This is a genomic window from Bacillus sp. UMB0728 (genome assembly GCF_002858875.1).
GTDB classification, from domain to species: domain Bacteria; phylum Bacillota; class Bacilli; order Bacillales; family Cytobacillaceae; genus Bacillus_AB; species Bacillus_AB infantis.
Genome location: NZ_PKLA01000002.1, coordinates 291,013 through 348,508, shown reverse-complemented (window position 1 = coordinate 348,508; position 57,496 = coordinate 291,013). Strand labels below are relative to the sequence as shown.

56 protein-coding genes (2 of these 56 running past the window's edge) are annotated in these 57,496 nt (G+C 48.5%); 16 read left to right on the top strand and 40 right to left on the bottom strand.

Annotated features, from left to right (window positions below; genetic code table 11):
* From CYJ37_RS07535 to CYJ37_RS07520, 3 genes are all read right to left on the bottom strand, one after another.
* On the bottom strand, nt 1-257 hold the 5' portion of the coding sequence (locus CYJ37_RS07535) for a YwdI family protein (RefSeq protein WP_101548861.1). The gene continues 25 nt to the left of window position 1, outside the view; only the first 257 of its 282 coding nucleotides appear in the window; it begins with the start codon at nt 255-257; its stop codon lies off the left edge, out of view.
* 476 nt (nt 258-733) lie between these two features.
* Entirely contained in the window at nt 734-1,408 is a 675-nt protein-coding gene (locus CYJ37_RS07525) for a uracil-DNA glycosylase (RefSeq protein ID WP_374703149.1), read from the bottom strand.
* On the bottom strand, nt 1,392-2,168 hold the full coding sequence (locus tag CYJ37_RS07520; protein WP_224948802.1) for a DUF4230 domain-containing protein: 777 nt from the start codon (nt 2,166-2,168) through the stop codon (nt 1,392-1,394). The genes CYJ37_RS07525 and CYJ37_RS07520 overlap by 17 nt, the downstream gene beginning before the upstream one ends.
* 178 nt (nt 2,169-2,346) lie before the next feature.
* On the opposite strand from CYJ37_RS07520, the gene CYJ37_RS07515 reads away from it, so the two are divergent.
* Nucleotides 2,347-2,670: a general stress protein gene (locus tag CYJ37_RS07515; RefSeq protein WP_009794344.1), complete on the top strand. Its 324-nt coding sequence runs from the start codon at nt 2,347-2,349 to the stop codon at nt 2,668-2,670.
* Nucleotides 2,671-2,769: 99 nt separating this feature from the next.
* On the opposite strand, the gene CYJ37_RS07510 is transcribed toward CYJ37_RS07515, so the two are convergent.
* The 9 genes from CYJ37_RS07510 to CYJ37_RS07470 form a co-directional block, all read right to left on the bottom strand.
* On the bottom strand, nt 2,770-3,789 hold the full coding sequence (locus CYJ37_RS07510) for a ThiF family adenylyltransferase (protein WP_101548856.1): 1,020 nt from the start codon (nt 3,787-3,789) through the stop codon (nt 2,770-2,772).
* Nucleotides 3,790-3,802: 13 nt separating this feature from the next.
* Entirely contained in the window at nt 3,803-4,033 is a 231-nt protein-coding gene (gene moaD, locus CYJ37_RS07505; RefSeq protein WP_101548855.1) for a molybdopterin converting factor subunit 1, read from the bottom strand.
* Nucleotides 4,026-4,490, bottom strand: a complete 465-nt coding sequence (locus tag CYJ37_RS07500) for a molybdenum cofactor biosynthesis protein MoaE (RefSeq protein ID WP_101548853.1) — start codon at nt 4,488-4,490, stop codon at nt 4,026-4,028. Before CYJ37_RS07500 ends, moaD begins: the two co-directional genes overlap by 8 nt.
* Before the next feature lie 71 nt (nt 4,491-4,561).
* A complete protein-coding gene (mobA, locus tag CYJ37_RS07495) occupies nt 4,562-5,158 on the bottom strand; it encodes a molybdenum cofactor guanylyltransferase (RefSeq protein WP_094769428.1) in 597 nt (198 codons plus the stop codon).
* A 360-nt stretch (nt 5,159-5,518) separates the two neighbouring features.
* Nucleotides 5,519-6,253 (bottom strand): ABC transporter permease, encoded by a 735-nt coding sequence (locus CYJ37_RS07490; RefSeq protein ID WP_009794349.1) that lies wholly within the window; start codon nt 6,251-6,253, stop codon nt 5,519-5,521.
* A 1-nt stretch (nt 6,254) separates the two neighbouring features.
* Nucleotides 6,255-6,962, bottom strand: coding sequence for an ABC transporter permease (locus CYJ37_RS07485; protein ID WP_101548851.1), 708 nt, complete (start codon nt 6,960-6,962; stop codon nt 6,255-6,257).
* Nucleotides 6,962-7,873 carry an ABC transporter ATP-binding protein gene (locus CYJ37_RS07480; protein WP_101548850.1) on the bottom strand — a complete coding sequence of 304 codons (912 nt, stop codon included), beginning with the start codon at nt 7,871-7,873 and terminating at the stop codon, nt 6,962-6,964. Before CYJ37_RS07480 ends, CYJ37_RS07485 begins: the two co-directional genes overlap by 1 nt.
* A 591-nt stretch (nt 7,874-8,464) precedes the next feature.
* Nucleotides 8,465-9,844 (bottom strand): sensor histidine kinase, encoded by a 1,380-nt coding sequence (locus CYJ37_RS07475; protein ID WP_101548848.1) that lies wholly within the window; start codon nt 9,842-9,844, stop codon nt 8,465-8,467.
* Nucleotides 9,841-10,518 (bottom strand): response regulator transcription factor, encoded by a 678-nt coding sequence (locus tag CYJ37_RS07470; RefSeq protein WP_009794353.1) that lies wholly within the window; start codon nt 10,516-10,518, stop codon nt 9,841-9,843. Before CYJ37_RS07470 ends, CYJ37_RS07475 begins: the two co-directional genes overlap by 4 nt.
* A gap of 140 nt (nt 10,519-10,658) precedes the next feature.
* On the opposite strand from CYJ37_RS07470, the gene pdxK reads away from it, so the two are divergent.
* The 3 genes from pdxK (at nt 10,659) to bshB2 (ending at nt 12,661) form a co-directional block, all read left to right on the top strand.
* Nucleotides 10,659-11,495, top strand: a complete 837-nt coding sequence (gene pdxK / locus CYJ37_RS07465; protein ID WP_101548846.1) for a pyridoxine/pyridoxal/pyridoxamine kinase — start codon at nt 10,659-10,661, stop codon at nt 11,493-11,495.
* Between the two features lie 128 nt (nt 11,496-11,623).
* Nucleotides 11,624-11,971 (top strand): YojF family protein, encoded by a 348-nt coding sequence (locus CYJ37_RS07460; protein WP_022544523.1) that lies wholly within the window; start codon nt 11,624-11,626, stop codon nt 11,969-11,971.
* Between the two features lie 21 nt (nt 11,972-11,992).
* Nucleotides 11,993-12,661: a bacillithiol biosynthesis deacetylase BshB2 gene (gene bshB2 / locus CYJ37_RS07455; protein ID WP_009794356.1), complete on the top strand. Its 669-nt coding sequence runs from the start codon at nt 11,993-11,995 to the stop codon at nt 12,659-12,661.
* Nucleotides 12,662-12,687: 26 nt separating this feature from the next.
* Here the strand turns inward: bshB2 and CYJ37_RS07450 are convergent, their stop codons facing one another.
* From CYJ37_RS07450 to CYJ37_RS07435, 4 genes are all read right to left on the bottom strand, one after another.
* Nucleotides 12,688-13,131 carry an SRPBCC family protein gene (locus CYJ37_RS07450; RefSeq protein ID WP_022544524.1) on the bottom strand — a complete coding sequence of 148 codons (444 nt, stop codon included), beginning with the start codon at nt 13,129-13,131 and terminating at the stop codon, nt 12,688-12,690.
* A 144-nt stretch (nt 13,132-13,275) separates the two neighbouring features.
* Entirely contained in the window at nt 13,276-14,361 is a 1,086-nt protein-coding gene (locus CYJ37_RS07445; RefSeq protein ID WP_253618793.1) for a PQQ-dependent sugar dehydrogenase, read from the bottom strand.
* A gap of 69 nt (nt 14,362-14,430) precedes the next feature.
* On the bottom strand, nt 14,431-15,297 hold the full coding sequence (locus CYJ37_RS07440) for a Cof-type HAD-IIB family hydrolase (protein WP_022544525.1): 867 nt from the start codon (nt 15,295-15,297) through the stop codon (nt 14,431-14,433).
* Nucleotides 15,298-15,357: 60 nt separating this feature from the next.
* A complete protein-coding gene (locus CYJ37_RS07435; protein WP_101548844.1) occupies nt 15,358-16,020 on the bottom strand; it encodes a DNA alkylation repair protein in 663 nt (220 codons plus the stop codon).
* A gap of 211 nt (nt 16,021-16,231) precedes the next feature.
* On the opposite strand from CYJ37_RS07435, the gene CYJ37_RS07430 reads away from it, so the two are divergent.
* Nucleotides 16,232-17,749 (top strand): BCCT family transporter, encoded by a 1,518-nt coding sequence (locus CYJ37_RS07430; RefSeq protein ID WP_101548842.1) that lies wholly within the window; start codon nt 16,232-16,234, stop codon nt 17,747-17,749.
* A gap of 56 nt (nt 17,750-17,805) precedes the next feature.
* On the opposite strand, the gene CYJ37_RS07425 is transcribed toward CYJ37_RS07430, so the two are convergent.
* The 5 genes from CYJ37_RS07425 to CYJ37_RS07405 all read right to left on the bottom strand — a co-directional run bounded on the left by CYJ37_RS07425 (nt 17,806) and on the right by CYJ37_RS07405 (nt 21,603).
* Nucleotides 17,806-18,531, bottom strand: a complete 726-nt coding sequence (locus tag CYJ37_RS07425) for a hypothetical protein (protein WP_094769417.1) — start codon at nt 18,529-18,531, stop codon at nt 17,806-17,808.
* Nucleotides 18,532-18,666: 135 nt separating this feature from the next.
* Nucleotides 18,667-19,248: an ATP-dependent Clp endopeptidase proteolytic subunit ClpP gene (gene clpP / locus CYJ37_RS07420; protein WP_009794366.1), complete on the bottom strand. Its 582-nt coding sequence runs from the start codon at nt 19,246-19,248 to the stop codon at nt 18,667-18,669.
* A 23-nt stretch (nt 19,249-19,271) separates the two neighbouring features.
* Nucleotides 19,272-19,955 carry a sigma-70 family RNA polymerase sigma factor gene (locus tag CYJ37_RS07415; RefSeq protein ID WP_101548840.1) on the bottom strand — a complete coding sequence of 228 codons (684 nt, stop codon included), beginning with the start codon at nt 19,953-19,955 and terminating at the stop codon, nt 19,272-19,274.
* A 147-nt stretch (nt 19,956-20,102) separates the two neighbouring features.
* Nucleotides 20,103-20,594 (bottom strand): GNAT family N-acetyltransferase, encoded by a 492-nt coding sequence (locus CYJ37_RS07410; protein WP_101548837.1) that lies wholly within the window; start codon nt 20,592-20,594, stop codon nt 20,103-20,105.
* Nucleotides 20,595-20,703: 109 nt separating this feature from the next.
* The gene (locus CYJ37_RS07405) at nt 20,704-21,603 is read right to left on the bottom strand and encodes an SDR family oxidoreductase (protein WP_094769415.1); all 900 of its coding nucleotides are present in this window, start codon (nt 21,601-21,603) and stop codon (nt 20,704-20,706) included.
* 148 nt (nt 21,604-21,751) lie between these two features.
* On the opposite strand from CYJ37_RS07405, the gene CYJ37_RS07400 reads away from it, so the two are divergent.
* The 4 genes from CYJ37_RS07400 (at nt 21,752) to CYJ37_RS07385 (ending at nt 27,286) form a co-directional block, all read left to right on the top strand.
* Complete coding sequence (locus CYJ37_RS07400; protein ID WP_101548835.1) at nt 21,752-23,071, top strand: short-chain fatty acid transporter; 1,320 nt, start codon at nt 21,752-21,754, stop codon at nt 23,069-23,071.
* A 170-nt stretch (nt 23,072-23,241) separates the two neighbouring features.
* The gene (locus CYJ37_RS07395) at nt 23,242-24,009 is read left to right on the top strand and encodes a MerR family transcriptional regulator (RefSeq protein WP_101548833.1); all 768 of its coding nucleotides are present in this window, start codon (nt 23,242-23,244) and stop codon (nt 24,007-24,009) included.
* A complete protein-coding gene (locus CYJ37_RS07390; protein ID WP_101548831.1) occupies nt 23,996-25,762 on the top strand; it encodes an ABC transporter ATP-binding protein in 1,767 nt (588 codons plus the stop codon). The genes CYJ37_RS07395 and CYJ37_RS07390 overlap by 14 nt, the downstream gene beginning before the upstream one ends.
* Before the next feature lie 207 nt (nt 25,763-25,969).
* On the top strand, nt 25,970-27,286 hold the full coding sequence (locus CYJ37_RS07385) for a YjiH family protein (RefSeq protein ID WP_101548829.1): 1,317 nt from the start codon (nt 25,970-25,972) through the stop codon (nt 27,284-27,286).
* Between the two features lie 58 nt (nt 27,287-27,344).
* On the opposite strand, the gene CYJ37_RS07380 is transcribed toward CYJ37_RS07385, so the two are convergent.
* The 7 genes from CYJ37_RS07380 to CYJ37_RS07350 form a co-directional block, all read right to left on the bottom strand.
* Entirely contained in the window at nt 27,345-27,818 is a 474-nt protein-coding gene (locus CYJ37_RS07380; protein WP_170939576.1) for a hypothetical protein, read from the bottom strand.
* Between the two features lie 62 nt (nt 27,819-27,880).
* Entirely contained in the window at nt 27,881-28,993 is a 1,113-nt protein-coding gene (locus CYJ37_RS07375) for a PRK06851 family protein (RefSeq protein ID WP_094769410.1), read from the bottom strand.
* 168 nt (nt 28,994-29,161) lie between these two features.
* Complete coding sequence (gene ybaK, locus CYJ37_RS07370) at nt 29,162-29,638, bottom strand: Cys-tRNA(Pro) deacylase (protein WP_009794376.1); 477 nt, start codon at nt 29,636-29,638, stop codon at nt 29,162-29,164.
* Between the two features lie 134 nt (nt 29,639-29,772).
* Entirely contained in the window at nt 29,773-31,089 is a 1,317-nt protein-coding gene (locus CYJ37_RS07365; protein WP_101548827.1) for a UDP-glucose dehydrogenase family protein, read from the bottom strand.
* Nucleotides 31,086-31,973: a UTP--glucose-1-phosphate uridylyltransferase GalU gene (gene galU, locus CYJ37_RS07360; protein WP_101548825.1), complete on the bottom strand. Its 888-nt coding sequence runs from the start codon at nt 31,971-31,973 to the stop codon at nt 31,086-31,088. The genes CYJ37_RS07365 and galU overlap by 4 nt, the downstream gene beginning before the upstream one ends.
* A 331-nt stretch (nt 31,974-32,304) precedes the next feature.
* The gene (locus CYJ37_RS07355; RefSeq protein ID WP_101548823.1) at nt 32,305-33,960 is read right to left on the bottom strand and encodes a glycoside hydrolase family 13 protein; all 1,656 of its coding nucleotides are present in this window, start codon (nt 33,958-33,960) and stop codon (nt 32,305-32,307) included.
* Between the two features lie 212 nt (nt 33,961-34,172).
* Entirely contained in the window at nt 34,173-34,634 is a 462-nt protein-coding gene (locus tag CYJ37_RS07350) for a hypothetical protein (protein WP_009794380.1), read from the bottom strand.
* A gap of 181 nt (nt 34,635-34,815) precedes the next feature.
* On the opposite strand from CYJ37_RS07350, the gene CYJ37_RS07345 reads away from it, so the two are divergent.
* Entirely contained in the window at nt 34,816-35,538 is a 723-nt protein-coding gene (locus tag CYJ37_RS07345) for a class I SAM-dependent methyltransferase (protein ID WP_009794381.1), read from the top strand.
* A 595-nt stretch (nt 35,539-36,133) separates the two neighbouring features.
* On the opposite strand, the gene CYJ37_RS07340 is transcribed toward CYJ37_RS07345, so the two are convergent.
* On the bottom strand, nt 36,134-37,039 hold the full coding sequence (locus CYJ37_RS07340) for an NAD(P)/FAD-dependent oxidoreductase (RefSeq protein WP_009794382.1): 906 nt from the start codon (nt 37,037-37,039) through the stop codon (nt 36,134-36,136).
* Between the two features lie 237 nt (nt 37,040-37,276).
* Here CYJ37_RS07340 and resA point away from each other — a divergent pair, with 237 nt between their 5' ends.
* Nucleotides 37,277-37,813, top strand: coding sequence for a thiol-disulfide oxidoreductase ResA (gene resA, locus CYJ37_RS07335; protein WP_101548821.1), 537 nt, complete (start codon nt 37,277-37,279; stop codon nt 37,811-37,813).
* A gap of 84 nt (nt 37,814-37,897) precedes the next feature.
* Here resA and CYJ37_RS07330 read toward each other — a convergent pair whose 3' ends face one another.
* Nucleotides 37,898-38,506, bottom strand: a complete 609-nt coding sequence (locus CYJ37_RS07330) for a hypothetical protein (RefSeq protein ID WP_101548819.1) — start codon at nt 38,504-38,506, stop codon at nt 37,898-37,900.
* A gap of 14 nt (nt 38,507-38,520) precedes the next feature.
* The gene (locus CYJ37_RS07325; protein ID WP_087944255.1) at nt 38,521-39,699 is read right to left on the bottom strand and encodes a ParM/StbA family protein; all 1,179 of its coding nucleotides are present in this window, start codon (nt 39,697-39,699) and stop codon (nt 38,521-38,523) included.
* Nucleotides 39,700-40,147: 448 nt separating this feature from the next.
* Here CYJ37_RS07325 and CYJ37_RS07320 point away from each other — a divergent pair, with 448 nt between their 5' ends.
* The 4 genes from CYJ37_RS07320 to CYJ37_RS07305 all read left to right on the top strand — a co-directional run bounded on the left by CYJ37_RS07320 (nt 40,148) and on the right by CYJ37_RS07305 (nt 45,556).
* On the top strand, nt 40,148-41,800 hold the full coding sequence (locus CYJ37_RS07320; protein ID WP_101549648.1) for a M20/M25/M40 family metallo-hydrolase: 1,653 nt from the start codon (nt 40,148-40,150) through the stop codon (nt 41,798-41,800).
* 45 nt (nt 41,801-41,845) lie between these two features.
* Nucleotides 41,846-42,229, top strand: a complete 384-nt coding sequence (locus CYJ37_RS07315; RefSeq protein WP_009794388.1) for a VOC family protein — start codon at nt 41,846-41,848, stop codon at nt 42,227-42,229.
* 382 nt (nt 42,230-42,611) lie between these two features.
* A complete protein-coding gene (gene pepT, locus CYJ37_RS07310) occupies nt 42,612-43,844 on the top strand; it encodes a peptidase T (RefSeq protein WP_101548817.1) in 1,233 nt (410 codons plus the stop codon).
* A 134-nt stretch (nt 43,845-43,978) separates the two neighbouring features.
* Entirely contained in the window at nt 43,979-45,556 is a 1,578-nt protein-coding gene (locus CYJ37_RS07305; protein ID WP_101548815.1) for a UDP-N-acetylmuramoyl-L-alanyl-D-glutamate--2,6-diaminopimelate ligase, read from the top strand.
* 107 nt (nt 45,557-45,663) lie between these two features.
* Here CYJ37_RS07305 and CYJ37_RS07300 read toward each other — a convergent pair whose 3' ends face one another.
* Entirely contained in the window at nt 45,664-47,448 is a 1,785-nt protein-coding gene (locus tag CYJ37_RS07300) for a S9 family peptidase (protein ID WP_101548813.1), read from the bottom strand.
* Nucleotides 47,449-47,605: 157 nt separating this feature from the next.
* On the opposite strand from CYJ37_RS07300, the gene CYJ37_RS07295 reads away from it, so the two are divergent.
* Nucleotides 47,606-48,505 (top strand): PhzF family phenazine biosynthesis protein, encoded by a 900-nt coding sequence (locus tag CYJ37_RS07295; protein ID WP_101548811.1) that lies wholly within the window; start codon nt 47,606-47,608, stop codon nt 48,503-48,505.
* Between the two features lie 11 nt (nt 48,506-48,516).
* On the opposite strand, the gene CYJ37_RS07290 is transcribed toward CYJ37_RS07295, so the two are convergent.
* The 8 genes from CYJ37_RS07290 to CYJ37_RS07250 all read right to left on the bottom strand — a co-directional run.
* Nucleotides 48,517-49,506 carry a glycosyltransferase family 2 protein gene (locus CYJ37_RS07290; RefSeq protein ID WP_101548809.1) on the bottom strand — a complete coding sequence of 330 codons (990 nt, stop codon included), beginning with the start codon at nt 49,504-49,506 and terminating at the stop codon, nt 48,517-48,519.
* A gap of 118 nt (nt 49,507-49,624) precedes the next feature.
* Nucleotides 49,625-50,524, bottom strand: a complete 900-nt coding sequence (locus CYJ37_RS07285) for a sulfurtransferase (protein WP_094769395.1) — start codon at nt 50,522-50,524, stop codon at nt 49,625-49,627.
* Nucleotides 50,525-50,676: 152 nt separating this feature from the next.
* Nucleotides 50,677-50,868, bottom strand: a complete 192-nt coding sequence (locus CYJ37_RS07280; protein WP_009794397.1) for a hypothetical protein — start codon at nt 50,866-50,868, stop codon at nt 50,677-50,679.
* Nucleotides 50,869-50,945: 77 nt separating this feature from the next.
* Entirely contained in the window at nt 50,946-51,965 is a 1,020-nt protein-coding gene (gene mglC, locus CYJ37_RS07275) for a galactose/methyl galactoside ABC transporter permease MglC (RefSeq protein ID WP_009794398.1), read from the bottom strand.
* Between the two features lie 12 nt (nt 51,966-51,977).
* Nucleotides 51,978-53,480: a galactose/methyl galactoside ABC transporter ATP-binding protein MglA gene (gene mglA, locus CYJ37_RS07270; protein WP_148949915.1), complete on the bottom strand. Its 1,503-nt coding sequence runs from the start codon at nt 53,478-53,480 to the stop codon at nt 51,978-51,980.
* A gap of 172 nt (nt 53,481-53,652) precedes the next feature.
* Nucleotides 53,653-54,714 (bottom strand): galactose/glucose ABC transporter substrate-binding protein MglB, encoded by a 1,062-nt coding sequence (mglB, locus tag CYJ37_RS07265; protein WP_009794400.1) that lies wholly within the window; start codon nt 54,712-54,714, stop codon nt 53,653-53,655.
* A 944-nt stretch (nt 54,715-55,658) separates the two neighbouring features.
* Nucleotides 55,659-57,236, bottom strand: coding sequence for a response regulator (locus tag CYJ37_RS07255; protein ID WP_101548807.1), 1,578 nt, complete (start codon nt 57,234-57,236; stop codon nt 55,659-55,661).
* A protein-coding gene (locus tag CYJ37_RS07250) for a sensor histidine kinase (RefSeq protein WP_101548806.1) crosses the window boundary here: on the bottom strand, nt 57,214-57,496 show its end. The gene runs 1,190 nt beyond the window's last position; 283 of the gene's 1,473 nt are visible here — the last part of the coding sequence; its start codon lies off the right edge, out of view — the gene reads right to left on this strand; it ends in the stop codon at nt 57,214-57,216. The genes CYJ37_RS07255 and CYJ37_RS07250 overlap by 23 nt, the downstream gene beginning before the upstream one ends.

Sequence of the window (57,496 nt, the reverse complement as noted above, 5' to 3'; positions counted from 1 at the left end):
TTTGCTTCATTTTCCATATTCATCTTCCTGGGCTGCTGGATTGAAGTCAGCGGCACACTTTCCTGTACAGGCTGAGGAATATAAGATGCAGCCGGCCGCACCGGCTCTGAACTTGTCTTCTCACCTTCCAGAAGCAGCTCGCATAAAGCCTTTATAGAATATACCCGCTCCCGGATCATTTCCTCAGAAGAGCTTGATTTGGCCCCCTGCAGCTCCTTTTCAATCTTGGCAAGCAGATTTCCAACAGGTATCTGCATACTGTTCACCTCTTTTTCCTAAATCTCTACAGCTCCATTTTCGGCAGCAGGCACCCATGCTATTCAGGCAGCCGAAATTACTTGGACTTTCCCTCAAATTTAAGGCAAGGATGGCCTGAAGCCCTTTCAACCGCTTTGGACGGAAGCTGCCTTCCCTTAAATTGAAACGCCCTGCATCCTTTCGGAAACTGCTGGTCCCATGTCACGTAGAAATGCTTGCATTTAAAGCAATTTGGCTGATTGCTGTCCAATCCTGTCATCCTTTGCTGAGCCTTATTTCTAACTCATTTGGCTATCGGTTTCTATTTTACATGACTTGTACCCATTATACATCCTAAAACTCTGACAGTTCTTTGAATAGAGAAAGGCGGAAGCGTCTTGCCCGCCTTATTTTATACTTGTCTATTAAAAAATGCCGTCAGCTTTCGACGGCATTCTTCATATGCAATTTCCGTTCCACGTGAAACATGCCGGAATTAGAGATCTGGTATCTGCCAGTCTATCTCCTCTTCCCCATTATCCTTCAAAATCTGATTGGTTTTTGAAAAGTGATGGCTGCCAAAGAATCCTCTTCTTGCTGATAGTGGGCTGGGGTGGACTGATTTTAGGATAATATGGTGCGGATTATCAATCAGCCTGGCCTTTTCCTGGGCGGGCTTTCCCCAAAGCAGGAATACGACCGGCTTTTCCCTTTCATTCAGCAGGGCAATAACGCTATTGGTAAAAGTCTCCCACCCCTTATTTTTATGGGAATGGGCTTCCCCCTCCCGCACGGTCAAAACGGTATTCAGCAGCAGGACACCCTGCTCCGCCCAGCTGACCAGATACCCGTTATCAGGGATTTTGCAGCCAAGGTCTTCATGAAGCTCCTTGAAAATATTCCTTAAGGAGGGGGGAATCCTGGTCTGCGGCTTGACCGAGAAGCTCAAACCATGGGCCTGTCCCGGTCCATGGTACGGATCCTGCCCCAGGATGACCACTTTTACATCCTCATAATCGGTATACTTCAGGCTGTTGAAGATATCTTCCCTGGCCGGATAGACCGTCTCGCTCGCATATTCTTCTTCCAGGAATCTTTCCAGTTCATGAAAATACGCTTTTTCGAACTCCTCTTCCAGAAGCTCGCCCCAGCGGTTATTTAATAGCTGCATCAGAATCCCCCTTATAGCTGACAGAGGCCTCATAGCCCAGCCTGCCAAAAAATTCGCTGATCGTTTTTTCTGCGTTCTTCTCAGCAAGTTCAAGAATCCCCTGGTCAATCGCTTCCGCTTCTACCAGTTCCTTTGCCTCTGCTGCAAGGCTGTATGCCTCATCCCAGTTCACATCACCCCGAAAAATCCCGGAAGCCGAAAAGGTCTGGACATGCTCAAGATCGAGCGACGGCTCCTGGAGGATGCTTGCCTTCGGAAGGGAAACTTCAATCCTCTTATCCTCTTCCGACACCTTGATATCCTTTTCTCCAACCTGCTCAAGATCGACCCCTGCCGTTACCGTTCCCGGGACAATAAGCAGAAGCTTGCGCTTTGTCCCCGGCAGATCCGTTTCTATCTGCCTTCCAAACAGTTCATTGTCTTCTTTTTCAATCACGGCCTTCACGAGCGCCTGTGATGATGCCAGCGTTGACAGGCCGCGCACCTGTTCTATAAAACTCCCTTTCTCTTCTTGAGCTGATGACCCTGTATAAAAATAAAAGATTCCTGCTGTAAGCAAAATTCCGATCATAATAAGCGACAATAAAAGCAGCCCGATTTTCCAGCTCCACTTCCTGAACCCGTAGCGCAAAAACCGTGAAAACGTGAACGCACCCCCGCTGCCTTCAAGAGCGGCGGCACTTGCAGCCTGCTTGCGGGAAGTTTTCAGTTCCTTCATAAGCGCCTCCATCTGTTCTAATACTTCCTGTTCTTTTTTCAATATCTCCGCTCCTTTTCTATACCCGTTCGTTTCCATTATAAAATGAGAACTGCCTTTTTTGTAAAATTTTGCTGAAACATTGTACACAAAGATTGAAGTTTAAGTATGGAAAAAAAGGATAAATAAAAGAATAAGCGGACAGGCACATTGTCCAAAAAAATTAGAGGAGGAATTATTCATGTATAAAATTGAGGTTTGTGAAAACGGCGTACAAGCAACGGATACTATTAAGACTTTAACAGCAGAAGGCTATGAAAAGGACAATATCTTTATTTTTGCGCATGACGAAAACCGTTCCGAAGATTTAACTGATGCTACCAACACTGGGAGCGTCGGCTTGAAGGAACAGGGCTTATTTGATTCTGTCGGCAATATGTTCAATAAGCGCGGCGACGAGCTCCGCAACAAGTTCGAAGCTCTCGGCCTTTCAAAGGTGGAAGCTGAGCAATACGAAAAGGTGCTTGATGAAGGCAAGCTTGTCATTGTAGGTTCAAACGAATAAGTAAGAAGGTTCTCCAGCCGTTCCGGGTCACCCCCCGGGACGGCTTTCTTACTGAAAAAAACAGAACCCCTCTGCAGCCAGGCAGAGGGGTTCCTGTATTTAACCCAGCAGACGCTGGTAGATGGCTTTTGCATGGGACTCATCCTTCGTGCCATGGATGAGGGCCCGGCCGTCACTGAAAAAGACGGCCCTTTCGGCACCCAGCTCGGCAGACAGAAGATAGGGATTGCCCTTTACTTCATAGCCGAGCCGGCCAAGCTGGCCTGCCAGCCCTTCAAGGTCAAGGTCCCGCTTACCAGGCGGGCGGATCTGGACCGTATCCCGGCCGCAGAGTACGGCTGTCCTGGTCTGGTTATCCTGCTCCAGGTAAGGATAGGTCCTTTCAGCGCCGCATGAAGGGCAGCCCGGATCCTTGGCTTTAGCGGTCCCCATATTTGTATACTGGCTGTGCCAAAGATCGAAGCTGACAAACGAAGTCCTGACAGCGTCCCAGTCTTCTGCCAGGATTTTCAGCGCTTCTGCCCCTTGATGGGCTACGGTCATCTGGACGGCCGGTCCGATGATGCCGCCTGTATCACAGGTAAGCCCCTGCAGCGGAACAGCTTTCAGAAGGCAATTCAGGCATGGGGTCTTGCCCGGGATCACGGTAAAGCTCATTCCAAAGCTGCCGACACAGGCTCCGTAAATCCATGGTATTCCAAGTTTCTGGGACAGATCATTGATGACCATCCTTGTTTCAAAATTGTCAGTGGCATCAATCATCAGATCAGTTCCAGGCGCAAGCTCAGCCAGAAGTGAAGGATCTGCATCCCCAACAATGCAGCTTAAGCTGACGGAAGAATTTATTTCCTTCAGCCGCCTTTCTGCCGCCTTTGCTTTCGGCAGTTTTTCCCTGGCATCCTTCTCTGCATAAAGCTGCTGCCTCTGAAGATTGCTTTCTTCCACATAATCTCTGTCAATGATCGTCATACTCCCGACCCCCGCACGGATCAGGAGCTCTGCACAGCCGGAGCCCAGCGCCCCGGCCCCGATGATCAGGACATGCTTCCGGGCGATCTTCTCCTGTCCCGCCGTGCCGATTCCGGGAAAAAGCGTCTGGCGCGAATATCTTTCGTCCAACCTATTCCCCTCCTCAGCCGCCGCTGACCGGCGGGATGAAAGCGATGACGTCTCCCTCTTTGATCAGCTCGTGATCCAGGGCGAACTCTTCGTTCACTGCTGTCATTACGGTTTCCAGATTAAGGTGATAGGCTTCAGTTAAAATGGCTTTCAGTTCATTAATCGTCTTGCCCGCGGCGTCAAGCTCGATTTCTTCCTTGCCTGCACTTTCACGCAAGTGGGCAAACAGTTTGATGTTATTCATCCAGATCCTCCTTTTGCGGACGGCCAGCCGGATAAGAAACGGATTCAAGCTGGTTGCCGATCCATTCTTCCCCGTCCTCCCAATGTTCCTTTTTCCAGATAGGGACTATCTCCTTGATTCTTTCGATGGCATAGCGGTTCGCTTCATAGGCATCCGCCCTGTGCGGGGTAGATACAGCAATGACGACGGCTATATCGGTAATATCCAGCCTGCCTGTCCGGTGGGTGATGGCTGCCTTCGCGCCTTCCCATTTTTCTTCTATTTCATGGCCGATCTGCTCAAGCTTCTTCACTGCCATTGATTCATATGCTTCATAGACGAGATACAGGGTTTTCTTGCCGCCCGTCAGCTCCCTGACCGTCCCAATAAACACGGTGACCGCCCCAGCATTCCGCTGGATGACTTTATCAGTGACAGCCTGAACATCAATCGGTTCTTTTGATAGTTCAAAATCCATTTTCTCACCTCTTAGGATTCTCGAAGTTTTTATCTATATAGAATAGCAGGATTGGCTTCCCATTCCCAATTTTAAGATTCCCTGCCGAGCATACGCTTAGCCTGCTCGTATTCAGAAGGATGGTTCATATTGAAAAAACAGGCCTCCTCACCACCCCAGCCTTTTTCCAAAAGCTCTTTCTCTGATAAAATCCGGCTGTCCTCTGTGAGCAGATTCCTCATTTTGCGGTCGCCTGCTTCAAGCATTTCCTCTGCCCTCCGGTATAACCCCTTGTGATAGGCACCGAACAAGGGATGAAGCTGCCCGGAGATTTTCGGAACAGCGGCCTGGCATTCGCCCAGCTCGTTTAAAAGGATGCTGCCGAGCCCGGCTGAAAGAAAGGGCATATCACAGGCTGCGGCAAGATTATAGTCTGTTTGCGAATTTTTCAGTCCTGCATGGAGCCCGGCAAGCGGCCCTCCGTCCTGATAGATGTCACCAGCCATCGGGCAGCCGAGAAAATCGTAGTCTTCCGGGGAGTTGGTGACAATGATGATATCCTGGACTGCCTTTTTCAACTCGTCACGCACCCGTTCAATGACCGTTGTCCCCTCTAAGGTCATAAGCGCCTTATTCTGGCCCATCCGGCTTGAACGCCCGCCCGCAAGGATGATTCCTGTTGCTTTCATGCAGCAGCCTCCTTTTTGGTATATGTATCTATTGTAGCTTTCTTGATGGTGGATTAATAGGTAGTGGGAAAAACATCCATGGAGGGGTGTAAAAAGAGATTAGTGGTGACAGAGGAAAAAAAACTGCGGAATTATAAGGGTGCTTAAAAAGTTTTAGAACCTGCTGTTTGGAGTGCAAGGCACGTAGACTCCTGCGGGAGATAGCGGCAATGCTGAGACCCCGCACCGCGGAGCGGGAGGAGGCTCAGCGTCGCCCCTCGGAAAGCGAAGTGCCTGGAACGGAAAACAGCAGCAAATTGTTAAGACTAAATAGTTTTAATCTACAAATATCCGCCCCCATTTTTCCACACAAACTGGATACTAAATCTCCTTGCGCTGAAAGTACGTCATTCCTGATAGGAAAAACAGTACGAAGCCGCCGAGGATGACAATCAGGAGGGTTTCCATGGAGGCATTCAGTGCCCCGAATTCTTCTCCCATCCGCGGAATCATGGTCAGAAATGGCTGTGCCCAGGGATAGAACGGGCCGTAGGTTTCTGAGTTGGCTACCAGAATGTTTGGGAGTGTAAAGACCACATTGATGGCCAGTGGAGCGGCAAAGCTGGACCATGCGGCTGAAACAAACATTTGCAGGGCCGCGACCGGAAGGCAGGCAACCCATCCGCCGGCTATGCTTTCCAGGATGATTTTCCACGGAATCGGTGCATCGAATCCTTTCAGCTGTGCCACCAGCAGCAGGCCGCCTAAAAAGAGCAGCTGGGAGACAGCAATCAGCCCCATAACAAGACTGAATTTCACGATATATACATTTCTCCGGGAAACCGGCAGTGACAGCAGCTGCTTCCAGCCTCCGCCCAGATGCTCATAGCGGCAGACAAATGCAGAAAATACACCGGTCAAGAGCGGCAGGAACAGCAGCGCATGGACGAACGCCATGCTGCTGAGGGTGTAGAGCCATTGCAGCTCCCCCTCCATCCCGGGATGATCCGCTTCACCAAAGCCGGCCAACGCTGCCAGAAGAGGACTTATAAAGATAAGCAGCCAGACAGAAGATTTTCTAAGCTTCAGCCATTCAGAGCTTAATAGATTGATCATGCTATTTCACTTCCTTTCTGGAAAAATCAATCAGCCCGGTCAAGTAGATGCCGATGCCGAGCAGGACGCCGGCCAGTGCCGAATAAAAAGGACCGCCCCAGCTCTCAAGAAACAGCCATTTCAGCGGGACCCAGTCCGGGAACTTCACGGAAAACAGGGTCAGCACCGTCGCCAGAATGCCGGCCGTCAGCGGAATGGCCTGATTTTTCATGGTGATGGAAATCCATAACTGCAGTGCAATGAAAGGCATCCCAGCCAAATAAGGAAAGAACACTGATTCCGCCAGATGAAGGAAGGGAATGTCTGTGCCAAATCCGAGGATCAGTCCCAGAATGATCAGCCCAACGAATAGCAGTACACAGGAAATAAACAATAAGATGGCTGCCAATAGAAACTTGGAGGTAAACACCTTTCCTTTAGAAACAGGAAGGGCCAGGAGCTGCTTCCAGGCATTTGTCTGATGCTCAATATTGGCAATCATGCTGGTGACCAGCGCAAGCCCGAGCATGATCGCAGGGATGCTGAGGAAGCTGGCTTCACCGATCAAGCCTTTCCATAAATCTTTTGCATAAACTCCTGTCAAATACTCATAGCGGAGCCCGAAATTGACCGCTTCAAGAGCGACAACGCCAAAGGGGCCGAGAAAAACGAGAAACAGGATCATTTTTCTTTTGATTTTCAGAAAGTCGGCGGAAAGCATGTTCATCATCACAGGCTTCCCCCTTCTCCTGTCAGCTCCAGGAAAATGTCCTCAAGCGTTTTTCGCTTCTCCTGGACACGGTATACAGAAACATCATGGCGGACCAGTGTTTCCACAGCCGCGGCCACCTGGGCGTCTGTCCCGTCAAGCAGCAGATGTTCCCGCTCTTTTTCTGCCTGGATGCCGTTTGACAGCAGCGCTCTCCAGGCTTTCTCTGTTTCATTGACTGTAATCGCAATCTGGCTGTTTGCCTTCTGCCTGAGAACATGGATCGAATCCTGGAAAATCATCGACCCTTTGGAGATGATGCCCACCTGTGTTGCCATTTGATCGATCTCTGATAATAGATGGCTGGAGACGAGGATGGTCATTCCATGCTGTGCCGGCATGCTTTTGATCAGCTCGCGGATTTCAAGAATGCCGGATGGGTCCAGTCCGTTCGTCGGCTCGTCCAGGATCAGCAGCTCAGGGTTCGCGAGCAGGGCGGCGGCAATTCCAAGCCGCTGCTTCATTCCAAGGGAAAAGCCTTTTACCGGCCGTTTCGCTTCCTTTGACAAGCGGACAATGGCCAGTACTTCATCAATCCTTGATTTTGGCACCTCGAGAATCCTGCGGAGAGCCTCAAGATTTTCGATGGCGGTCAGATGTCCGTAATAGGATGGATATTCAACAAGAGAGCCAACCTTGCGAAGGATCTGCAGCTTCTCTTTTTTCAAATCCCTGCCAAAGATATGGATGGAACCGCCCGTCGGCCTGGCCAGCCCGAGCAGCATCCGGATCGTCGTTGTCTTGCCCGCACCGTTAGGGCCGAGGAATCCGTATATTTCTCCTTTCGCCAGCCGCAGATCCACATTTTCGACCGCACTCCGTTTTCCGAACTTTTTCGTTAAACCATTCGTTTCCAGGATTAATTCGCTCATTTTCTTCACCTCGGAACCATCTTATCCCGCGAAGGTTAAGCTGGGGGTGGGGGGAAGTTTAAATTTGGTTTAAAAAAGGATGTAAGTTAGCATGCCTGCCTGATATTCAACTGGTCTGGGGCAGATTTGAGGTGTTTTTGTTGAGAAAATCTAGCTGTCTTAGAACCCGTTGGTGCCCACAGCATGAATTCCGGCTGATTCTACCTAAATTCGGCAGTTTTCTACATAAATTTTCAATTATTCTACATAAAAATTAAAAGATTCTACATAAATTTTTAGTTATTCTACATATTATACATTTATTACCATTAATCAACATCGCGGTTAGATTAAATATGAAAAAATATTAGAGCTACTCAACGACAAACCAAATTTTATAAACCCTGTTGATTGGAGTGCAAGGCACGTAGACTCCTGCGGGATTGCAGCGGCAAAGCTGAGACCCCGCAGCGCGGAGCGTGAGGAGGCTCAGCGCCGCCCCGCGGAAAGCGAAGTGCCTGGAACGGAAATCAACAGCCCCCATTCGAAGATATAACTCATTACAGCGACAAAAAGGCCCGGATATATGCAATCCGAACCCTCGCTCAATATCTATCCATCCTTATACCCTTTTCCCAAATCCCCCTTCCCTCCAATCACCATCTCCGTCCCGCCGCTGCTGCTGTTAATCTGAAGATCAAGATCCATCTCCTTCAGCATAAGAGCTGCAATGGAGAGACCGATGCCGGCGCCTTTTCCAGCCGACTCTCCTGTCATTCCCGGCCCTTTATCTTTTACGGCCAGAATTTCCTTTTCTGCATCAAGCAGGACGCCGACATATCTGCCCTGGGCGGCGTGCCGGAGGATATTCTGAAACAGATTATCGAGGATGCGGTTCATCCATTGCCCGTCTATATCCCAGTAGATGCTCTTGTCCGGCAGCTCAATATCAAGCTCGAAGCCTTCATTTTCAAAAACAGGATACCAGGCGGCTGCCGAGGTTTTTACGAGCCGGACGATATCCGTTTTTTCCGGATTGTATGGATACTTGCCTGAGGTTAATAGTGTATAGGAAAGCAGGTTTTCGATCAGCTGGCCGAGATAGCTGACTTTATTGTCAATGAGTTCGAGAGATTCCCGGCCTTTTTCGGAAGTGATTTCTTTTTTCAAAGAATAGGCATGGCCCCTGATTGTTGTCAGCGGGGTTCTGAGGTCATGGGAGAGATTGGCGATCAGCTGGCGCCTCAGCTCTTCTTCTTCCCGCTCCCGCTGCCTGCCTGTTTCAAGCTGGTCGATCATCCGGTTAAAAGCCCCTTCCAGCTGGCCGATTTCATCTTTCTTTTCAATGGCGATCGGCAGGGGGATCCCGCCTTCAGCCGGCTTGTCCATTGCCTCCTGGAGGCGGAGCAGCCTTTGGCGTATTCTGTAGAAGAAAATCCAGGATACAAACAGGAACAATCCCAGCACACCAAAGGTAGCAATCAGATAATAATAGTCATAGCTTCTGCTTACTTTCTCCCATTCTGTGTCCATTTCTCCCCGGGGCACCTGGATGACCATGAACCCTTCGGATTTCCCGGACCCGATGAATGAAACGACGGTATAGGGATCAGCTTCAAGGCCCCTATTCGTTTTCATGAAGTCGATTGTGTACAGCGGGTCCCACTGGGCAGGGATCTTTATTTGCTCTGGAAGCTTCAGCTTTGTGCTCCCCTGTCCGTCGACCCAAAAGATGCTTGCCTTATTGTACTTCTGCTTAAGCGCCCGAAGCCTCTCATTAATTTCTTCATCCGTCCTGCCGCCCAGCTTCTTTCCTTCTTCCTTCCACATTGATTCCATGCCTTTGCTGTCTTCATAGACATTCGGGTCATGCTCCTGCATGGAAAATGGGATATGGAATAAAACTGAAACGAGCGGAAAGGTGATTGGCATGAGCACCAGCGCCAGCAGGATGATGAGCAGGTATCTGCCCTGCAGTGATTTTGGCTTCATTGCTTCACCCTGTAGCCGATGCCCCGGATGGTTTCCAGGATGGCAGGCGAGCCTGGGTTTTCTTCAATTTTTTCGCGCAGGTAGCGGATGTGGACCATCAAGGTTTTATCTCCGTCCATATAGGGCTCCCCCCAGACTGCCTCAAAAATCTGCTCTTTTGTGAGAATCTGGTTCGGATGGCGGAGCATGTACATGAAAATCTGATGCTGCTTGCCTGTCAGGATGATCTCTTCGCCGCTCCTTGTATCGGTGATGCGATTCTCCCCAAGGCTGACTTCGAGATGGCGAAGCAGGAGCCGGCTCTGTTCCGGCTTTCCATACCTCCGGAGCAGCACATCGACCCTTGCAGCCAGCTCTTCCGGATGAAATGGCTTTGTCAGGTAATCATCGGCAAACTGCAGGCCCTGCAGCTTATCATCGACAGCCGTCCGGGCCGAAAGCATCAGGATAGGAATCCCCGGGGCATCCTTCTTCAGGCGCTGGCCGACCGTAAAACCGTCCAGACCTGGCAGCATTACATCAAGGATGACCAGGTCCGCTCTGGCAGCTGCCTGGGCTGCTCCCTCCCCTGACTGCAGCCAGTCGACCGAGTAGCCTTTTTCAAGGAGATAATCTTTCGTCCATTTGCCGATTTCTTTATCATCTTCGATATATAGGATGTTCTTCATCTTCATCACCGCTCAATCTTCTATTTCTGTTTTTATCATAGGTAAATTTTGGCGAAAAGAAAAGGGGTCCCTGCAATTCGTTCCAATTGTACTGAGATATAATATTGTTATAATCATAATTAGAACAATAATGGGAGGCGCATGACATGACTATGAAGAAAGTACTTACGATTGCTGGATCGGATACGAGCGGAGGAGCGGGCATCCAGGCGGACCTGAAAACATTCCAGGAACTCGGTGTGTACGGGATGACTGCACTGACAACGATTGTAACGATGGATCCGAAAGACCAATGGCATCATCATGTACATCCGCTGCCAATCGAAACGCTGAAGGCGCAGCTTGAAACCATCCTGTCTGTCGGCATCGATGCCATGAAGACCGGCATGCTCGGAACGGTGGAAATCATTGAGCTGGCGGCAAAGGTGATGGATGAAAATAAATTGAACAACACGGTCATTGACCCTGTAATGGTCTGCAAGGGCGAAGATGAAGTATTGAACCCGGAGACCACTGACGCGATGAGGGAGCTTCTTCTTCCGCGGGCAACAGTGGTAACGCCGAACCTGTTTGAAGCATGGCAGCTGGCACAGACCGGGCCGATCCGCACCATCGATGATATGAAGGAAGCGGCTGCGAAAATTCATGACATGGGTGCGAAGTATGTATTGATCAAAGGCGGCAGCAAGCTGAAGCATGAAAAAGCGGCTGACCTCCTATATGACGGAAAAGATTTCCTTTTGTTTGAAAACGAGCTGATTGATACTGTTTATACGCATGGGGCAGGCTGCACCTATTCTTCTGCAGTAACTGCAGGGCTTGCGAAGGGCCATAGCGTGACAGAAGCTGTCGAGACCGCGAAATCCTTCATTACGGAAGCAATCCGCCATGGGTTCCGCCTGAACGAGTATGTGGGTCCTACGATGCATGGTGCATATCGCAGCAATGGCTCAATCGAAAAAGCCGAGGGCCGGAAAATCTGATAGCGGAGGAAACACTGCCGCTGCTTAAAAGGAATGTGGAAGCGCCGATTTCGCTTTTCCATTCCTTTTTTAGTAAAATAATCTCATTCAAGGAACAGCAGCATTGTGCTGAAAGGAGGCATATATTTATGAAGCCTGTCGTAAAAGAAGATGTGCAAAAAGAGATTAGCCGGCTTGCCGGAAAGAACGTTTTTGTTCACCTCGAAACCACAAATGGGGCATACGCATCCCATTTTGATGAGTCTTTTTTCTCTGCCGGAGCCTATATCCGAAACGCATCCCTCAAATATGAGCTCGGAAAGATTACCGGAGACGGCCCGTTCAGAGTCGGTTTGAAAATGGAATTCGGCTGGGTGTATGCGGAGGGCATCACCCACTTTGAAGTGGATGAAATCGGCCGCCTGCTGATGGCTGGCCATGATAACAGCGGAAAGCTTGCTGTAGCGCTGCAGATCAGCGAGACTCCGTTTGAATAAAAGTGAAAGGAGAAATAGCTAATGGATAAGGAAAGACATGTACTCGTCATTTTCCCGCACCCGGATGATGAAGCGTTTGGCGTGTCAGGCACGATTGCTTCCCATGTTAACAGCGGGACCCCTGTTACATATGCATGCCTGACGCTTGGCCAGATGGGGCGCAATCTGGGTAACCCTCCTTTTGCAACGAGGGAGAGTCTGCCGCTGATTCGCCGCAAAGAATTGAAGGAGGCTGCCCGCGTCCTGGGGATCCAGGATTTGCGGATGCTCGGCTATCGCGACAAAACCATTGAATTTGAGGATGAAAAATTGCTCACCGACCACCTTTTTTCCATTGTGGAAGAAGTGAATCCGTCACTGGTCATTTCCTTTTATCCGGGATATTCGGTTCACCCGGATCATGATGCAACAGGGGCAGCTGTTGTAAGGGCACTTGAGCGCCTGCCTGAGCAGGACCGGCCGAAGCTGCATTGTGTCGCATTTTCCAATAACTGCGTCGATGAACTTGGCGAAGCGGATATTCTCAATGATGTCAGCGCCGTTGTCGACCAGAAGCTTGCTGCCATTAAAGCGCATCTTTCCCAGACACAGCTGATGGCTGCCCAAACGGAGGAAAAGCTGAAAAATAAGGACCCGCAGGCTACAGCCTGGATTCAGAATGAACGGTTCTGGACTTATAAGTTCCAATAAAAAAAGAGCCCCCGGGCTCTTTTTTTTTACTCTTCATCCCCCTGCAGCATCTGCTTCAGATAGGACAGCTGCCTGCCATCTTCTTTTTTTATAATCTTTACGAGCATTGGCTTTGTCAGGGACATGATGAAGCCGGATGTGTGGATATTGGCTTCGAGCTCCACCTGCGTGCCTTCATCAATTTCCGTGAATGTATAATCATACGTGACAACCAGCCCATTGGAATTGCTTTTTGCTGTATAGGACCTGTCCTGTTCAAATTGTGTATATTCAATTTCAGCCTTGACCTTCTTGCCCCTGATCATCCTTGTTTCAATGAATTTCGTCGATGGCCCGATCGGACCGTCCGTTGCCTTTTCCATTTTAACGACATTCGGCATAATTTCAGGCGCGTTGTCCGGGTTGGTGGCGTACTGGAAAACTTCTGCTACTGGTCTTCTTATAATGACAGTTGATTTAAAATCAGCCATATTTTGCACCCCGTTTAAAAGATTTGCTGGTACAGAGAACATTATACCTTTTTGAGGGATATGAGTCAGGTATTAATTTAAGAGATATGGCTCGAACGCTCATTATGTCAAAAAGAAGCATGGCTCTCTGAGCCTGCCTCTTTTCTATTCTGAAAGCTGGATTTTATACAGCTTATCATCGTTTGGCCCCGGGTTGCCGCGGCCATCTGTATTATTGCTGGCGAAATACAGGACATTACCGGAGAGCAGCACATCCCTGATCCTTCCGGCACCGGTGATGAGTTCCTTTTGCTCTCCTGACTCCAGGTTGAATTCAAGTACTGCAGTACCCCTCAGCGCAGCCGCATATAGCTTGCCGTCCTTGATGGCAATGCCGGATGGAGCCCAGGTATTGTCTTCCCCTGAGGTGAAGAGCGGGGTTTCCATGCCTTCCTTCTCTTCGTTGCCCTGGATGACCGGCCAGCCGTAGTTTTTCCCGGCCACGATCCGGTTGATCTCATCATTGGCGGATGGTCCGTGCTCAGAGGCATAAAGGGTGCCGTCTTCAGCCCAGGCAAGGCCCTGCGGATTGCGGTGGCCATAGCTGTATACATAAGATCCGGCAAATGGATTATCGTCGGGAACCGTTCCATCCAGATTCATCCGGAGGATTTTTCCGCCGAGGGAATCCAGATCCTGGGCGATTTCCGGATCGGCTGCCGCGTCGCCTGCGGTAGCATAAAGCTTGCCGTCAGGGCCGATTTTCAGGCGGCCCCCATGATGGTATTGCCCGCTCGGGATCCCATCCAGCAGCAGCCTTGTTTCCTCCCAGGCATCCTCCGTCTGCTTCAGGACGACGATCCGGTTCTGCTGTACGGATCCTTCTTCATACGTATAATACGCAAAGGCTTCTCCAGAGCTTTCAAAATCCGGGGAAAGGACAAAGCCGAGCAGGCCGGCCTCCGAAGCCTGTGAGAGTTTCTTTTTCAGGCGGACCTCCTGCCTCTGCCGGCTGCCTTCTTCTGCTTTTACAATGCTCCCTGTCCTTTCAGTCATATAAAAAGTGCTTCCTGCCTGGTCGATCGACCACGGGGTCTTCAGATCGGCCGCGAACTCTTCCGCCTCCGGCACGGCTGAAGCCGCCTCCTCGCTTTCCTGCGGCCTCGGCTCTGTCTCATTCGATTTGTCTTCTGCCGAGCAGCCCGCCGTTGCCAGCAAACCGAGCAGCATGAATAGGGCTGATTTTTTCACAGTATCTCCGCCTTTCAGTTAAAGGTTTCAAAACGCCCAAAAAACAGGCCGGTTCGTGCCGTCATTTCCCTATGCCTTAAGGGCATCCAGGATTGCTTTTGCCACTCCGCTTTCTTCATTAGTCAGCGTCACAAAGTCGCACTGTGCCTTGATGATTTCGTCTGCATTGCCCATGGCGACAGACCTGCCCACCCGTTTGAACATAGAAAGATCGTTATAGTTATCGCCTATTGCCATTGCATCCTGGATGCCTGTCCCGCTTTTTTCAAGGAAGGCTTCAAGCGCAACGCCCTTTTGCGCTTGTTTGCTAGTCAGCTCCAGGTTTTCCTCACCGGAAGAGCTGATGACGAGCCCTTCGTCCTCAAGCGGCACAAGGGCTTCCTTTGCCGCTGCCAGCCTTTCAGCGTCGAATGAGAAGGCAAGGAGCTTATAAATTTGATGCTCTGTATCATCAAAAAGGATATCGTAGCTGTCCACCTTTTGGACAAGCCCTTTTGTGAACCTTTCCTCTGCCGCCTTCATGACTTCATCCACATCAGCTTCAGGGTTTCCGCTCATAAAGATGTCGACGATGATAGAGACGCCTTTATCGGCATCAATCGTGTAAGTGCCTTTGTTTGTGTACACTTCAAAATAAACGCCATTTTGCAGGAGCGCCATGCCGGCTGTCCTTGCCGTCGACTTGTCAAGCGGATTGCTGGCTATTACTTCTTTATCGATGGACCTCACTTCGGCCCCATTGACGCAGATCATCGGGGTGTGTATCCCGGCTTCTTCCAGGACGAAGTTCGCTTCAAAATAGGATCGTCCTGTGGCGATGACAACCTCCACCCCTTCTGCCTGCGCCTTCTGGATCGCTTTTCTGTTTTCTTCTGTAATCTGCTGGGTTGCGGTCAGCAGTGTCCCGTCCATATCAATCGCGATGCATTTCACCATGATTTCTTCACCTACTAATTGTTTTTTCAATCTATGTAGCATTCTATCAGTTTTTCCTTCTTATTTTAAATATTTGCTACCCTCACGGATGCTCAAGGGTGCGAGCGGAGAACTGCTGATAAAGCTTCTGACTGACTCAGGGTTTGTCTTGCTGTACTCCCTCAAGGCCCAGCCGATTGCCTTTTGGATAAAAAATTCCTTGCTGCCGGCATTCTGGCTGATGAATTCATACAGGATGCCTTCACTTGTATTTTGCTTGTACCGGAGCTGAAAGATGATGCTTGTCCTTCTCAGCCATAGATGGCTGCCATAGGCCCAATCCTTCACTGTATCCTCAATGGTTTCAGGATGATCGGAGGCAATTCGGCCGACAGGGTGGGCAGCCAATGTATCAACAGTATCCCACCAGGACTTTTCCGTAATCAATCTCTCCATAAATAGCATGTCGTCTTTTACAAGCTTCTTCAAGGAGCTGAGGATATAGTCACAGGCTGCATATTGATATTCCCTTTCTTCCTTCTTCCATAGCTCTGACACAAACTCATGCTGAAAAGGCTCCTTTAAGATCTGAGTTTCTGCAAAAAACTCCTTCGTAAGCTTCCTGCGCTCCGGCGTCCTTATTCCCAGGAACGGGAAGTTGCCTTTCATATATTTTCTCATCGGCTCTGCCTGCTCAGCATTCCTGTGCAGGGTGAATTTTTCTTCCAAAGGTTTGAGATACATCTCATCCAGCTCCTATATCAGATTTTTTGCTAAATAGGTTGCTAACTTGCTTATTAGGGTATATATCTACATGAGGCACTCTCAAGGCGGCGAAATACCGGCTTTCCCGCCATATATTCTTGGATATTGCCATTTTCAGCTATTGATGGCGTTTTCTCCAGTCTTTTATACATGTTAAGGTTAAATATAGAGAAAAAACAGGGGGTATTCTATGAATGAACAGCAAGATAAGTCATTAAACAGTGTTTTTTGGGTCTCTGCTTCAGTGATCCTTCTGCTTGTCCTCACAGGCGTCTTCCTGCCTGACATTTTTTCAGGGGCCGCACAGAAAGCCTTCGATTTCACTACATACGCCTTTGGCTGGTTCTACCTGCTATCGGTACTCCTCTTTGTATTTTTCTGCCTATTCCTGGCCATCAGCAAATATGGCCGCATCCGGCTTGGCGGGAATGATGAAAGACCCGAATATTCCTTTTTCACATGGATCGGCATGCTCTTCAGCGCCGGATTTGGCATCGGCCTTGTCTTCTGGGGAATCGCCGAGCCGATGAGCCATTATTTTTCGCCTCCCATCGCTGATATGGAAGGACTCACGCCTGAAGCAGCAAGAACTGCCATGGGCTACTCTTTCTTCCATTGGGGCGTCAGCCAATGGTCCGTCTTCACGATTGTCGGACTCGCAGTCGGCTATTTCCAGTTCCGCAAAAAGCAGGACGGACTTGTTTCCACTACGCTCAAGCCGATCATCAGTACAAAAAAGGAGCGGACAGGCCTCCGGAAATTCATTGATATCCTGGCTGTCATTGCCACTGTCCTGGGTGTAGCCACATCACTCGGGCTTGGGATCCTGCAGATTAACGGCGGATTGAATGCTGCCTTCGGGATCACTAACAGTGCTTGGGTGCAGATTATCATTATCGTTGTATTGACAGCCCTTTTCCTCTTGTCTTCTACTACAGGATTGGATAAAGGAATCAAGTATTTGAGCAATCTTAACCTTTCCCTTGCTCTGATCATCATGCTCTTTGTATTCATTGCCGGACCGACTGTTTTCATCCTGAATACGTTCACACAGGGCATCGGCGATTATATTACCAATTTCATTAACTGGAGCCTGCGCCTTACACCTTATAAAGGCGGTACATGGGTGCGTGACTGGACGATTTTCTATTGGGCATGGGCGATCGCCTGGTCCCCGTTTGTCGGCGCGTTCATTGCACGGGTATCAAGGGGGAGGACCATCAGGGAATTTGTCGTCGGCGTGCTGATCATACCGCCGCTCATCGCCCTTTTATGGACAGCCGTGTTTGGCGGGACCGCCCTGCATTTTGACCTGTTCCAGGGAACAAGCATAGCTGAAGCAGTCAATGCGGATGTTACCAGTGCTCTGTTTACAACATATGGTGAATTGCCGTTTACCTTTATTGTCTCATTATTATCGATTCTGCTGATTTTCACGTTTCTTATTACCTCAGCAGATTCGGCAACCTATATTCTCGGCAGCATGACCTCCAAGGGGTCACTGATGCCTCCCCTCGGTGTGCGCATCGTCTGGGGCATCCTGATCGGTGCGATTGCGGCCGTCCTCCTGCTCAGCAGCGGGCTTGAGGGACTGCAGACTGCCTCGCTTGTCGCAGCCCTGCCATTTACTGTCATCCTTGTCTTTATGTGCATTTCGCTCCTCAAATCATTGAGCAAGGAACCGCCTGCGCCAAGGACCAAAAAATAAACAGCGAAACTCCCGTATTTAAGCGGGAGTTTTTTTGGTATCAAAATTATTTTCCCCTAGTGCTTTGATATATAAGATTTCAGCTCCTGCATGTCAGTTGTACGATAAACAATCTTCTCCTGCTTAAAAACAAAATAGGAGGGAAGCTCGTTCAGTTCCAGTTCGGGATAAGCTTTTTGTAAATAATCCAATTCTCCAGATATGTATCCAGAGGCAAATCGATCGCCTGGTTTTTTATTGGCAAATTTAAGAGATGATGAATTGCTGACAGCAAATCCAATGACGGTCTGAACCTCTTTATCAGGGGCCAGAAGTTCCTGGTAAGAGACAATCTTTTCGGTTTTGACTCTGGTTAAATACGTTGCCTTGCCTTTATTCCACTCAGCCTTAATCACAAGAGTCACAGTTCCGGGACGGTTTGTAAAATGAAAGACAGATCCAACCTGTTTATAGATTTCTTCTTCAAGCCGCGGCTCCCAGGCGGAAATGGATATTAGATCAGGCTTCTCCGGAAAGGAAACTGAAAGATCTGAAAATGGTCCGACCGGCAATGCCTCCATGCTTTCCAGGGAGTCTGATAGATTAGCTTTATTCAATGCTTTGGATGTGTCCGTCCCGTTCCATGAATAATCAAACAACACTGCTTGAGCTTCCTTGCCTTCTGACACTATTTCAGGGAATGGAGGCTTTTCTTCCTTATACAGTTTCCATTTATCGAAAGATAGCAATATAGCCAATAGCACTATCGCTCCAATTCCCCACTTCAAAGATTTCTTAGTCATAATCCGCCTCCTCCACCCCCTAAATGTTACCATATTTTCTTCGACTCGGGACGTTTATCCAGATTTCCCAATATGATATAAGATTCAATTTTTCAAAAAAAAGCAGCCCTTCCTAAAAGGCTGCCATTCCCGCTATCAGCTATGAAAAATGATAGTATCGATAATCCCGTATTCTTTCGCTTCTTCGGCGCTCATGAAATAGTCGCGGTCTGTATCCCTGGCCACTTTTTCAACAGGCTGGCCCGTTTTTTCGGAAATGATTCCGTTGATATGCTCCCGGAGCTTCAGAATGCGTTTCGCGGATATTTCAATTTCAGTTGCCTGGCCCCTGGCCCCGCCGAGCGGCTGATGGATCATGATTTCGCTGTTTGGCAGGCTGCAGCGCTTGCCTTTCGTGCCGGCGAGCAGGAGCATCGCACCGAAGGAAGCGGCCATACCCGTGCAGATTGTCCTGACGTCAGGCTTGATGTACTGCATAGTGTCATAAATTGCAAAGCCTGCTGTTGTGGATCCGCCCGGGCTATTGATATAAAGCGATATATCCTTGTCTGGCGCATCTGCGGCAAGAAACAGGAGCTGGGCAATCACACTGTTTGCCACATGATCATTGATCTCTTCTCCAATCATGATGATCCTGTCCTTCAGAAGCCGTGAATAGATATCATAGGAGCGCTCGCCCCTGCTCGACTGTTCAATTACATATGGTATTGCCGTCATATCCAATCCTCCCTTTCTGCGGTCTACGCCGCGATAGAGAGTGTGCATTGCGGAGGAGACTGCCTGCGATGATGGCAAGGCTTTGGCTCAGCATGGACAGACAGGCTTTTCAGTGACGGCAGCATCGGGAGCGCCCTTAGAAGACAGCCTGGATCTTCTTCCTGGAGGGACTTTACCAGCAGCCTGGCAACAAAGGCAGCCTCTTCGCTCCCGGTGTCAGGACTGCCCGTGTCTGCATCTGACTGCAGCTGCCTGCGCGCCCGGCTTAAGGCCGACTTTACGGCAAATTCGGTTGTCTGCATCAGTCCGGCAATTTCCTTTGAGGTATATTGGAACCCTTCCTTAAGAGCATAAATGACTGCCTGCTTCAAGGTCAGGCATTCCAACAGCTTTTCGACAGCTTCACTGCTGACGTATTGCTTCTCTTCATTCCGGATGGGCTCCGGCGCCTCCTCCAGCTGCTCCTTTTTACGTTTGCGCGTCACATCCACCCAGCAGTTATAGGCAATTTTCTTCAAAAGTGCCTGGCTGACCCGTTCAGGCTCGTAGCTGCTGGCGGCACGGAGGAAAGCCTCCTGTGCAAGGTCATCCCCATCCCAGCTGTTCCGTGCGAGAAATCGGCTATAGCGCTGAAGGGCGGGATACATCTCATCCGCCTTCTCCGCCAATGCCGGCACCTGGTCTGCCTCTTCCTGCTTCATCACCATCGCTGCTCACTCCTTTTACACATCTCTGCCCCTTAAACGGATCAGGGAGGAAGAAAAGATACGGCCATTCAAATATATTTTATGCATTTTCATGAAAGAGTTCTCTAATAGTGTATTCTTCAGGAAGCCGCCCCAAACCTTCCCGGTTTATGTTCCGACTGTAAAAAACTGGACAAGGCACAATTCCCCGTCTTCAGTTTTTTCCATTTCCTCATAAGGAAACCCATTCGTGCTGAATACCTTCTTCCAGAAGCTTACCGCCCTCTTGTTTTCCGCTAGCTGCTCAACATAGTAAGTCCCTTTATGCTTCTGAAACAATACATCGAGAGCCTCTTCAGCAGCCCCCTTCCCCCTGTATGGATGAAAAAGAAACATATCATTGATGCAGAAATCGGCCTTTTTCAGGATAGGTTTTTCCAGGAACAGCAGGAAGCCGGCAATCTCTTCTCCATGTTTAATGAGATGAACTGAAATGCCCGGTGTATCCCAAATGGCATCGAACGAGTCAAACTCAAATGTACCCTGCCCATTCGGCATAAGGGAGGGGGAATATTGAGACAAGTCATGCAGATAGAAGCTGTAAAGGCTGCGGACTATTTCCTTTTTTGAAGCATCTGCTGCAGCTAAAGTAATACTCATAAATGATCCCCTCTCGTTTTTGTCAGATTATTAAAATAATATAAGGTTCCCGGCGTTTCAGCAAGATTTATCCATAAAAAAACCGGGCCAGCCAGCCCGGCAGCTTTCTTTATGAACTCACCATCGTCCCGCCGTTGATATGAAGCACCTGCCCGCTCATATAGCGGGAGTCGTCGGAGGCAAGGTAAACATACGCCGGAGCCAGCTCAAACGGCTGGCCGGCCCTTTTCATCGGTGTATCTGTGCCGAATTCTGATACCTTCTTCGCAGAGAAGCTGGCAGGGATGAGCGGTGTCCATATAGGACCGGGAGCTATGGCATTCACCCGGATTCCTTTTTTCTCAAGCGACAATGATAAGGACCTTGTAAAGGTTACGATCGCACCTTTTGTCGAGGAATAGTCAATCAGATCTTTATGGCCTTCGTAGGCCGTAACGGACGTTGTATTGATGATGGAGCCCCCTGCCTTCATATGGGGAAGAACGGCTTTTGTTAAGTAGAAAAACGCGAAAATATTGGTTTCAAAGGTGTCGAAGAGCTGTTCCCTTGTGATATCGAGAATGCTCTTCTGCACAAATTGGACGCCATGGTTATTGACGAGGATATCGATCCTTCCGAAATGATGAAGCGTTTTTTCGACAATTTCCCGGGAAAAGTCCTCCCTTCTCATATCGCCGGCGATAAAAAGACTTTCCCCGCCAAGCTCCCGTATCCTTTCCTGTGTTTCCCTGGCATCCTGGTGCTCATTCAGGTAGACAATGACGACTTTGGCGCCTTCCTTTACAAACGCGTAAGCCGCCGCACGGCCAATCCCGCTGTCCCCGCCGGTGATGATGGCCACCTTCCCTTTCAGTTTCCCTGACCCCCGGTAGTCCGGGTCCTCCGAAATCGGTCTTGGCACCATCTGATATTCCAGGCCGGGCTGTACATCCTGATGCTGCGGCGGGAAAGACAGCGGCTTTTCTTTGCATTCCTCTTTTTTTCCGTAATAAGGATAGACTGGATACATGATCACCACTCCTGTTCATAGGCATATGACTATCCAGTGTATTCTGTGGATCCCCACTTGGTGAAAGCAGAAGATTAGAGCAAAAGAAGGAAAAATTAGAATATTACAGAAACTATATAGGAATTGTTTTTTTAAAGGGGGAATTAATATGAAAGCTGTCGTTTCACTTTTTAACCGGATCATGCAGCGCTATCTGCCGGATCCATTCCTGTTTGTGGTGATCCTGACCTTCGCCGTTTTCGGCCTGGGGCTCATCTTTACAGACAGCAGCCCGTACCAGATGGTCCAATTCTGGGGAGGCGGGTTCTGGGGGCTTCTGACATTCTCGATGCAGATGGTGCTCGTACTGGTGACCGGCCATGTGCTGGCAAGCAGCCGGATCTTTAAGAAAGGGCTTGGCTCATTGGCAGGCCTGGCTAAATCTCCAGGGCAGGCCATCATCCTTGTCACTGTCATCTCGATGCTCGCGAGCTTGATCAACTGGGGCTTCGGCCTTGTGATCGGTGCACTTTTTGCCAAAGAGCTGGCGAAAAAGGTCAAAAATGTAGATTACCGGCTCCTGATCGCAAGCGCATACACCGGCTTTATTGTCTGGCATGGAGGCATTTCTGGTTCGATTCCGCTGACGATTGCAACAGCCGGGCATTTTTCAGAGGACCTCATTGGCATCATCCCGACAGACCAGACCATCTTTGCTTTTTTTAATATTGCTATTATCTTAGGCATTTTCATCATTATGCCGATTGTGAACAGAATGATGATGCCCTCCAGGGAAGACACTGTCGCGGTTGACCCTGCCCTGCTTGAGGAGGACCAGCCGGCTGCTGCCATTGAACAGGCGGCCCTGACACCGGCGGATCGCCTTGAGAACAGCAAGATCCTTTCCATGCTGATCGGCATTTTCGGGCTTGTGTTCTTATTCTATTATTTTGCTACCAACGGGTTTAAGCTCAATCTTGATATCGTAAACTTCCTGTTCCTGTTCCTGGGCATCCTGTTCCACGGGACTCCAAAGCAGTTCCTGAACGCGACAGTCAATGCCGTGAAAGGAGCCAGCGGCATCATCATCCAGTTCCCGTTCTATGCCGGGATCATGGGAATGATGACCACTTCCGGGCTTGCGGCTGTGATGTCAGAGGCATTTGTGTCCATTTCCAATGATTTCACCTTCCCATTCTTTGCCTTCCTTTCCGCCGGCCTGGTCAATTTCTTTGTCCCGTCAGGAGGCGGCCAGTGGGCCGTACAGGCGCCGGTCATGCTTGAGGCGGCACAAACGCTCGGTGTTTCGATACCAAAGACAGCCATGGCAGTCGCCTGGGGCGATGCGTGGACTAATCTGATCCAGCCATTCTGGGCACTTCCCGCCCTTGCCATTGCCGGGCTGAAGGCCAAGGATATCATGGGTTACTGCGTGCTCGCTTTATTTGTAAGCGGTATCATTATTTCACTGGGAATGCTTTTTCTATAAGACTTCCGAAAACCCGCTCCGGCGGGTTTTTTCATGCAGCCGGTTCCTGCTTATGGGCAGAGCTGCGGCTTGGCTATAATAGACTTAACCAATTTTTTTAAAAAACAGCTTGCATCTCACGCTGCGTGAGGTTTTATGATAAAGACAGATAGATTAAGGGAGATGAAGAGATGGCTGGCAAATACTCAATCGGTCAATTTTCAAAGAAAACCGGCACCACGATCAGGACACTCCATTATTATGATGAAATCGGCCTCCTGGAGCCAACCGAAATAACAGATTCAGGGCGCCGCTATTATTCCGACCCTGATTTCACCGTGCTCCAGCGGATTGTGACACTGAAATACCTCGGCTATTCCCTCGAGCAGATCAAAGGGATGCTCCAGAATGAAAAATGGAGCCTGAAGGATTCTCTTGCCTTTCAAAGAGCGGAGATGATCCGTAAGAAGGAAGAAGTCGAAGGGGTCATCCGGGCTTTGGACCGGGCGCTCTATGTAATGGAGGATCAAAACGAGGTGGATGCTGGCATCTTCATTTCGCTCATCAACACTATCCACCGGGAGGATGAACAGAAAGAATGGCTGAAGAGCTTCCTCCCGGAGGAAAGAGTAGATTCGATTTACGCCATTCCCGAGGAGAAACAGCGGGAATATGAAAGCAGATGGGTTTCCATTTCAATGGGCTTGAAGGAGCTTGCTGGTTCAGACCCTGCAAGCGGGGAAGTTCAGGCTTTAATTGAGGCCATGATGGAGATAGTCGATGAAATCTCGGGAAACGATCCTTCGCTTCTGAAAGAAATCAGTTCGGTGGATTTAAGCGATGAGGATGACGGCGGTCTTTTTCATATCCCCTTCTCCCTTGAGGAGGAAGAATGGCTTGTAGCTGCACTCGGTCTGTATCTGGAGCAGAAAGGAATGAATGTTGATGACGAAAAATGAGGATCCTGCAATCAAAAAAGGCAGCTGGAAAGCTTTCTGGGGTCTGCTGAAGGACTCCAAGCCCCCGCGCTGGATCCTGCTGTCGGCCATCATTCTCAGCATCCTGGAAACCGGTGCCGGGCTGATCGTCCCCCTTTTCACCAAGTCGATGGTCGACCAGCTTGCCGCATCTTCTTTGGAGATGAGCGTCGTGCTCCTCCTGGCGGGTGCCTTTATCATCCAGACCGTATCTTCCGGGTTTTCTTACTATTTCCTCAGCTATATCGGGGAAGCAGTTGTAGCGTCCATCAGGAGGAAGCTTTGGGGACAGATTCTTCATCTGCCGGTCCCTTTCTTTGACCAGCAGCAGTCAGGTGAAACGATGAGCCGGGTCACTCAGGACACAAATATTGTCAAAAACCTCATTACCCAGCATTTGATATCATTCCTGACCGGAATTATTTCCATCATCGGCTCCGTGATCATCCTTCTGCTGATCGATTGGAAAATGACTCTTGTAATGATCATTGCTGTACCGCTGGCCATTGCTATGATTATGCCGCTGGGGCAGAAGATGTATAAGATTTCAAGAGCAACCCAGGATGAAATGGCGAGTTTTTCCGGCAATCTTGGACGGGTTCTTGCAGATATCCGCCTCGTCAAAGCCTATCATGCTGAAAAAGCAGAGCAGGAGAGCGGCGACAAGGGAATACGCCACCTATTCCAGTTCGGGCTGAGGGAAGCGAAAATCCAGGCAGTCATTTCCCCCTTCATGACCTTCATCATGATGTTTGTGCTCGTCATCCTGATCGGCTATGGCGGTGTACGCGTTGCTTCTGGCGCCCTGTCAGCAGGCTCGCTCGTCGCCATCATCATTTATATGTTCCAGATTGTAGTTCCTTTCAGCCAGATGGCATCCTTCTTTACAGCCTTCCAGAAGGCTGTCGGGGCAACAGAAAGAATCCAGCATATATTTGACACCGAAAAGGAAGTGGATAAAGGCACGGAGGCTGTGGCCAATCCAAGCCAGGATATCACTTTTGAGAAGGTGAGCTTCGCCTACAAAGAGAAGGAGATCCTTGGCGGGGCCTCACTGACTGTCCCTGCCGGAAAGACCACGGCAATCGTCGGCCCGAGCGGAGGCGGAAAGACCACCCTGTTCGCCCTGCTGGAGCGCTTCTACCTACCGCAGACAGGCCGGATCCTGCTCGGCGGTCAGGACATCAGCTCCTTCCGCCTCCATGCATGGCGGTCATCAATCGGTTATGTTTCACAGGAAAGCCCGATCATGTCAGGCACCATCCGCGATAATATTGCCTATGGAATGGAGCGGGAGGTACTGGATGAGGAAATTGAAAGAGCTGCGGAGCTCGCCAATGCTTCGGAATTCATCGATGCCCTGCCTGATGGATTCGACACACAGGTCGGTGAGCGCGGCATCAAGCTTTCCGGCGGCCAAAGGCAGCGGATTGCCATTGCCAGGGCGCTGATCCGCAATCCCCGCATCCTGCTGCTTGATGAAGCTACATCCAATCTCGACAGCACATCAGAGCATCTCGTCCAGAAAGCACTGGAGCATCTGATGGAGGGCCGCACCACCCTTGTGATTGCCCACCGGCTCTCCACTGTCGTGGATGCCGATCAGATTGCCGTACTTGAAAACGGAAGCATTACCGGGACCGGCACACACCGGGAACTGTATGAAAAACATTCTTTATACAGGGAGCTCGCAGAGCAGCAGCTGTCAGACCGCTCTGCCGCCTCAGGAGGCTGACTTTTCAGGTCAGTCTCTTTCTTTATAAATATATTTCTTTGGGAAAAAGGTTTAAAAACAAGGGAATCCGTGGAATTTAAGAGAAGTGGGTTGGCAATTCATACAGGATGAATTAAAATAACCTTTGTCTTATAAATATAAATTGTATTAAGGGTGAATGTTTTGATAGAATCTGCAGCGAGGAAAAAAGCATCAGGAAAAAGCTTTATGCTCTTCCTCATTCCTTCATTAATCGGCATCAGTTTATTTATGCTTCCTATTTCTTATAAAGGCGAAGTGACCATTCCTATCGCCATCTTATCGGGTCTTGTCCAGGACCTTCTGGCAGCCTATCTGCCGGCCATCATGACCGTGATCATTTTTCTGACTTTTGCAGGCACACTGCTGGCAAAGCTTGTAAAGCCCGCCTTCATCCGCAGAAGCGCGTTTTTCACTGCCCTGTTCGATGTTCCGGCGATCTGGTTTGCCGCAAGAGTGCTCGGCGCCATCTTTGCATTAATGACTTTTTACCAGATCGGCCCTGAATGGGTATGGTCTGAGAATACAGGAGGGCTTCTGCTTTACGATCTCCTTCCGGTCTTATTCTCGGTATTTTTATTCGCTGGTTTATTCCTGCCCCTGCTTTTGAACTTTGGGCTGCTCGAGCTTTTCGGCTCCCTCCTGACGAAAGTTATGAGGCCCTTGTTCAGGCTGCCGGGCCGCTCTTCGGTTGACTGTGCGGCATCCTGGCTTGGCGATGGCACGATCGGTGTCCTTTTGACAAGCAAGCAGTATGAGGAAGGTTTTTATACAAAGAGGGAAGCGGCTGTCATCGGCACGACCTTCTCTGTTGTCTCCATTACCTTCAGCCTTGTTGTTATCTCCCAGGTGGATTTGGGGAGCTATTTTGTTCCATTCTATCTGACCGTCCTCATAGCCGGGATTGTGGCAGCCCTTATCTGTCCGAGAATTCCGCCGTTGTCGACCAAGCCTGACACCTATGTTACTGAGGATGCTCCCCAGCTTGATGAAACGATTCCGGAAGGCTATACACCTCTTAGCTGGGGTATAACACAGGCAACAGCCAAAGCGGCAACAAACCGCGGCATCAAACAATTCTTTGAACAGGGTGCGAAAAATATCCTCGATATGTGGATGGGTGTGGCGCCGATCGTCATGGCGCTCGGCACATTGGCGCTGATTGTAGCGGAATTCACGCCGATCTTCAAGGTGGCTGGTATGCCGTTCATCCCGCTCCTGGAGCTTATGCAGGTGCCTGAGGCGAAAGCAGCATCAGAGACGCTTGTAGTCGGATTTGCCGATATGTTCCTGCCTTCTGTTATCGGAAGCGGGATTGAGAGCGAGATGACCCGCTTTATCGTCGCCTGTACGTCCGTTACACAGCTGATTTATATGTCAGAAGTCGGCGGACTCCTGCTTGGAAGCAAGATTCCTGTCTCCCTGAAAGACCTGATCATCATTTTCCTTGAACGGACCATCATTACCCTGCCGGTCATCGTGCTGGCAGCGCATCTTATTTTTTAACGAAGCGAAGACCCCTTCAGGATGGCTGAAGGGGTCTTTTTTATTAGGCAATCTTTTCTCAGGTGCAGCGGAATGAGCGGATCCGGCTGGTATCTGTGCCGTAATACTCCCAGCGGAATCCTCTCCACCTCCAGCCGGCGACAGAAGTCCTGCCGACGAATGTTGGATAGAACCAGAAGCTTCTGCCGTTATTCAGCCATAAATAGGTGAACCGATATAAGCAGCCTCTGATGGCGCCGGGATCGACGGCAAAGACGGAGGCAGACTGTGTCTGGAGTTCAGGCGTAAAGGATGGAGGCGGGCTGCTTGGCGGTCCTCCCGCCTGGCCCTGGGCTTCTCCTCCACCAGGGAATCCTGGCTGGCCTCCTCCACCTGGAAACCCGGGCTGGCCTCCGCCTCCCGGAAAGCCTGGCTGGCCAGGGAATGGCGTCCCTCCTGGAAAACCTGGCGGAAATGGAATGCCCGGCTGGCCCCCGCCACCTGGGAATACATTAAATCTTTCCGGCGTCTGCTGCAGGTCTGCCTGAGGCAAAGGATAGTACAGTCCTTGATAAGGGTAATAATTCAATGAGTCGTTCCCCTTTCTGCTTTCAGTTAGTCGGCATAGATCGGATGGGGAGTTTCAACACGGAGAATCTTCTCCTCAATCCTGCCGCGGATCGTGTCCACAATTGTATAATCCATGGCTTCTGAATAAATCTTCTCCAATTCATCATTCAGCCGCTTGGCGTCTGCCAGACAGCCTGTTGCCTCTGTCATCTTCGCTTTATATTTAGCGGCGATTTCTTTGATTTCATCAGCAAAAATTTCATCCGTCCCTGGGGCGATCAGCTGTTCATACATATCAATGATTTCATCCCCATCCCTGCTCGGGAAATATTCATGAGGGGCCGTACTGTCGAATATGGCAAGGCCAAGCTCACGGATAATCAGCATGTCAAGGCTATTGGGATCAAATCCGCAATGATAGACTTCAATGTCAAAACCGCGCTTTTCAGCTTCGGCAGCCAGCTTTTTCAAAAGCGTTGACTTGCCTGAGCCGGGACGGCCTTTGATGAAGTAACGCTTATGGATATCAAGAGTCAGGTTCGGGATGCAGTCTACCGCTCCATTTGGTGTAGCAGCACCCAAAAATCTATGCTTGACGGAAGAGATCTTATTCAGGGTCATTTTACCGAAAAATACCTGTGTCAGCTTTGAAGTAAGCTGGTTCGCTTTCTCAAAGTCCATGCTGTCGATATAGAATTTCTCCCAGTCATCATGGATTTTCAATGCCTCTGCAAAGGTACTGTATGCCTGTTTATAGAAGGCTTCGATCTTGCTGTTGAGCCTGAGTATTTTCCCTTTCTGAGTGGCCAGCTGGGCAGAATCCCACGCTTCCCCAAGGTTGACATACTCTTCTATGGCCCCCGGCGCTTTCGGTTCAATCACCTGCGGCGCAGTGCCGTCTACAATTCCGATCTTCAAAGCTGGGATGATCACACCGCTGACAGAGTCATTGTCCGATGGACTGTGGATGAGCTCAATGTTAAAGCCTTTATCAAGCCATTTAGAGCCGATTCCTTTCATGAGTGTTGATTTCCCGGTACCTGGTCCGCCCTTAAGTATAAATAAACGCGATAAATCCTGAAGATTGGATTCATATAGACTGTGGAAGCCTCTTGCGGTATTGCCGCCTGCAAAATAGTCGATAATTTTTCCTGCCACATTCACACATCCTTTTTCAGTTGATTGCTGAATGGTCCTGCCTCTTTACTGTATGCCGGGACATCATGATGGGTGAACGCCCAGGTGCAGAAAATTGCCGGTGGAGGATGTACTTTTTTTAGGGACAAAATAAAAAGCCCCCTATCGTGCAGAGGCTTTTGGATATTGCTATTCTTTTACAAGGTCCTTCCATTCGGCTTCAATCAATTCCTTCAGCCTCTCAGGAGCCAGTTCGATTTGGAGGCCGATCTTCCCGCCGCTGACGATGATGCTTTCAAGCTGCTCCCCCTGTGAATCGATAAAAGTCGGATACAGCTTTTTCATGCCGACTGGCGAGCAGCCGCCGCGGATATAGCCGGTAAGCTTTTGAATGTCCTTCACAGGAATCATCTCAACTTTTTTCTCGCCTGCCGCCTTCGCAGCTTTTTTGAGGTCCAGCTCAGCTTCCACCGGAATAATAAAAACATAGACATTCCTGCCGGCCTGGGCGACCAGTGTTTTATAGACCAGTTCCGGGTCCCTGCCAATTTTCCCGGCAACCGAAACGCCGTCAATCTTGCCGTCCTTGCTGTCATAGGATAATGAATTGTACTCCAGCTTTGCTGCATCCAGCAGTCTCATTGCATTCGTTTTTCCCTGTGCCATTGCTATTTCCCTCCTGGCGTTTTTCCTTTATAGTAGCATCTCCAATGGGTTCCAGGCACCTGTGAAACAGAAAAAAACCTTCCGCTGCGGGAAGGTTCTTTTGGAAACTGGTCTAGTGGTGGTATAGGTGCCTGTCACCAGAATACTGCACTTCTGGCCGGGCATTCGGGACGGCCGATGGAGATGTAGCGGATATTTGCGGATTCTGCTTCCTGCAGTGTATAACAGTTCCTTCCGTCCAGGACGAGGGGATCTCTCATGAATTCTTTGTAGGCGCTGAGCGGGAAGCGGCAAATTTCAGCCCATTCGGTAGTGATGAAGGCCAGATCTTTTCCATGGATGGCCTCATGAATGGATGCCGCGAAATGAACACTGTCAGGCAGGACCCCCTTAGCCCTGCTGGATGCTATTGGATCATAGACCGAGACGCTGGCCCCTTCATCCACAAGATCCCGGATCAGTTCAATGGAAGGAGCTTCACGGATATCATCTGTATTCGGCTTAAAGGCCAGCCCTAATACAGCTGCATTCTTCCCGGCCAAAGGCATGATGCTTTTGGCTTTGTGCAGCAGCACTTTCTTTTGTATCGCATTAACTTCCATAAGGGCTTTCAGGATCCGGAATTCATATTGATGTTCCTCCGCCATCATGCCCAGCGCTTTTGTATCCTTCGGGAAGCAGGATCCCCCAAATCCTGCTCCCGCTTGGAGAAACCGGCTGCCTATGCGCTTATCCAGCCCCATTCCTGCTGCTACATCATCAATATTAACCCCCAATCTTTCGCACAAGTGAGCCATTTCATTAATAAAGCTGATTTTGGCTGCCAGGAAGGCATTTGAAGCGTATTTGGCCAGCTCCGCACTTTTGGCATCCATATGGATAATAGGCACAGAAAATGGTCCATAGATTTCTTCAACTGTTCTTGCTGCCTTCAGGCTGTCTGATCCAATGATGATTCGATCGGCCTGGAAGGTATCCCTGATTCCTGATCCTTCACGCAGGAATTCAGGATTCGAGACCATATGGACCGGGATGGAGAGATTCTGTTTAAAGAAAACCCGAAGCTTTTCATTGGTCCCGGCCGGAACTGTACTTTTGATGGCAATGACCGTCTCATGTCCAAGTTTATCGGCAATCATCCCGCACGCACTGTAGATAAAACTAAGATCTGCAGAGCCATCCTCTTTTTCCGGTGTTCCGACTGCAAGAAAGATGCATTCAGGATTTCTATAGGCAATTTCCGGATCAGAAGTGAAGGCAAGCTTTCCTTCTTTCATATTCCGGTCAAGCATTGCCTCTAATCCAGGTTCATAAATTAAAGGAACCCCGGCAGAGAGGGCGGCTGTTTTCTCTTCATCATGGTCATAGCATATGACCATATGCCCTTTCTCTGCAAGGCAGACACCTGTCACCAGCCCCACATATCCTGTTCCGGCTATGGTTATATTCATAGAGCGGCTCCCTGCCGGTTCATTAGCATCTTTTCAAGGTAAACGATCAGATCTGTCCTTATGTCAGCCTGCAGCATAGCCATCTCAATGTTCGCTTTTAAAAATCCCATCCTGTCGCCGATATCATAGCGGCTGCCTGACAGCACCACTCCATACACAGGTGTGATCCCTGCTAAAAACCGGATAGCGTCTGTCAGCTGGACTTCCTTATTGGCACCCGCCGGGAGAGTTTCCAGGATAGAGAATATTTCGGGCGGGAGAATATAGCGCCCCATTAAGGCATAGCTGGAGGGCTCCAGCCCTTTAGGAGGTTTTTCCACAAGGCTTTTGAGCTTCATGAGCTGCCTGTCGATAAATTTTTCCGGTTCCACTACTCCATATTTGCATAGTTCTTCAGCAGCGACCTCCTGTACTCCTACTACTGTGCCGCCATATTGCTGGTGGGCCTGCAGCAGTTCTGACAGGCAAGGGCGTTCCCCCTGGACCACATCATCTCCCAGCATAACGGCAAAGGGTTCATCACCTATATAGCTGCGCGCGCAATAGATCGCATCTCCCAGCCCCTTCGGCTCTTTCTGCCTGACATAATGAATGCTGGCGAGGTTCGAGACAGCTTCAACCGCCTCCAAGAGCTCATGCCTGTTCTGTTTGGCCAGCGTTTCTTCAAGCTCATAGGATTTATCAAAATGATCCTCGATCGCCCTTTTTCCCCGCCCGCTGATAATGATGATATCTTCGATCCCCGAGGCAGCCGCCTCCTCAACGATATATTGGATGGCAGGCTTGCCGGCGATCGGCAGCATTTCTTTGGGCTGGGCTTTTGTTGCCGGCAGGAATCTGGTCCCCAGACCGGCTGCTGGAATGATGGCTTTGCTAACGTACATGATTTACCCCCTCGAATGATATTGGTGCTTCTTTCCACTACCATAGGATCCGTCATGATGATCTACACGCAAACTAGCAAATAAGGCTTTACATCTTTAGTATAAAAAGCAATATTTAAAGCTTTATCTACTTTGTGCAAAGAAATTGTTAAGATGAGCGACACGTGCCTGTCTGGCAAACAAAAGACTTTGTCCTCTGATCGGGAATTAAGGAGGTTCAAGTGTATAAAAGTGGTATAGGTGCCTGTCACCGTTATAAACCAAAAACCCCCGTCCCGGATGGGATTGGGGGCTGCAGCTGGTGTCTAGTAGTGGTATAGGTGCCTGTCACCTAAATACGGTATACCCGCGCCTCATAAGGCTTCAAAGTAACGCTTTTCCCTTCTGCTTCTGCTGCCGGATAGTTGTTCAGGAGCAGATTCTCAGGTTTTAAGGCGAAGCCGCTTGTAAAGACGGCTTCTTTAGCGGACAGATTGGTGATGACGATAACCTGATCGTCTTCCAAATTGCGTGTATAGGCATAGATCTGCTTGTCATCTTCAAGCAGCAAATCGTATTGTCCATAGGTAAAGACTTCATTGGCTTTTTTCAGAGAAATCATTTTTTTATAGAAAGACAGAATGGATTCTTCATCCTTTTCCTGCTTTTCAACATTGATGTTTGTGTAATTGCTGTTCACCTTCATCCAGGGACTGCCGCTGCTGAAGCCGGCATTGGCTGTGCTGTCCCACTGCATAGGTGTCCGGCTGTTGTCGCGGGATGAGGCCCAGATGATCTCCATGATTTCCTGGTGGCTCTTGCCTTCTTCTATTTTAAGCTTGTAAAGATTCTTTACGGCCACATCGTCATAATCGTCAATGGAAGGGAACTGGACATTCGTCATCCCGATCTCCTGGCCCTGGTAGATGAAAGGCGTCCCCTGCATCAGGAAATACATTGCAGCCATCGAGGTGGCGCTTTCCCGCCAGAACTCCTGGTCATTGCCCCATGTTGATACAACACGCGGCTTATCATGGTTTTCAATGAATAATGCATTCCAGCCGTCTTTTTCAAGGCCCTTCTGCCAGCGGGTCAGCACTTTTTTCAGCTCGACAATATCCAGCTCAGGATTTGTTTCCGCATCCCACAGACCAAGATGCTCAAATTGGAAGATCATATCCATCTTTCCGTTTTCAGAGCCTACCCATAAGTCTGCCTCGTCCACAGTGACGCCGTTTGCTTCGCCGACAGACATGCTGTCATAGTTTGCATATGTCTTTTCCTTGAACTCCTGAAGGAACTCATGGATGCCTTCCTGGTTCATATGCATATCGAAGGAAGAAACATACTTCTTATTTTCCGGATTCGGCAGGTCAGGCATGCCGGGACGTTTCTTGATATGGCTGATGGCATCGATCCTGAAGCCATCGATTCCTTTTTCCAGCCACCAGTTCACTACATCATAAAGCGCCTCGCGGACTTCGCTGTTCTCCCAATTCAAGTCCGGCTGCCTTCTTGAGAACACATGGAGGAAATATTGCTGAGTCAATTCATCCCATTCCCAAGCAGAGCCTCCGAAGATGCTTTCCCAGTTATTCGGTTCAGCACCCTGTTTGCCGTCGCGCCAAATGTACCAGTCCCGCTTTGGCGAGGTTTCGGAAGACCGTGATTCTATGAACCATGGATGCTCATCGCTCGTATGATTGAGGACCAGATCAATGATCAGCTTCATGCCGCGCTGATGGACCTCTTCGAGCAGCCTGTCGAAATCGGCCATCGTTCCGAAATCTTCCATGATGTCCTGATAATCGGAAATATCATAGCCGTTGTCATCGTTCGGCGACTTATAAACAGGACAGATCCAGATCACATCAATGCCCAGATCCTTTACATAATCAAGCCTTTCAATGATTCCCTGAAGATCGCCGATTCCGTCTCCATTCGAATCCTGAAAGCTGCGGGGATATATTTGATAGCCTACTGCTTCTTTCCACCAGATTTTTTTCATATGAACACCCTCAAGTAAATTAATGTTTGTATGCGCAAACGTTTGCATTAAAATGCAAAAAAAAAAAACGCATACATCTATATGTAGTGTAACGCTTACATAGAATTTAATCAATATGAAAGTAGATTGACTGTATAGGAAAATGTGACCCTTTGAAGAATCATTATAAGAAAAATGCCAGCAAAAAACCGGTCATCCTCCTGGATGCCGGCCTACACAGCTTCAGCGGCTTCTGCCTCAAGCAGCTCCATATAGGGCTGAAGCGAATGATAGATGATGGTTTTTACAAAAGCAATATTAATATGCCCCAATAGTTTTTCAGCAAATTCCCAAGCATTTTCTTCAATAAGGAGAGCTAGCTGGTTTCTTTCCACTGAAGTGGCTGCAAGGTCAAAACGGTCTGCAAGCTCCCCGAGCTCCCGGTCTTCGGCATGGCCGATTTCATGTGCGCAAACGACTGCAAAATACTCTTCAAAATGATCAAGCGAGGAAAAAATCTGCAGGCACTGCTTTTTAATTTCCTCTATATATAATGTAATGGTATGGGTCCCCATGCTGTATTTGCCACCCGCAAAACGGTTTCCCCCGAAATAATCCTCCAAAACGACAACGGCCGTGCTCCCTGCTTTTTCAAGAAGCTCATCAACGATTAGTTCAAGCCTTTTATTCGCCATTCTTACACCTTTCTTTGCAAATAAGCTAATAATCCATCACAGCGAAAGAAAGGGAAACAAATCCTTTACCCTATTAACTCTGTAATGAAACATTATCTTACCATTATTTTTGTGACTTTGCATCCTTTTTATCCATATACTGTATGGCACAGCAGAACGGAACAGGAGGGATACCGGAAATATGAAGCCATCATATCAGGATGCCCTTGCTTTTTTCGGAATGGGCGGCGCTCACCCGGGCGGTTTGGCTTTGACGAAAAGAGTTTTGGGAATGGAACAGCTCTCAGGCAAGGCAAAGGTGCTTGATGCAGGCTGCGGCACCGGGCAGACAGCTGCCTTCATAGCCAAAACTTTCAATTGCCAGGTGACGGCGATCGACCGTCATCCTCTGATGATCGGCCAGGCAAAGAAAAGATTTGCCCACGAAGGCCTGGCAGTCAATGCCCTTAGGGAAAACATTGAGAATTTATCTTTTGCTGATAATAGCTTTGACTATATTATCGCCGAATCTGTCATTATTTTTACCAATATTGAGCAATCTTTGAAAGAAATTAAACGGGTTCTCAAACCAGGCGGGATATTCCTTGACCTCGAAATGACAGCTGAGGAGCCATTGAATCCCCAGGAGAAAAACCAAATCCAGAGTGTATACAGCATCAAGCGACTGCTGACAGAGGGTGAATGGCTGCAGACTTATACATCAGAAGGTTTCCGGTCCCCAAGGACGGTAGCTGCCAATTCCATTTATACTGAAATCATCAACTCGCCATGGGACCAGCAGCCGGAAATCGCCAACCCGCATCTTGTTAATCCCAAATACGAGCATATACTGATTGAGCACCAAAAGCTGCTTGCCATCTATGCCGAACGACTGGGATACCGGGTGTACCGGATGCAGAAATAGACGTGATTATACAATCTATGCATAAAGCGGGCATTGTATGTATGGTGTCCACCCGGAAAGCACAGCGGCATCCGGAGTGTTCATTATAATGAACACTCAGAAGAAACCCAACAGGATCTCTTTTGGAGTGCAAAAACAAATCACGCAGTAAAAACATGGTGATTAGCAAAGTATCATCATGTTTTTTTATATAATTCTTGATACCCGATCTGATAAATAGACGGAGAAATTCTGCTTATTTCGAAATTTGCATCGAAAACAACTCGAATAGACGGAGAAATTCCGTCTAACAACTCAAAAAACATTAAAATGGGAGATTTTGCTCGGCATAACCGGAAAACCTCCCCTTATTTAGCCCGCAACGAGCTCCATTCTAAATTTAACCGGAAAATCTCCGCTTATTTTCTTTCGCCGTCTTTCCATTTAGGTACGCTCATAACAGTCTTAATTTCCAATAAAATTGCCATAAACGGTTTTACAGCAATAAAAAATAGCATGCTAAATCATATATGATTTAACATGCTATTTAAGTTGTTTTTCCACGGTTGCACTTCACCCTGTTATTCAGAAAAAATCAGGGTGCGCCTTTTATGCATTATTTATTTTCCTCCGCCAGGATGGACTTATGAATCCAAATCGCCGCCTGGGATCCGTCTCCCATTGCAATGGTCACTTGTTCTGAATGGGCAACCACATCTCCTGCAGCCCATACATTCTTGACGTTAGTCATCTTGGAACGCGAATCAACATTTATATGCTTATTTTCAAGCCTTTCCACCCCCAGCTGCTTTGCCAGGTCTGACTTGACTTCATTTCCTCCAAAAGCCGTAAAGCCCCGCTCTCCCATAACTCTCTTGCCATTCTCAAGCAAAAATCCCTGGATGTTCGGCCCGTCAGCTATAGCTTCCGCAATCGATTCTTCCATGTATTCAATATTCAGCTCGCGCAATTTGTCCATCAGCTCTTGGCTGACTTCCTTTTTCTCATGATTGATAAAGACCAGTTCGTCTGTCCAGTAGGAAAGTGTAACAGCCATATTGGCCCCAGGGTTACCAGAGCCGATTACAATTGTCCTTTTATCTTTAATTTCATAACCGTCGCAGTCCGGACATACATACACACTTACGCCGAGCGTTGGATAAAGATTAGGAAATTCCGGAATCCTGTCCATCACCCCCGTTGATAAAAGCAGCCTTTCGGACTCAAGCTGTCCCCCGTCCTCAAGCGTAATTTTAAACCCGCTTCCCTTTTTCTCCGCCTTCTCTGCTTTTCCCAGCTTAAATTCCACTCCAAGCTTTTCTGCATGAGACCGCCCGATGTCCCTGAGCTCCTGGCCGCTCACCCCATCAGGATACCCGAGGATATTATGATAGCTTTTGCAGATGGTTGACCTGCCATGGTTTGAGTCCACAACCAGCACCCTGTGTTTATACCTTCCCAACTGAATCGCAGCCTGCAGGCCTGCAATCCCTCCGCCGATGATAATGCAATCGTATGTCATTCTGTGGCCTCCTTGAGCCTTTTAGGTATTTATAGGTAATTTACCCTCATTGACCCTCAATTAACGCATGGACAGATGATTTTAGCTGTTGAAAAAAAGACTTGAGACCCATCAAACCACCGGCCTTCCCCAGACCAGGCTGTTTGAAATTGTCAAAAAACAATAACATTTTTCCATATATCCCCTTACAGGAAATGTTACACTAATTAATACCATCTGTTTTAGATTGGAGGATTTATGAAAGCGAAAAAGACACACAGACTAGTAATGAGGTCGATCATTTTATTGGTTTTATTGTTTGCAGCAGGATACACTTTGTACCAGAATTTTTTCTTAAAAGAATCCGGCACAAAAGCTATGCTCAATGAAAAAGCTCCTGACTTTGCGCTTCAAGCACTGGATGGCGGGAAGACAAAATTAAGCGAGTACAACGGAAAGCCCGTCTTGATCAACTTTTTCGCCACCTGGTGCGCACCCTGCAAAAATGAAATGCCCGCAATCCAGTCCACTTATGAAGAATTTAAGGATGACGGGTTTGAGGTGCTGGCAGTCAATCTGAGCGAACCAGAAATATCAGTAAAAAACTTAAAAGAGCAACTCGGAATAGACTTTCAAATCCTACTAGATAAGAACAATGCAGTAGAAAGCATGTACGATGTTTATAAGATCCCGTCCAGCTTCTTTATAGATTCTTCAGGGAAAATCGCCAGAGTGTATGAAGGGGAAATGAGCGAAGAAGATTTGAATGACTGGGTAGGCGAATTGGTTGATTAGATAAGATCAGCATTCGCCCGCCCTACCAGAATCCTATTGGTAATAAAAGAGACAGGCCATTGTGCGCCTGTCTCTTTCTTCATCCTATTTATTCATATGAGCAAGAAAATCACCAAGAAGGTCTTCCATGCTTTCTTCTTCCTGGTCCTCGTTTTCAGCCGAACGGTCTATTTGTACACTTGACCAATCAATATCATCCAGATCGTCATCAGCACCATCTGTGTACGCAGGTATTGCATCCTCTACTTCCTGCACAGGAGGGGAGGGAGGTGGAACATCCGCCTGATAGACCGGCTTCTCTTCCCTTTCCTTCCGCTCTTGCAGATAGAGAGCTTCATCAATATCGGTCGATTTGCTGTTCAGGCTGGCAAGCAGCGCAGCAGACCGTACCGGGTCTGTGATCAGCTGGTAGATGATGCTGCCGAGAAGGGCTTCGGAGTGCTCGTGCTTAAGCCAGTCGCGCTGCATCTTGCTGAGCGCCTTCGGCAGCGGAATTGTAACTGTTTCCTGTTCCTGTTTGACTGATTGGCTGACACCCTGCATGACATAGTCGGCAATCCTGCTGGAAAAATTCCTTTTTTCAGCTTCTTTAAGCTTTTGCAGCTGTTTAACTAAGTAATCCGGGGTATCAGAAGGTACACGAAACGCAATCGTCTGGCCTCTTTCGATCCCCTTGGATGAAGATTTTGTCATGTTACCACCTTATTTTATGCTTTTACTGGCTTCTTCTCATCCTGCTTGTCCGGCTTGGATGTTCTCTTCAAATGGTCGGCAACCAGCTTGTAATAAGCATTTGCCATCATCCAGATGCTCTCTTTTTCATCCTCAAAGAAGTCGATATTATATCCATCAAGGCTGTTGTTCAGTGATTTGATATATTCCTTCAATACAGCAGATCCTCCGCCCACGAAGTAGCAGATCTCCGTCTGTGAATTCTTCTGCCAGACATTGCGGAGCAGGCGGTACTGCTTTTTGGCAAGGTCGAACAAGATGCGGTCAGTGATGTCATGAACGCTTGTCCTGCTTCCTTTAACCATGATATGGTTGCGGTCATTTTTCTTGGTGATGATCTCCACCACATCGCGCCGGCTGTCCAGCTCAACGCCATGCTTGGATCTGATTTCCTCACGGATCATTTCCAATGATTCCGATACACCCAGGTTGAAGCCCTGCGCCTTGTCATCATCAACTGTGCGGTTTTTGATGACAGCGATATCTGTAGATAGGCCCCCGATATCCTGGATGAGGATACGCTTATCGATCAGTTCTTTATTAATAATGTTCAGGTCGTTATCCATTACAAGATTGATGAATGCCGCGAATCCTTCAGGATAAACCTTTACATCGCTGAATTTCAGATTGACTTTGATGCCCTGGTATTTAGGCGTAACCAGGAATTCTACCTGGTGCACTGACCCAAGCAGCTTCGAGCGGTAGCCCGCATCTTTCCCTTCCTTCACTTCACGAAGAGGGAGCCCTGTGCCCAGGATGTAATTAGTATCGATTATATTGTTATTTTTCGGGAATAAACCAGCGTTCTCTTCCCTTACCGCATCAAGGGCAAGTGAAACAAAAAGCATAACAAGCGTCTGGTCCTCTTCAGATTTGCTGCTGCCGGGATCAAGCTCGGAAGCATTGTCGCTTTTAGTCGCCAGTGTTCCTACACGATAGATTGCATTATTGTCTTTTAATGCTGGGGAATGAACTTTAACATGAATCCCGTCCAAAGGTTCTTTGCTGTCTAATTCTTCTATGCCGATTACCGGTCTGTCCGCAACATCCCTTGCAATGACATTCGGTATATTCAATTCATAATCCAATTTTCCGAATAAGGCTTTCAGCGAATCATTGCCTACGTCTACTGCTGCTATTCTCGGGTTTTTCAAATCTACCATTCCTTTCACATTGTACCTTGCTTATCGTACAAGCAATTATCTTAAGCTTAATTAATATTTGGAAAATATTCAATGAGTTTCATATAAAGTAATATAAATGTTAGATTGTAAACATTACGCAAACTTCACCTCAATATCTAAAAACATTGAAACAACAGCATCTAAACAACTTTGTAAACTTGTAAACATTTTTATAAACATCTTGTATGCATTTTATTTGCAAGTTTACAATATTGTTTTCTTTTGCAAACATGAAAGTAAACAAGTATACAAATTTGTTTTCAATCTATTTTCTCTCTTATTAATCTCTTTAAAAATCATTCCCCCTCACCTTGCAAGAATGTTCATCAGTAAAAACAGTCCTCTTGACGACCGTTCCAAAAATAGGATAATTTTAATACATTAACAGTTTACTAGACAAAAGGAGAGCTTGATGGAGATGCTTAATTGCCGCGAAGAAACTTTGGCCTTTACAAAACAGCTGGTCAACATTGAAAGCATAGTGAATACAAATGGCGAGAAGGTGATCGCCCATTCTTTATATACACTCTTATCCTCGTTTCCCTATTTTACGGAGAACAGTGGACAGCTCGTTATAGAGCAAACGATAGATGATGAATTGGAACGGTATAATGTACTGGCTTTTGTGAAAGGAACTAAAAGGAAAAGCAGCCGTACAGTCATTCTGATGGGCCATATGGATACTGTCGGAATCGATGATTTCAATCAGCTCCGCGATGCAGCATGCGACCCGGATCAGCTTGCAGACCTGTTCAGGATGGAAGAACTCCCTTCCGGAGCAAAGGAGCAGCTTGAATCCGGAGACTGGATGTTTGGCAGAGGCGTGCTTGATATGAAGAGCGGTCTTGCAAGCCATCTTTATCTTTTAAAATACTATTCTGAGCATCCGGAAGAATTAGAAGGAAATCTCGTCTTTCTTGCAGAATGTGATGAAGAGGACGGTTCACATGGAGTCCTGTCTGCTTTGAAGACCTTGAAGAAATGGAAGGATGAGCATAAGTTCCATTATGCTGCTGCCATCAATGCAGACTTTGTCTCCCCCCGATTTGAGGGAGATACAAACAGGTATATCTACAAAGGAACGGTTGGGAAGCTCCTCCCCTCTTTCTTCATAACAGGTGCTGAAACACATGTCGGCTCCTGCTTTGAAGGGCTCGATCCGAATTTCCTTGCTGCAGAACTGACAAGGCAGATCAGCTACAACCCGGAACTAAGCAATGAGGCGCTTGGGGAAACGACCGTTCCTCCGGTTTCACTGAAGCAGACAGACCTGAAGCCTTCTTATACGGTACAGACTGCATTAAGTGCCTATGTCTATTATAATTTCTTTATTCATTCCTGGTCCCCAAAGGAAGTACTCGAGAAGCTGAGGGAGCAAGCGCATATTGCCTTTAGCAATGCGCTCTCTTCCTTTGAGCAGCGGAACAGGCAATTTGCCGAATTAAGCGGGGAACCATATGCCGAGCTGCCTTGGCAGCCTCGCATCTATACGTATGAAGAAATGCACCGGATGCTTATGGAAGAATACGGGCAGGGCTATATAGCCCATATGGACGCTTTTAAAGAAGAGCTTCTCCTTGATAAGGAACTGGATACAAGGATGTATGCCGCGAGAGTCGTGGAAGAGGCCTGGAAATGGATGAAGGATAAAAGCCCGGCGATGATACTCTTCTACTCTTCTTTATACTCGCCGAGAATTGAGCTGTCCGGGAAAACAGAGGATGAAAGAAGGCTTATAGATGCCTTGGATCAGGCAGTGGAAGAAATCCAGCCTTCCTATCCTCATCCAATCATCGCCAAGAATTTTTTCCCTTATATATCAGATATGAGCTTTATAGCGCTCAGCGATGATGAAGCAGGAATCAGTGCTGTAACTGACAATAACCCTGGCTGGGGCACAAAGCATTATGTCGAATACAGCGACATCCGCGAGCTGAATGTGCCTGTCATCAATATTGGGCCGTACGGACTGGATGCCCATAAGAAACTGGAGCGCATGGAAATGAAGTATTCACTTGAAATTGTCCCTAACCTGACAAACCGGGTGATTCAGCAGGTACTAAAAGGCTAGGTTTCCGGGGAAATAATTTCAACATAATAGTGAGGAGATGTTTTTATGGCAGGAAAAAGAATTGACCATGTTGGAGTAATGGTTAAAAACATAGAGAAATCAATAGAGTTTTATACAAATGCTGTCGGCATGGAGCTGAAGGCAGAGGTGCCTCATTCAAACGGTGTCATCAAGCTTGCATTCCTAGGCTTTACCGGAAATGAAGAAACTGAGCTGGAACTGATTCAAGGCTATAATGACCATCTCCCGGAGGAAGGTACGGTCCATCATTTTGCGGTCAGCACCGATGATGTGGAAGGAGAATTCACACGTCTCAAGGAGCTTGGAATTGAACTCATAGACCAGGAAATCACCACCCTCCCGAATGGCTATAAGTATTTCTTCTTTTATGGGCCGGACAGGGAATGGATTGAGTTCTTTCAGCGTTAATGTTAAAGACATATTTAGGATTAAAGAAGCTCGTTTGTTTATTCTTTTTTGTTTAATAATGGGGCTGTTGATTTCCGTTCCAGGCACTTCGCTTTCCGCGGGGCGGCGCTGAGCTTCCTCGTCGCTGTCGCTCCTGCGGGATCTCAGCTTTGCCGCTGCAATCCCACAGGAGTCTACGTGCCTTGCACTCCAATCAACAGGGCTTATAAACTTTTTTTACCAGCTCCATTAATATGGCCAAAAACAGGTTTGTGACAAGTCAGCCAATTCAATCTCCATTTTTCAAAAAACACGGCGCAAAAGTTCTGCTTTTGTGCCTTTTTTTATTCGCTTCCCGAAACAAAAATGATATGATGAAAGAAAAAAGCTAGGAGTGATTTTAGTGAAAAAAGACCTGATTGAACGATTGGTTTCGTATGCAAAAATGGATACACAGTCAGACGAAAACAGCACCACCTGCCCTTCCACCCCTGGACAGCTGGAGCTTGGCAGAAAGCTTGTAGAAGAGCTTAAAAGCATCGGTATGCAGGATGCGGAAATGGATGACAATGGCTATGTCATGGCCACTCTCCCTTCCAATACAGAAAAGCAGGTGCCTGTCATCGGCTTCCTTGCCCATGTGGATACAGCAACAGACTTTACCGGCAAAAACGTCAGCCCGCAGATTACTGAAAATTATGACGGCGGAGATATTGTCCTAAACAACTCTTTACATATTGTCCTTTCACCGAAGGATTTTCCAAGCCTGGAGCAGTATAAGGGCCATACACTTATCACAACTGACGGCACTACCCTTCTCGGGGCCGACAATAAGGCAGGAATCGCTGAAATCATGACGGCAATGGAATACCTTATTAAACACCCTGAAATCAAGCATGGAGCAATCAGGGTCGCTTTTACACCAGATGAGGAAATCGGCAGAGGGCCGCATAAATTTGATGTGAAGGCATTTAATGCTGCCTATGCATACACCATGGACGGCGGACCGCTCGGTGAGCTTCAGTACGAAAGCTTCAGCGCAGCGGGAGCCAAGATCACCGTTAATGGCACCAATATCCACCCTGGCTCTGCCAAAGGAAAAATGGTTAATAGCATCAAAATTGCGATGGAGCTGCAAAACAGCCTGCCGCAGGAACAGGCGCCTGAAGTGACAGAAGGATACGAAGGCTTCTTCCACCTCGGCTCATTCAAAGGGGACGTGGAAAAGACAGAGATGAGCTATATTATCCGTGATTTTGACCGTACGGAATTTGAACATAAAAAAGAGCTGCTGGAAAAAGCTGTTGCTTCACTGCAGGAGAAATACGGAAAAGAGCGGATCCAGCTGGAGCTTAAGGACCAGTACTATAACATGAAAGAGAAAATCGAGCCGGTCATCGAAATCGTCGACATTGCAGGAGAGGCGATGAAAAAGCTTGATATCGAGCCGCAAATCCTTCCGATCAGGGGCGGCACGGACGGTTCACAGCTTTCCTATATGGGGCTTCCGACGCCGAATATTTTTACAGGCGGCGAAAATTACCACGGCAAATATGAATATATTTCAGTTGATAATATGGAAAAAGCAGCTAATGTCATCATAGAAATTGTAAAGCTGTTTGAAGAAAAAGCATAATATCAGGGGGCGGGGATTTAATCTCCGCCTTTTTTCTTCCTCCAAATCCTGAATTGACCGGGACACATCCACAAGATACATTTTTTCAACTGGATGTGTAAATACTTTTTGTATGGGTATAGGTATATGGCGCAATGTCGAAAAATGCGCCAATTCAGGCTTTTATTACAGGGGGTTTAGATAGCAGCATTATGGACATCTACTTTGAACAATATGGTCAGCTGAACATCAGGCAGAGATGGGGCAGCCCCAGCCAAAAAATAAATAGCATCACTTATGATTCCCGCAATGCAGGCCCTCAATCGGTCTTTGTCTGCATGGGCGGCGAAAATCATGACGGCCATACATTCCTGGAAGAGGCCATTGCAAAGGGCGCAGCTGTCCTTGCAGGCGAGAATGCTGCCATTCTTGAAGAGTTCAGCAGAAAATTCCCGGAGCTTACTTTTCTCCAGACTGAAGACGCACGGGCTTTCCTTGCCCAATTATCGATTATATTCCATGGAAGGATCCATGAAAAAATACATACTGTCGGCATTACCGGCACTAACGGCAAAACGACTGTTGCGGCCTTTGTGAAATCACTGATGACGGCACTCGGCATCCCCTCCGGTTCGATTGGCACCAACGGGGTGCTCTCGTCCATGGGCCCGGTCAGCTTTGTCCAGTCCACACCGACTACTCCTGAGGCGAGCGACCTGCATGCCATTTTTGCTGATTTCGCCAAGCGCGGAGACCAGCTCGCCGCCATGGAGGTCTCTTCCGTTGCCATTGAGCAGCAGCGGACCGCCGGCATCAACTTTGATGTGGCTATTCATACGAATCTGTCGCCAGAGCATCTTGAATTCCATAAAACCTTTGAGAATTATAAGCAGGCAAAGCTGAAGCTGTTCCGTCAGGCGAAGCGGGCCGTCGTAAACCTTGATGACGAAGGGATGGGCGCTGACATCATCAAGGACTTCCAGGGCAGCCTTCTCACCTACAGCCTGAAAAAGGATTCTGCTGCCGATGTAAAAGCTTCAAACATCAGAGTGACAAATGATGGGACCAGCTTTGAATTGAAGCTTGGGAATGATTCTTATATCGTTCGGACGCCTGTGTTTGGCAGCTATAATGTGGCAAACCTCCTTTCGGCCATCTGTACGGCCATGCACCTTGGCTTTACGATCGGACAGATCATTGAGGCCCTCCCGCGCGTAGAAAATCCGTCAGGGCGCTTTGAAGTGCTGAAGGAATTCGGCCGGAGGAAGATCATCATTGACTACGCGCACACGCCTGTTGCCCTCAAAAGCCTTCTGAAGGAAGCGAAAAAGCTGCCGCATAAGCGCCTTATTGTCATGATTACCGGAATCGGGATCAGGGATAAAGAGAAAATGCCCCAGATGGCACAGGCTGTCGAGAATCAGGCGGACCAGGTAATCGTATCGGTCGATCATCCTGGATTCCTCGATCCCTGGGAAGTGGTCGGCCATGTGATGAAAGGCTTCTCCAATCCGCGCGCCGGGAATATCCTGCAGGAGCCGACGCGAAGAGACGGCGTCCTTGCAGCATTATCTGTCAGCGATGAAGATGATTTAATCCTTCTCACAAGCGGCTGCATCAATGGTGCCCAGATTGTAAAAGGCGAGAAAATACCTCATTCTGACAAGGAGATTATCCAGGAATTCTTCCGTAATCTTGAAGAAAGTAAAGCACTTGAACGCTATGAAGCATAAGAACGGGCAGGCCGGGGGCTTGCCTGTTTTTTTTGCAAGGCTACAGGAACCCCGAAAACAGCAAAAAAGCCGAAAAGCACATTCAGTATGCACTTTTCGGCCAGCCCTTAATTAATAAAACCGTCAAAAAACTCCAGCACTTTCCGGTAAACTTTGATTTCGTTGTCTTTCTTGGAAAAGCCGTGGCCTTCGTCATCCAGGACGAGGTATTCGACTTCCCTCCCCTTCTCCTGAAGCGCAGCTACGATCTTGTCGGATTCTGCTTTGACAACACGGGGGTCTTTGGCTCCCTGGATGACGAGCATCGGTTTTGTCATCGTTTCAAGATAAGTGATCGGTGAGTATTCGATCAGCTTTTCCTTGTCTTTGACCGGATCGCCGACCCATTGGTTCATAACAGGCTTCCAGTGCTCAGGAACCGATTCAATGAAGCTGAACAGGTCGCTCGGGCCGAAGATATCGACAACCGCTTTAAAGTACTCAGGATGCCTGCCGTGCAGGAGCAGGGCCATATAGCCGCCATAGCTTCCGCCCATGAGCAGGAGCTTCTCCCGGTCTGCATAGCCGTTCTTGATGAGCCATTCAAGTCCTTCAATATTATCCAGCCGCGGGCCGTAGCCCCAGTCGCCTTCGACCATCTTCATATAAGAGAGCCCATAGCCTGAGGAGCCCCTGAAATTCGGTGCAAAGATGCTATAGCCCCTGTGGACCAGGAACTGGAACAGAGAGCGGAAAAAGGCCCTTTCTGCCGCCTGCGGACCGCCGTGCGGCCAAAGGATGACATGTCCGTTGCTGTTTTCCTCCTTGGCCCTGAAGAAGAGCGCCTCGATCTCAAGTCCGTCGTACGAAGGGTAGTGCAGGATTTCCGGCTCAGCCATTTCCTCTTCACTGACGCCAGGCACACGATTATTGGTCAGCTGTGTCCACACACCCTTTTCATATTTATAAAGATTAGGAGGAGTGACTGCAGACCTGCCGAGCAGGTAAAGGTTTCCGGACTCTGCCACTGACAGCCCGTCAATGGTGCTCGCAGGGAGCTCCAGCTGCTCTGCCTTGCCTTCCTCAAGCCCGTAGCGGTAGAGAAGATCCTCTACTCCTTTTTGGCTGCTGATATACAGGGTGCGGGCTTTTTTATCAAATTTCAGCCCTGAAAAGTCTTCCCCATCAAGCGAAAGCAATTTTGTGAATTCGTTTGTATCCAGGCTGAATTTAGCTAAATAAGATAAGTCCTCTTTATAGTTGGTGACCAGATAGATATCGTTTTCTGAAGTAAAGACAGCATCTGTGACTGTATGCTGAGGCTCTGCTTCAGGCGTCAGCAGAACCTCATTCTCGCCATCCCAGGCATAGGCTAGTGAGTATGTATTCGCAAACATCCTGCCAAAGACAAAGCGCTTCTCATCAGGACTCTTGGCTGTCAGGAAGGTCGCGGCGTCCCGGCCGTGAAGCAAGACCTCCTCTTCCCCCGTCTCCATATTGTAGGCATATGCCTTCAAAAAAGTGGCATCTTCCTTGCTGGATGTATAATAAAGTGTCTTTCCGTCCTTAGAGGCGATCAGACCCATATGCCGGGCATTTTCATGTGTGCGGATAGGCTTTAACTCGCCGCCATTTCTCGGCAAGGCATAGATCTGGCCGTTTTCATCGCCGTCCGAGTCGATGACGGCAAGCAGGAAGCGCCCCTCCTTATCAAACTCGATTTCCTCACAGTTTTGGTTCTGGAAACTTAACGGATAAGGATAGAGATTGGGCAGATCCATCGCCCATAGATTATATTTTCCGTTCAGATTTGTACTGAACACAAGCTGCGATTCATCCGGGCTTACAGCGAATGTCTGGATCCCAAAGGTCTGGAAAAAATATTCAACATCTGGTTTTGAAAAAGACAGCATTCTAGTTTTCCCCCTTCTTCTCTGTTTTTACTAGATTCGGCAGTGATTCTGTATAATAGATTTGCCGGCATCTCTATCCTATTCGGGAAGAAAGGCCGGAATCCCTATCTTTTTGCAAGAATTTTCTTGAAAATAAGAGCAGAAGGAGGAGTTTTTGTTGAAAAATATCACATTTTATCAGGTGGATGCCTTTACTGATCAGGCATTTGGCGGCAATCCAGCCGGCGTAGTCCCGGAAGCCGCAATCCTTGAGGAAGAAGAGATGCAGCTGGCTGCGCGGGAATTCAATTTGTCTGAAACTGCTTTTCTATCTCCTTCCGGCAGCGAAAATGCCGATTTCAGGGTCCGCTATTTTACACCTTCCTGCGAGATTGATTTTTGCGGCCATGCGACCCTGAGCGCAGCGTGGATCATGGCGTCTGAATTAGATTGGCTCAGGCACAGCAGGGAAATCCGTTTTGAGACCAATATCGGCATTGTGCCGGTTATCTTCCAAACAGAGGGAGAAAAGCTTGTTTCTGCAGAGATGACTCAAATATCACCGAAAATAAAAGAAATAGAATACAGTCTGGAAGAGCTGTGCCAAATGATCGGCGTTTCTTCTGCCGACATTGACGACCGCTATCCCATCAGGCTGGGGTATACAGGGAACTGGCATCTGCTTGTCCCCTTGAAAACGAGGGAAGCAATCGATGGGGCAGCACCCCAGTTTGATCTGGTAGAGGAGCATAACCGCCGGCTGGGGATCAGCACGACCCATTTGTTTACTTTTGATGCTAAGGGCATGGAATATGACATCTATACAAGGGATTTTGCTCCTGCTGCGGGCATCAGGGAGGATCCTGTCACAGGCTCCGCGAATGGCGCCCTTGCCGGTTATCTAATGCTTGAGAATATTCTTGAACAGGGAAAAAACCACATGCTGGCCATTGGCCAGGGGCATGCAGCAGGCAGGCCCGGCCTGCTTCAAGCGGGCATCAGCTCTGATGGGGAAAGCATCAGGATTACAATCGGCGGCAGTACAGTACCAGTCATCTCCGGAACGCTTGCGTTTTAGGCATCCTTTTCCTAAGCCTGGACTGCCTCCAGGCCGGAGAAAGCCTTAAGCCTTTCCAGGTCGCCCCGCTTCACAAGGAAAAGGAAGACCCTCATATTGAGAGGCAGAAGCTTTTCCGTTTTATCATCTACCCAGCTGTTTAAAAATCGGTTCAGTTCACTGAGCCACAGGAATTTTTCATCGAGACTCATTTGAGAGCCGGCAAACAGGATGCTTCTTCCGGTTGTCAGCTCTTTCTTTAAGTACTTTGCCTTTAACAGATTGCGTTTCTTTTTATTGTCTGCGTATCGGTGGATGACCTTCACCGATTCTTCCAGCGTCTTATAATAGTCCCTCGGCTGGACCTGGATGACACTCGCATGCTGCTTATCTTTATGATTGACCACATAATAGCATGGATAATCCGCTACGATTGAAATGCCGCGTGCCAGGACATAGGCCTTTACCATGAATGGCTGGTCCTCTGCTGTGCAGATCCCTACCGGGAAGGTAATATCATTTTCAAGCAGAAAGCGGCGGCGGAACATTTTTGTAGGGCCGATCGCTTCGAGCACATTTGATTCATACACATTGGTGAACGGCTCGTTTGCTGCAAACATTGACTTGGCCACCCATCTCCCATTCACGCCTGTAAATTTTCCTACAATAATGTCAGAATGATTATCATTCCCCATCTTGTACATCCGCTCCAGCGCCTCCGGACCCAGATAATCATCCGCATCCACGAAAAAGATAAACTCTCCCCGGGCTTGTTTCATAATTGTATTGCGCGGGGCGCCCGGCCCTCCTGTATTCTCCTGATGGATGACAGTGATGTTCGGATGGGAGCTTGCATAGCTGTCCAGCACTTGTCCGGAACTGTCGGTCGACCCGTCATTCACCATGATGATCTCAATGCTCTCCTGTTCCATTGACTGGTTCAGGATTGAATCCAGGCAGATGCTGATATGATTGGCAGAGTTGTAGACCGGAATCCCGACAGTTACTTTGATTTGGCTCATATGGGCCTCCCCCTTTACTATATATGTATAGTTTTTTACATCTTTTCCCTGTTAAAGTATTTTTTCAAACAGGAATTTTACGGAAACAAAAAAAACCCGAAAAAAATCGGGCTTCTCCTTATTCGCTGCCTGTGACAAGCGGGCATTCTGAATCGCTGGCCCATTCATTCATGGAGCCGTCGTAAACAGCGACATTCTTTTGCCCAAGCTTGTTAAGTATCAAGGCATTCCAGGTGGCCGCTATTCCGCCTCCACAATAAGTGATGACCTTCTTGCCGGGATCAAGGGCGCCCGTTTTTTCAAATGTCTCCCTAAGAACTTTGTCAGAGAATAATTCCTTCGTTTTTTCATTTGCATGAACACCGAAGAACACATTCTTACTCCCGGGTATATGCCCTTTGCGCGGATAGGTCTCCGTTTCGCCCCTGAAATCCTCGGGGGACAGGCTATTGATCAGGACGATGCTTTCATCATTCATCGCCTTTTTGACATCCTCTTTCGTAGCGATGAGCTCGTCCCTTCGCTCTCCTGTAAACACCGCAGCAGGATAATGCCCGGGTTCTGTGGAAATTGGGCGGCCCTCTTCCTTCCACTTGGTCAGCCCTCCATCCAGGACTGCGATATTGCCATAGCCCTCATAGCGAAGCTGCCAGGCAAGCCTTGAGGCCCAGTAAGCAGCTGCAACAGGGCTTCCGACCAATGCATTGCCCTGGTCATAGATCACCGCATAGGTGCCGTCCCCTACTCCCAGCCTGCTGATCTGAGCTAAGAACTGTTCCCTTGGAGGAACTGTGAATGGCATCTCTGCTTCCTGATCTGACAATTCATTCATCAGGTCGGCAAAGACGGCACCGGGGATATGCCCCCCGTTATATTCATCCCTGCCGGACCAGGCTCCAACCTCACCGCTATCTTCCGGGATTTTCAAAAAAGCGGTAGCATCAATGATTCTCAGGCTCGGGTCTCCCATCCTTTCGGCCAGCCATTCAGTTGAGACAAATAAAGGAATAGTATCCATAATAGCTCCCCTTTCTCTTCGTTAGCTTCCTGCATAATTTTACCCCTGCAGACGGAAGCAAACACATTTATTAAACAGAAAAATGGCCTGTATATGGGCAGAAACTCCTGCTGGCAAGGGCGCAGCCTGAGTTGTGGAGATAAAAAAAGGACCTACTTTTTAGGCAGGTCCAAGGCTTGATAGGCAGTCTGATATTTTCCCCCGTCTGCAACCTCTGCGTGGTACAAGGCTTTTAGAGCGAAGTTTTTTTCAAGCATATGCTCTTTTTCGAGCTCTTTTAAACGCAGCTGCAGTTCTTTGTTCTGCTTGACCAGCTGCTTCATTTGCGATTTCAGAAATTTCATGGTCTGAGCTCCTTTTGCCGGATATGTCTGGCAAGTATAGCACAGGGTGGCGTAAATGAGAAACGCAGCTTGGCAGCTTATTTCTTTTTCGCATGCTTTCTCATGTCAAAGGCTACAGCGACAATAATAATGGCGCCTTTGACGATGAACTGGATATAAGGGCTGACGCCAAGGAAAGCGAGTCCGTAGTTGATGATCTGGAAAATCAGTACGCCGGTGATGACGCCGGGCACGGTGCCGATCCCGCCGGACAGGGATACCCCGCCGACCACACAGGCCGCAATGGCATCGAGCTCATACATATTTCCTGTATTATTTGTAGCACTTCCTACACGCCCGGCTTCAAGGGTGCCGGAGAATCCGTAGAGAAGGCCTGCGATCAGGTAGATCAGGATGATATTCCTTGCGACGTTGACGCCTGAAACCTTTGCTGCCTCAGGATTTCCGCCGATTGCGTACATATTTTTCCCAAGCTGGGTCTTGTTCCAAATCACCCAGATGATGATGGAAACAATAGCCGCATAAATGACAAGGTATGGCAGTTCATACTGGCCGATCGGGATTCCCCGCTGGGCGAATGTTGTAAAGCTCTGGCTCAGTCCGCCGATCGGCTGGGCACCGTATGGCGGGCGGTCAAAGTAGATCGAAGTGACGCCGTATACGCCAATCATCATGCCAAGGGTGGCAATGAACGGGGGCACATGGAACTTGGAAACAATAACACCGTTCAGTGCCCCGAACAGGCCTGTAACCGCCATGGCGATCAGAATCGGTACGATGATCGGCAGCTCAGCAAGATTCGGATACATTTTATAAGCATAATCCGAAGCCTGCAGCATCGATGCTGACACAACAGCAGCGAGGCCGACAAGCCTTCCCGCTGACAGGTCTGTCCCGGCAGTAATCAGAATGCCTGCTACCCCGAGGGCAATGATGATCCTGGATGAAGACTGGCTCAGGATATTGATAAAGTTCGTGATTGATAGAAAGTCAGGTGACGCGATGATGATCCCGATGACAAGCAGAACCAGAACGACATATATGACATTGTCGACGAGCCACTTGGCTGCATCGAATCTTTTTTCCGCTTTGTTCATGTGTGTTTCCTCCTAGTACATCGCAGCGAGCCGCATGATTTCTTCCTGCGAGGCTTCTGCAGTATCCAGTATCCCAGCCAGCTTCCCGTTGCTCATGACCATGATCCGGTCGCTCACGCCCAGCAGCTCGGGCATTTCGGATGAAATGAAAATGATCCCCTTGCCTTCTGCCGCCAGTTCGCTGATCAGCTGGTATATTTCAAATTTAGCCCCGACATCGATTCCCCGCGTCGGTTCATCCAGCAGCAGGATTTCAGGCCTTGTGAGGAGCCAGCGGCCGATGATGACCTTCTGCTGATTCCCTCCGGACAAAGAGCCGATGGAAGTTTTCTGTGACGGTGTCCGGACATTCATAGAATCTATGACCCATTTCGTATCCTCCGCCACCTTGCCGTCCGAAAGAAAGATGCCTTTTCGGTATTTCTTCAGATTGGCAATGATAGAGTTGAAGCTGATGCTCAATTCCGGGAAGATGCCGGTAGATCTTCTTTCCTCTGTAACAAGTGCAAAGCCGTTCTTGATGGCATGCTGCGGGGAATGGTTCTGGACTTCCTTGCCATGAAGCTCAACCTTTCCTGACTTCACGCCCCTCATGCCGAACAGGGCTTCCACCACCTCTGTCCGCTTTGATCCGACCAGCCCGGCGATGCCAAGGATTTCTCCCTGCCTCAGTTCGAAGCCGATATCAGAGAAAGAATGCTTTGCTTCTGCTGTGAGGCCGGAAACCTTTAAAATGACCTCTCCCGGCTTGTTCACCTTTTCCGGGAAGCGCTGTGACAGATCACGTCCGACCATGAGACGGATGATTTCATCCGTTGTCAGCTCCTCGGCGCTCTTTGTCGCGATATACTGTCCATCGCGCATGATCGTCACTTCGTCGGATATCTGGAGGATTTCCTCCATTTTGTGGGATATATAGATGATGGCTACATTTTCGCTTTGCAGCTTTTTAATGATTTTAAATAAATGATTCACTTCTTTTTCTGTCAGTGAAGAGGTCGGTTCGTCCATGACAATGATTTTGGACTGATAGGAAACCGCCTTGGCAATTTCAACCATCTGCATCTCCGAGACGGAGAGCGAACTTACCTTGCTGGACGGATCAATCCGGATATCCAGGCTTTTAAAAATGGCTGCCGTATCTTCATACATCTTCTTCTCATCAATGAAGATGCCTTTCTTCGGGTAGCGGCCAAGCCAGATATTATCCATGACATTCTGCTGGCGCACCTGATTGAGCTCCTGGTGGACCATGGAGACCCCGCTCTCCAGCGCCTGCTTCGAGCTGGCAAAGGCTACCTCCCGGCCTTCGAGGAGGATCTGTCCCTCGTCCATTGAATAGATGCCGAAAAGGCATTTCATCAAAGTTGATTTGCCTGCTCCATTTTCCCCCATCAGCGCATGCACTGTCCCTGCCCTTACCTTAAGGGAGACGTTGTTCAGGGCGATGACCCCGGGGAATCTTTTTGTTAGATTTTTCATTTCCAGCAGCACTGCTCCGTTTGTTTCCGGCATGAGTGCACCTCCTTGCTTGCCCTTCTGCATGTGCCGGCACTGCCTGTTATGGCTGTTTCAAACTGCCGGCTTATTTTTGGAAAACAATGAGAGACCCGCACAGCAAGCCCCCCATTGTTGGAAAAACTCTTTTTATCTATTGTTCTGCTGCCATCAAATTGAGGCGCAGTTCTTACTTGTAAGCATTCTTGCCGACGTCGATATTATCTTTCGTCACTTCTACGTAAGGAACGCGGACGGCTTTGGCTTCGTCAAGCTCCCATTCTGTTCCGTCAAGCACGTCTTTGCCATTTGCAGCGTTGACCGCAAGCTGGACGGTCGCTTTCCCTTGGTTCTGTGCATCATTCAGGACTGTTCCGACCATTTTGCCGTTTTCGATCATATCCAATGCTTCCGGAATAGCGTCGACGCCTACGACAGGCATGAATTTATCTCCGGAGAAATAGCCTGCTTTTTCAAGAGAAGCAATTGCCCCGAGTGCCATGCCGTCATTGTTGGCGATGACGAATTCAATCTGGTCGCTGTATTTTGCCAGCCAGGCATCCATTTTTTCGGTTGCCTTCGTTGCATCCCACATACCTGTATCCATTGCCAGTTCTTCTGTTTCAATGCCGATGCCCTTGACTGTGTCAATTGCATATTTGGTGCGGGCTTCGGCATCCGGGTGGCCCGGCTCGCCTTTGAGGAGCACATATTGGATTTTGCCGTCTCCATTTTTATCCCATGCCGCTTCATTCGCTTCCCACTGCTTGGCAATCAGTTCACCCTGGATTACACCTGATTCGGAAGAAGTCGTCCCGACATAGTAAGCTTTGTCATAACCATTCATGACCGCTGCATCCGGCTCTTTATTGAAGAAGATAACCGGCAGGTCCTTTGCTTTTGCTTTATCAATAACGGTCTGTGCCGCTTTTGGATCAACCAGGTTGATGGCCAGAGACTTAGCTCCTTTGGCAATCAGTGTATCGACTTGCTCAATCTGCTTTGCCTGGTCGTTCTGGGAGTCATTGAGCATCAGGTTAGCCTGATCCTTTGCGGAATCCTCCATTGCGCGTCGTACATAGGACATGAAGTTATCATCAAATTTGTAGATGGTTGCGCCGACAGCCGGAAGGCCGTCTGCCTTGCCTGAATCCCCTGAACCGCCAGTTGAATCGCTGCTGCAGCCAGCAGCCAGCATGATGCTTGATGCAACCGTAAGTGATAAAAGCAAACCCTTTTTCTTTTTCGCCATTTTCCCAATCCCCTTTTGGTTTTAGTTTGTAAGCCCTTACAAACATAGTAGCAGGAGAGTAGGAGATTTATATTTGGAATAACTAGCATTAAATTGTGATTTTCTAGATTATTTTGTGAAAGCGCGTTCATGAGCGTGGGTTAGGATATTTCTGTTGAAGGTGCTATTTGGAAATAAGAAAGGCGTATGAATAAGCACAATACAAGGAGCCTTCCAGTTTGTAAGGAAAAGGTGTTATGTAAGAACTCTCTCTTTACTTGAAGGCTCTTTTCGTAAAGATTAGCTTTTAATTATAACAATTAAAAATTTACATTTTTCGGAAACAGAACCTAATTTGAGTAGCCACCAAGCCTTAAAATAAGCGGATAATTTCCGGTTAAGCTGCTGAATATGGCATGGATGGGTGTAAATAAGCGGAGGAATTCCGGTTAAGAGGAACGAAGTTGCCCATTTTCCTGTTTTTTGAATCAATAGACGGAATTTCTCCGCCTATTTGAGCTATTATTAAAGTTTTTTTGAAATTAGAGGGAATTCCTCCGCTTATTTTTCAACCTCAATGATTCTCTCATTCAGGTGCGAAAAGAGGCTGCTCTTTTATGACTGGACGGGGAAGAAACTGTTTTCTGAAAGAGTATCTTATCACATCTTATAAGGATGGCAAGATAGCAACAATCTATGCGAAAAGAGTCTACTTGTATGACCTAATTAGGAGGGTAATTGCCCAACTAATTTTAAAAACCTGGTGATTGGAGTGCAAGGCACGTAGACTCCTGCGGGATTGCAGCGGCAGAGCTGAGACCCCGCAGGAGGGACGACGAGGAGGCTCAGCGCCGCCCCGCGGAAAGCGAAGTGCCTGGAACGGAAATCACCAGCCCCATTTAAAAAATAGAACTAGTACTAAACTCACTTTTTCCAGCAGAAAAGGACCCCTCATATGGAGTCCTTCAGCTTTCCTTGCGGTATTCGGTTGGCGATAGGCCGGTGTGCTTTTTGAAGACGCGGCTGAAGTAGTTGGGATCTTTGTAGCCGATGCTGTAGCAGATTTCCTTCAGGCTGAGGGAGCCTTCCTTGAGGAAATGCTTTGCCTTCCTGATCCGGACGTCGGTGACGAAATCGATGAAGGTCATCCCAAAGCGGTCTTTGAACAGCTTGGAAAAGTAGAACGGGCTCAAGTCTACATATTCAGCTGCCGACTCAAGGGTAAGCGCCTCGGCATAGTGGGCTTCGATATATTCCTTTGCTTTATAGAGCATATCTTTGGCATGGCTGTTCCGCCATGCCTGTACATGCCGGACTATGCGGAGGAGATGATTCTTGCCCTGCTCAAACAGGACCGCGCTGTCATGATAATCGCTGAACTCGGGCACCTGCCTGTAATCAATGCCGAGTTCATAGAGCATCCTTGATACCAGCACAAACAGCTCTTGAAGAGACCTGCGGATGTCTGCCGTTTCCTGCGCTTCCTCAGCATGGCTGCCCATAAAGCGGGCAAAGGCGGACAGGACATGGTTCACATCCGCCTGGCGCACTGCTTCCAGCAGCTCTTTTTCCGCGTTATAGCCAGGCGGCGGGCTTCCTGCAGCTGTTTTCCCCTGCTTTTCCCCGAATAAATAAGACCGTCCGGACAGCTGCTTGATCTTTTGAAGGGCCAAAGCGCTTTCGTGGTAGGATTTAGTCAGTTCCTGCGCGTCCTCGTACGGATGGCCGATTCCTGCTTTTAATTCCGCTTCTCCGAATTTCTTGGAGAATCTGGCAAGGAGGGCATCCAGTACGGTTTGGGACTTGGATTTGAAATGCAGTTTTTCAGCCGGTTTTTGACAAAGGAATAATACAGGGACCTGATCTTCAACGAGAGGCCCGACCATTGCCTCCTGATGCTCAGGCAGGCTGGCGAGTGTTTCTTTCAGCCAGCTGTACCACTCTTTTTTCCGGTCCTCTGAAGCTTCCCTGCCAGGCTTCGGCTGGTAGCTGAACAGCATGATATAGCCTGAGAGGATCTCCTTGCCCAATAGCCTGCCCCAGCTTTCAAAGGTGATATCCTGCACCTGATTCATCATCAGGGAAGCGACCCATTCTTTTTGGGCAATGGACACCGCTTTTTCAAGGTTTTCCTTCAGGCTCCGTTCTTCTTCCATTTTCCGGCGCTCTTCCATGATTTCACCGGCCGCGCTTTCAAAGGCTGCGGTAATGTCCGCCTTTGAGCTCGGCTTCAGGATATACTGCTTTACTCCCTGCTGCATCACCTTCTTGGCATATTCGAAGGTATCAAAAGCCGAAACCATGATGAATCTCGTTTCCGGCCTGATTTTCCGGATTTCCCGGACAGCTTCGATTCCGTCCACGCCCGGCATCTTAATGTCCATAAATATAATATCCGGCTCATGCTTTACTGCCATTTCAATCGCAATCCGTCCATTGGCTGCTTCCCCTACCACTTCGGCATGATTGAATGAGCTGCGGATCATTTTGGCTACGGCCTTTCTCTCCAATACCTCATCATCAACGACCAGTACTTTGAGCAAGCTTTTCTCCCCCTTTTGCCATGGCTGGGATCACCAGCCTGAAAGTTGTTCCCTTCCCCGGCCGTGATTCGATCTCCACGACATTCCTTTTCTGATAAAACAACTGCAGCCTCTTCATGACATTCCTGACTCCGATGCCTGTCGAATGCCCGCTTGGCTGCTCCTTAGGCACAGTCTCTTCCAGCCCCTCTGCATAGGCCAGCAGCCTTCTTTTTGCTTTCGGGTCCATCCCGGGGCCGTTATCGCTGACTTCTACATGA

Coding starts and splice junctions, on each gene's coding strand:
- CYJ37_RS07410 (WP_101548837.1), bottom strand. CDS start 20,594: ATGAGTATTACTTTAGCTGCAGCAGATGCTTCAAAAAAGGAAATAGTC.
- galU (WP_101548825.1), bottom strand. CDS start 31,973: ATGTACGTTAGCAAAGCCATCATTCCAGCAGCCGGTCTGGGGACCAGA.
- CYJ37_RS07475 (WP_101548848.1), bottom strand. CDS start 9,844: ATGAAGCCAAAATCACTGCAGGGCAGATACCTGCTCATCATCCTGCTG.
- CYJ37_RS07285 (WP_094769395.1), bottom strand. CDS start 50,524: ATGGATACTATTCCTTTATTTGTCTCAACTGAATGGCTGGCCGAAAGG.
- CYJ37_RS07395 (WP_101548833.1), top strand. CDS start 23,242: ATGGCTGGCAAATACTCAATCGGTCAATTTTCAAAGAAAACCGGCACC.
- CYJ37_RS07405 (WP_094769415.1), bottom strand. CDS start 21,603: ATGTATCCAGTCTATCCTTATTACGGAAAAAAAGAGGAATGCAAAGAA.
- mglC (WP_009794398.1), bottom strand. CDS start 51,965: ATGAACAAAGCGGAAAAAAGATTCGATGCAGCCAAGTGGCTCGTCGAC.
- CYJ37_RS07500 (WP_101548853.1), bottom strand. CDS start 4,490: ATGGATTTTGAACTATCAAAAGAACCGATTGATGTTCAGGCTGTCACT.
- CYJ37_RS07480 (WP_101548850.1), bottom strand. CDS start 7,873: ATGAGCGAATTAATCCTGGAAACGAATGGTTTAACGAAAAAGTTCGGA.
- resA (WP_101548821.1), top strand. CDS start 37,277: ATGAAAGCGAAAAAGACACACAGACTAGTAATGAGGTCGATCATTTTA.
- mobA (WP_094769428.1), bottom strand. CDS start 5,158: ATGAAAGCAACAGGAATCATCCTTGCGGGCGGGCGTTCAAGCCGGATG.
- moaD (WP_101548855.1), bottom strand. CDS start 4,033: ATGAATAACATCAAACTGTTTGCCCACTTGCGTGAAAGTGCAGGCAAG.
- CYJ37_RS07280 (WP_009794397.1), bottom strand. CDS start 50,868: ATGAAATTTCTGAAATCGCAAATGAAGCAGCTGGTCAAGCAGAACAAA.
- CYJ37_RS07485 (WP_101548851.1), bottom strand. CDS start 6,962: ATGATGAACATGCTTTCCGCCGACTTTCTGAAAATCAAAAGAAAAATG.
- CYJ37_RS07415 (WP_101548840.1), bottom strand. CDS start 19,955: ATGGTGATGAAGCAGGAAGAGGCAGACCAGGTGCCGGCATTGGCGGAG.
- CYJ37_RS07460 (WP_022544523.1), top strand. CDS start 11,624: ATGAAGCCTGTCGTAAAAGAAGATGTGCAAAAAGAGATTAGCCGGCTT.
- CYJ37_RS07525 (WP_374703149.1), bottom strand. CDS start 1,408: ATGCAGCTATTAAATAACCGCTGGGGCGAGCTTCTGGAAGAGGAGTTC.
- CYJ37_RS07390 (WP_101548831.1), top strand. CDS start 23,996: ATGACGAAAAATGAGGATCCTGCAATCAAAAAAGGCAGCTGGAAAGCT.
- CYJ37_RS07425 (WP_094769417.1), bottom strand. CDS start 18,531: ATGACTAAGAAATCTTTGAAGTGGGGAATTGGAGCGATAGTGCTATTG.
- CYJ37_RS07490 (WP_009794349.1), bottom strand. CDS start 6,253: ATGATCAATCTATTAAGCTCTGAATGGCTGAAGCTTAGAAAATCTTCT.
- CYJ37_RS07305 (WP_101548815.1), top strand. CDS start 43,979: ATGTCGAAAAATGCGCCAATTCAGGCTTTTATTACAGGGGGTTTAGAT.
- ybaK (WP_009794376.1), bottom strand. CDS start 29,638: ATGGCACAGGGAAAAACGAATGCAATGAGACTGCTGGATGCAGCAAAG.
- CYJ37_RS07385 (WP_101548829.1), top strand. CDS start 25,970: ATGCTCTTCCTCATTCCTTCATTAATCGGCATCAGTTTATTTATGCTT.
- CYJ37_RS07290 (WP_101548809.1), bottom strand. CDS start 49,506: ATGAGCCAAATCAAAGTAACTGTCGGGATTCCGGTCTACAACTCTGCC.
- mglB (WP_009794400.1), bottom strand. CDS start 54,714: ATGGCGAAAAAGAAAAAGGGTTTGCTTTTATCACTTACGGTTGCATCA.
- CYJ37_RS07365 (WP_101548827.1), bottom strand. CDS start 31,089: ATGAATATAACCATAGCCGGAACAGGATATGTGGGGCTGGTGACAGGT.
- pdxK (WP_101548846.1), top strand. CDS start 10,659: ATGACTATGAAGAAAGTACTTACGATTGCTGGATCGGATACGAGCGGA.
- CYJ37_RS07515 (WP_009794344.1), top strand. CDS start 2,347: ATGTATAAAATTGAGGTTTGTGAAAACGGCGTACAAGCAACGGATACT.
- CYJ37_RS07435 (WP_101548844.1), bottom strand. CDS start 16,020: ATGTATCTCAAACCTTTGGAAGAAAAATTCACCCTGCACAGGAATGCT.
- CYJ37_RS07300 (WP_101548813.1), bottom strand. CDS start 47,448: ATGCTGTCTTTTTCAAAACCAGATGTTGAATATTTTTTCCAGACCTTT.
- CYJ37_RS07330 (WP_101548819.1), bottom strand. CDS start 38,506: ATGACAAAATCTTCATCCAAGGGGATCGAAAGAGGCCAGACGATTGCG.
- CYJ37_RS07350 (WP_009794380.1), bottom strand. CDS start 34,634: ATGGCGAATAAAAGGCTTGAACTAATCGTTGATGAGCTTCTTGAAAAA.
- CYJ37_RS07320 (WP_101549648.1), top strand. CDS start 40,148: ATGCTTAATTGCCGCGAAGAAACTTTGGCCTTTACAAAACAGCTGGTC.
- CYJ37_RS07430 (WP_101548842.1), top strand. CDS start 16,232: ATGAATGAACAGCAAGATAAGTCATTAAACAGTGTTTTTTGGGTCTCT.
- CYJ37_RS07450 (WP_022544524.1), bottom strand. CDS start 13,131: ATGGCTGATTTTAAATCAACTGTCATTATAAGAAGACCAGTAGCAGAA.
- clpP (WP_009794366.1), bottom strand. CDS start 19,248: ATGACGGCAATACCATATGTAATTGAACAGTCGAGCAGGGGCGAGCGC.
- mglA (WP_148949915.1), bottom strand. CDS start 53,480: ATGCCGGAAACAAACGGAGCAGTGCTGCTGGAAATGAAAAATCTAACA.
- CYJ37_RS07315 (WP_009794388.1), top strand. CDS start 41,846: ATGGCAGGAAAAAGAATTGACCATGTTGGAGTAATGGTTAAAAACATA.
- CYJ37_RS07340 (WP_009794382.1), bottom strand. CDS start 37,039: ATGACATACGATTGCATTATCATCGGCGGAGGGATTGCAGGCCTGCAG.
- CYJ37_RS07400 (WP_101548835.1), top strand. CDS start 21,752: ATGAAAGCTGTCGTTTCACTTTTTAACCGGATCATGCAGCGCTATCTG.
- CYJ37_RS07440 (WP_022544525.1), bottom strand. CDS start 15,297: ATGGTGAAATGCATCGCGATTGATATGGACGGGACACTGCTGACCGCA.
- CYJ37_RS07355 (WP_101548823.1), bottom strand. CDS start 33,960: ATGAAAAAAATCTGGTGGAAAGAAGCAGTAGGCTATCAAATATATCCC.
- bshB2 (WP_009794356.1), top strand. CDS start 11,993: ATGGATAAGGAAAGACATGTACTCGTCATTTTCCCGCACCCGGATGAT.
- CYJ37_RS07345 (WP_009794381.1), top strand. CDS start 34,816: ATGAAGCCATCATATCAGGATGCCCTTGCTTTTTTCGGAATGGGCGGC.
- CYJ37_RS07470 (WP_009794353.1), bottom strand. CDS start 10,518: ATGAAGATGAAGAACATCCTATATATCGAAGATGATAAAGAAATCGGC.